The organism is Streptomyces sp. MMCC 100 (genome assembly GCF_041538145.2).
Taxonomy (GTDB): Bacteria; Actinomycetota; Actinomycetes; order Streptomycetales; family Streptomycetaceae; genus Streptomyces.
Genome location: NZ_JBGORK020000001.1, coordinates 1 through 57,106, shown reverse-complemented (window position 1 = coordinate 57,106; position 57,106 = coordinate 1). Strand labels below are relative to the sequence as shown.

Below are 57,106 nucleotides of genomic sequence, written 5' to 3'. Positions count from 1 at the left end.
GCGCCTTGAAGCCGGCGGTGTCCAGCAGGCAGTCGAACGGGGCGGGGATCGGGAGCTTCTCACCGAACGGCCTGGTGACGCGCGACTCGTATCCCTTGGCGGACGGCGTCCACAGAACCGTGGCCTGCTCCTCCTGCATGTCGAGGAGCAGGTAGACGGGGATGCCGGCGCGGCCGTAGACCCCCACCTTCTCGGTCAGGTCGTTGTTCCGGGTGGCGGGAGAAGTCAGCTCGGCGACGAAGGACAGGGCCTCCCCGTCCAGGTGGTGGCTCTCCGTCTCGAAGACTCGCTCGTGCGCCACGTGGATGTCCGGCCCGTAGGCGCACCCGTCTCCCGGGAAGACGTAGAGGAACGGCCCTCGTTCGATCACATGCGATTCGGGTAGATGTGCCTCCAGCTGCGCGCACACCAGGCGCATCACCCGGAGGTAGTAGCCCTTCGACCACGGCGACACGACGATGCTCCCCCTTGTGATCTCGGCCCTGTAGCCGTCGGGTACAACCAGTTCGTCGAGGGCTACCAGCAGTTCCTCGAAGCCCTGGTATTCAGTGCCGCTCATCGTCGGTCGCTCCGCCATGACAGTCATGATGCGCCCTCCCCTTGACGCGGACCAGTGGCACTCGGAGTAGTCGATCGCTTACGCAAACGTGACCCGCTTTTACGATCACCGTCAGCCCCGCCCGAACCGCTCCTCCCGGTGCACGCGCCAGCGCTCCATCATCGCCGCGATCTCCCCGTCGACGAACTCGAAGAAGGCGAGCGTCTCGGCCATGCGCCGGCCCGCCGGGGTGCCGGCGCCCAGGCTGGTGACGCCCTCGCGCAGTGCGCTCTCCCAGCGCTTGAGGACGGCCTCGCGGTTGGTCAGCGCCTCGTACCACTGGTTGCTGTGCACCCGGTAGCGCTCCCGGCGCGAACCGGGTTCGCGCTCGCGGGAGACCATGTGCTGCTGGGAGAGGTAGCGCACGGCCCCGGAGACGGCGGCCGGGCTGACCTGAAGGCTTTCACCGAGTTCCGCGGAGGTCAGTGAACCCGAGTCGGAGGCCAGCAGCGCGGCGAAGACCCGGGCCGGCATGCGCTGCATCCCGGCCTCGACCAGCTGGGCCGCGAAGCCCTCCACGAACTTCGACACCGCCTCGGGGTCGCGCCCCGCCTCCGTCGCCGCCGCCTCGGCCGCTCCCGCCGCTTCCTTCGTCATCCGTCGATCATCTCTCACCCTGCGTCGCTCATCATCCTGACGGTTCCTTAACTTCACAAGTTTCTGAAAGTAGCGTACGTTCCGAAGCATGACGAAGGCAATCAGCGTCTCCGGACTCCACAAGTCGTTCGGACGCACGCACGCTCTGGACGGGCTCGACCTGGAGGTCGAGACCGGTGAGGTCCACGGGTTCCTCGGGCCCAACGGAGCCGGCAAGTCCACCACCATCCGGGTCCTGCTCGGTCTGCTGCGCGCCGACTCGGGCGGCGCGCAGGTGCTCGGACGCGACCCGTGGGCGGACGCGGTGGAGGCACCCCGGCGGATCGCTTACGTCCCCGGTGACGTGACGCTGTGGCGCAACCTCTCCGGCGGCGAGGTCATCGACCTCTACGGCCGGCTGCGCGGCGGACTGGACACCCGGCGGCGCGCGGAGCTGGTCGAGCGCTTCGAACTGGACCCGACCAAGAAGGGCCGCACGTACTCCAAGGGCAACCGGCAGAAGGTGGCCCTGGTGGCCGCCTTCGCCTCGGACGTCGACCTGCTGATCCTCGACGAACCCACCTCCGGCCTCGACCCGCTGATGGAAGAGGTCTTCCAGCGCTGCGTGGAGGAGGAGCGCGAGCGCGGCCGGACGGTGCTGCTCTCCTCCCACATCCTCAGCGAGGTCGAGGAGCTGTGCGACCGGGTCAGCATCATCCGCAAGGGACGGACCGTCGAGAGCGGCTCGCTCGCCGACCTGCGCCACCTGACCCGGACCAGCGTCACCGCCGAACTCGCGGGCACCCCGAACGGCCTCGCCCACCTGCCCGGCGTGCACGACCTCGACGTCCAGGGCCACCGGGTCCGGCTCCAGGTCGACACCGACAAGCTGGACGCCGTACTCAGGTCGCTGAGCGAGACGGGCGTGCGGTCGCTGACGTCGACGCCGCCGACGCTGGAGGAACTGTTCCTGCGGCACTACCAGGCCGAGGAAACGGAAGACGCCGGGGACACCGAGGACTCCGAGGTCGGCGGGGAGGTGACGGCGCGATGACCGCCACCGCAGGCACCACCGCCACGGCCTTCGCGGCCCGGTCCGGGGGCTCGCGCCAACTGGCCGGTACCGGCACACTGCTGCGCTTCGCCCTGCGCCGCGACCGCGTGCTGATCCCCGTCTGGGTCGGGGTGAACGCGCTCATGGTGCTGTCCATGCCGGGCACCATCAAGGGCCTGTACGGCACCGCCGCCGAACGCGCCGACCTGCTGCGGCAGATGGAGACCAACTCCTCGCTGCGCGCCCTGGTCGGCCCCGTCTTCGACGACGGCCTCGGCGCGCTCACCGCCTGGCGCGTCGGCCTGTACGCCGGTGCGCTCGCCGCCGTGATGAGCCTGCTGATCGTCGTACGGCACACCCGGGACGAGGAGGAGAGCGGACGGCAGGAGGTCGTCGCCTCCGGCATGGTCGGCCGCCGGGCCCCGCTGTCGGCGGCGCTGCTCGCGGCGGCGGTCGCCAACGCCGTCCTGGCCCTCCTGGTCGCCGTCGGACTGGCCGGGCAGGGCGCGGCCGGCGCGCTGGCCCTCGGACTCGGGGTCGCGGGCGTCGGGATGCTCTTCGCGACCATGGCGGCGATCGTCGCCCAGCTCACCGAGAGCGCGCGGCTGGCCCGGGGTCTGACGGCGGCGGTGCTGGGCGGGGCCTTCGTGCTGCGGGCCGCGGGCGACTCGGCGACGGACGACGGTTCGTCGGTCCTGACCTGGGTGTCGCCGCTCGGCTGGCTGGAGAACCTGCGGGCCTTCGCCGGTGAACGCTGGTGGGTGCTCCTGCTGATCGCGGCCGCGACGGTGGCGCAGGGGATCGTGGCCTACGGGCTGGCCGGACGCCGGGACCTCGGCATGAGCTTCCTGCCGACCCGGCCGGGACCGGCCGCCGGGCGCCTGCGTACGGCCGGTGCGCTGGCCTGGCGCCTGCAGCGGGGCAGCGTCCTCGGCTGGAGCATCGGCTTCTTCCTCGCCGGGGTCGTCTACGGCGGGATGACGGAGGGTGCGGCCGATCTGGTCGGGGACAACGAGCAGGCCCGCGAGATCATCGAGCGGATGGGCGGGCAGGCCGGGCTCACCGACGCGTTCGTGTCGGCGATGGTCGGCATGCTCGGGCTGATCGCCGCGCTGTACGTCGTGGCGTCGGTGCTGCGGCTCAGCGGCGAGGAGACGTCGGGGCGGGCGGAACCGGTGCTCGCGGGCGCGGTGGGCCGGCTGCGGTGGGCTGCGGGCCACCTGGTGATCGCCTTCGGCGGCGCGGCGCTCATCATGCTGCTCGCCGGGCTCGGCTTCGCGGCCGGGTACGGGCAGGACGCCGGGGCGATCCTGGGCGCGTGCCTGGTGCAGCTGCCGGCGGTGTGGGTGATCGGCGGGGCCGCGGTGCTGCTGCACGGCCTGCTCCCCCGGGCGGCGGTGGCCGCGTGGGCCGTCGCGGGCGCGGTGCTGCTGCTCGGGTGGGTGGGACCGGCGCTGGACGTGCCGCAGACCGTCCTGGACGTGTCCCCGTACGGGCACCTGCCGAAGCTGCCGGGCGGGGAGATGAGCTGGTCGCCGGTGCTGGTGCTGCTCCTCATCGCGGCGGCGCTGGTGGGGGCCGGGCTGGCGGGGCTGCGGCGGCGGGACCTGACGACCTGAGGTGAAACCGAACGTGCGGGCGGGAGCGTCAGGGCAGGTATGAGTCGGGATGCGGTGACGGGCGGTGGCTGTGCGGTCTCGTTTGCCGGGGCCGTGGGTGCGGTGGTCGTGTGGTGGCAGACCGCACGGACCCAGCGGCACCTGGGCAACGAGTTCGAGAACAACGGGCAGGACTTCGGCGCCGTCCTCACCGAGCTGCCGTTCGTCTTCCTCGCCGGGGCCGTCGTGCCCGCCGTGGTCTGGGGGCTCGGGGCATGGCTGCTGGGGCGGCGCCGACGCCCGGCGTCCTCGGAGTCCTCAGAGACTTCAGAGTTCCACGCGTAGCCCCGTCAGACCGCGCATCACGAAATTCGGCCTGCGTTCCGGTTCCGCCGCCAGGCGCAGCGTGGGGGCCCGCTCCAGCAGGGACGTCATGGACGCCGCCAGTTCGATGCGGGCCAGTGGGGCGCCGATGCAGTAGTGGATGCCGGCGCTGAAGGAGATGTGGGGGTTGTCCCGGCGGGTGAGGTCGAGACGTTCCGGGTCGGTGAAGACCGCCGGGTCGTGGTTGGCCGAGCCGAACAGCATCGCCACCTCCGCGCCGCGCGGGAGGGTCGTCCCGTCGATCTCGATCTCGTCCAGGACCCAGCGCTCGAAGAGCTGGAGCGGGGTGTCGTAGCGCATCAGCTCCTCCACGGCGGACGGTACGAGGGAGCGGTCGGCGCGCAGGGCGGCCAGCTGGTCGGGGTGGCGGAAGAGCGCCAGCCAGCCGTTGGTCGTGGCGTTCACCGTGGCCTCGTGACCGGCGTTCAGGAGCAGGACGCAGGTCGAGATCATCTCCTGCTCGGTGAGGCGGTCGTCGTCCTCGTCGTGCGCCGCGATCAGGCCCGAGATCAGGTCGTCGCCGGGCTCCTTGCGACGGGCCGCGATCAGTGAGCGCAGGTAGTCCGAGAAGTCCAGCGACGCCCGGACCGCCTTCGCCGCCGTCTCCTCGGACGGGTTCAGCTCGTACATCCCGCAGATGTCCGCCGACCAGGGGCGCAGCGGGGCGCGGTCGGACTCCGGGATGCCCAGCATCTCGGCGATCACGGCGACCGGCAGCGGCTCGGCCACGTCTGTCAGCAGGTCGCCGCCGCCCGCCGCCACCAGCCGGGACACCAGGTCGTCCGCCAGCTGGTGCACGTACGGCTTCAGCCGCTCCACCGTGCGCGGCGTGAACGCCTTCGACACCAGGCGCCGGATCCGGGTGTGGTCCGGCGGCTCCAGGTCGAGCATGCCGTGGTCGTTGAGCGTGTGGAAGGGTTCCTGCTCCGGCGGGGGCGGGGTGCGGCCGAAGTCCTCGTGCGTGAAACGGTGCTGGTAGGTCCGGCCGAGGCGGCGGTCGCGCAGCAGCGCCGAGACGTCCGCGTGGTGCGGGACCAGCCACTGATCGCTCGGCTCGTAGTAGAGCACGCGCCCCCGGGCCCGCAGCTCGGCGAAGGCGGGATACGGGTCGGCGACGAAGGCGGAGTCCCACGGGTCGAACGCGAGGGCGGGCTCATGGGAATCATCGGATGCAGCCGTCATGGACGGACGATAGGAAACGACGAGCCCTCCGCGAAAGGGGCCGGACCATGCCGGGGCGCGCCATGGCATGCGCTTCGCCCTCGGATCTACCCCGGGGTCACCAGGCGGGCCTCGTAGGCGAAGACCGCTGCCTGGGTGCGGTCGCGCAGGCCCAGCTTCACCAGGATGCGGCTGACATGGGTCTTGATCGTCGACTCGGCGACCACCAGGCGCTCGGCGATCTCCGAGTTGGACAGGCCCTGCGCGATCAGGACCAGGACCTCCGTCTCGCGCTCGGTCAGGTCGCCGTACGCCGCCTGTGCCGAGGGCATCAGGCGCGGGGTGTCGGACAGCTTGGAGAACTCGGTGATCAGGCGCTTGGTGATCGAGGGGGCGAGAAGGGCCTCGCCGGCCGCCACCACCCGCACGCCGTCCGCGAGCTGGCGGGCCGAGGCGTCCTTGAGGAGGAAGCCGGAAGCACCCGCGCGCAGTGCCTGGTACACGTACTCGTCGAGGTCGAAGGTGGTGAGGACCAGCACCTTGGACGTGCTGTCCGCCGCCACGACCTCCCGCGTCGCCTCGATGCCGTTCAGCTCGGGCATGCGGATGTCCATCAGGACGACGTCGGGGGCCAGCTCGCGGACCTTCGCCACCGCCTCCCGGCCGTTGACCGCCTCACCGGCGACCTCGATATCCGGCATCGCGTTCAGCAGGACCGAGAAGCCCTCGCGCACCATCATCTGGTCGTCGGCGATCAGTACGCGGATCGTCATGCGTCACCTTCGGTCTGAGCGGTGACCGGCAGGAACACCGCCACCTCGTACCCTCCGTCGTCCGTCGGGCCTGCCGTCATCTCGCCGTTCAGCATCGACACGCGTTCGCGCATGCCGGTGACGCCGTGCCCCGCGCCGGGCGACGGCTTGACCAGGGTGTTCTGTGGGATGGCGGTGTTGACTATGCGCAGACCCAGGCCGCCCAGGACGTAGGAGACCTCGACGCGGGCCGTCGCGCCGGGCGCGTGGCGCAGGCTGTTGCTCAGCGCCTCCTGCACGATCCGGTACGCCGACAGCTCCACACCGGGCGGCAGCTCGCGCACCGCGCCGGTCACCGCCTTGTCCACGGACAGGCCCGCCTCGCGCACGTTGGCCAGCAGGGCGTCCAGGTCGGCGAGCGTCGGCTGCGGGGCGTCCGGGGCCTCATAGTCCTCGGCGCGGACGACTCCCAGGACGCGGCGCAGCTCGGTGAGGGCCGCCACCGCGTTCTCCCGGATGGTGGCGAAGGCTCGCTCCAGCTCCTCCGGTGGGTTCTCCACCCGGTAGGGCGCGGCCTCCGCCTGGATGGCGACCACCGACATGTGGTGCGCGACGACGTCGTGCAGCTCGCGGGCGATGGTGGTGCGCTCCTCGAGCAGGGTGCGGCGGGAGCGTTCGTGGGCGGTGACCGTCTGCTGGGCGGTCACTTCCTTACGGGCGGTCTGCCGTATGTGCCAGAGACAGACAACGAGCAGGGCGAACGCGGACGTCACCATCATGGGCCCGCTGTTCGTGTAGTAGTACGACCCGCCGAAGAAGGCGTCCGAGAGGAAGGCATACGCGGACGTCAGGACCCACATCCAGACAGCGGTCCGGGGCCGGGTGCGGAGCGCCACGATGACCAGCACCGCGAGGTGGCAGATGAACGCGCCGGGTATCCACGGCCAGTCCCACCCGGACCCGTTGATGAGCGCGACCAGCGGGGTCACGGCGAGGGACAGCCAAAACGCGCCGATCGGCCGCACCAGTGTGGCGAGCACGGGGAGGGCGCACAGGATGCCGGTCAGCACGGCCGGCGCGTCACCGCCGGGCAGGTCGCCCGACACCGCGCCGACGACGAAGGCGATGAACGCGGTCGTCCCCACCACCGCGTGCGGGAGGTACTGCGCGTCCGTCCTCAGCCGGCCGGGCAGCCGGCGGACGAACGGGCCGTCTGTGTGCCGGGGCGGCAGGCGCCGGTAGGCGAAGGGGTCGTGGAACAGGTCCTGGCGCAGTCCCCGCAGGGAGGTCCGGGCCAGCCGGTACTCCTGGCTGCGGATCCCGCCCTCGTGCTGCTGGTGAGTCGTCTCGGTCACGCTCACACGGTAGGCCGACCGGGAGTGGCCGGTCGTCCCCGTCGAGAGGGGTTCTCGGGCATCCGTCTCAAGTACTACGGGGGCCACTGCGCGTCGCTCCTCAGTAGCCCGAGGGGCGCACCAGCCCCGACTCGTACGCGAACACCGCCGCCTGTGTGCGGTCCCTGAGGCCCAGCTTCACCAGGATCCTGCCCACATGGGTCTTCACCGTCTGCTCGGCGACCACCAGACGCTGGGCGATCTCCGCGTTCGACAGGCCCTGCGCGATCAGGGCGAGCACCTCCGTCTCCCGCTCGGTCAGCTCGCCGACGCGGGCCTTCAGCGGGGCGCGCGGGCGGTCGTCCAGCCGGGAGAACTCCGCGATCAGCCTCCGTGTGATCCCCGGCGCGAGCAGGGCGTCACCGGCGGCCACCACGCGCACCGCCTCGGCCAGCTGGTCGGCGGACGCGTCCTTCAGCAGGAACCCGGAGGCCCCGGCCCGCAGCGCCTCGTACACGTACTCGTCGAGGTCGAAGGTGGTCAGCACCAGCACCCTGACCTCCGGGGTGGACCCGGTGATGCGCCGGGTGGCCTCGATACCGCCCAGCTCCGGCATGCGGATGTCCATCAGGACGACCTCCGGGGCCAGCTCGGCGACCTTGGCCACGGCGTCCAGGCCGTCCACCGCCTGCCCGATCACCTCGATGTCGGGCTGGGTGTTGAGCAGCACGGTGAAACCCTGCCGGACCATCTGCTGGTCGTCGGCGATCAGCACGCGGATCACGCGGCCGTTGCTGCTGGTCGTCATGGGGTGTCGTCCTCGGTGGAAGGGTCGGGGAAGGGGCCGATGGAAGGGTCGGGGAAGGGGCCGATGGAAGGGTCGGGGAAGGGGCCGATGGAAGGGTCGGCGGGGAGATCGGTGAAGGAATCGGTGAAGGGGTCGGCGGGCAGGTCGGGGCCGTCGGCGGGCAGGAACGCCGCCACCTGGTAGCCGCCGTCCGGCATCGGGTGGGCCGTCAGCGTGCCGTCGAGCATCGCCACCCGCTCCCGCATGCCGAGCAGCCCGTGCCCGGTCCCCTGCGACGGCGCCGGAGCGCGCTTCGGGCGGGTGTTGGAGACCTCCACGCGCAGCCCGATCGGAAGGTGGGTGAGGTGGACCCGGGCACTCGCGCCCGGCGCGTGCCGCAACACGTTGCTGAGCGCTTCCTGCACGATCCGGTACGCCGACAGCTCCACGCCCGGCGGCAGCGGTCTGCGCGTCCCACTGCTGCCGGTGGTGACGGTCAGCCCGGCGGCCCGGGTGTTCTCCACCAGCGCGTCGAGCCGGTCGAGGGTGGGCTGCGGGGCGTGCGGGGCGGCGTCGCCTCCCTCGGGTGCCTCCAGCGCGTCCGGGTGCTCGGCACGCAGCACGCCCAGCACCCGGCGCAGCTCGGTGAGCGCCTCCAGCGCGTTCTGCCGGATACCGGCGAGGTTCTCCTTCAGCTCGTCCGGCGGGTTCTCGACGAGGAGGGGTGCGACCTGGGCCTGGATGGAGATCACCGACATGTGGTGGGCGACCACGTCGTGCAGCTCGCGCGCGATACGGCCGCGCTCCTCCAGCAGGGTGCGCCGGGCCCGCTCCTCGGCAGTCAGCGTGGTCTGCTGTTCGAGTTCCCTGCGCGCCTCGCGCCGGCCGCGCAGGGCGGTAGCGAGCACCACGACGACCGCGAACAGGATGACGGCGAGCTGACCGGTCGGCTGGTAGTTCAGCGCGCCCACGATGCCCTGCACGACGTACGTGGCCAGTGCGGTCAGGGCCAGCGCCTCCGCGGACACCCGGGTACGCACCCGCAGGGCGAGAAGCAGCATGACGAACAGGTGCCCGATGAGCCCGGCGGCGGTCCAGGGCCAGGTGAACTCGTCACCGCCCGCCACCATCTCGGCCCGCACGGCGAAGGCCCCCACCAGCATGGCCGCCATCGACAGCCACCACGCAGCGACCGGCCGCCACAGCGCGAACACCATCGCGCCGGCCTGGGCGACGCCGATCACGAAGGCGAAGCCGGGATCGAGCCCGCCGTTGTCACCGAGTTGGGCGGCGTCACCGAGCAGCACTCCGAGCGCCGCCAGACACACGACCCCGTGCGGGAACCAGCGCAGCCACACCGAGGGCGGCAGCGGGTCCGCCCGCCAGGTCCACAGGTCGTCGTGGAGCACGCGGAGCACGCGTCCGGCCCGGGCCCGTGACCGGTCCCACTGCCGTTTCCCCCATCGCGTCACAGGATCCACCCTAGACATGACGTGCACCCGCCGCGGTCGCCCGCCGCTGCGGGCGGTGGGCGCGCACGATCCTTGAGCCTCGCCGTCCCCGGCCGCGCTGCTCGCAGGAGCGGAACGTGGCCCAGCAGCCGGCCAGGACCAGCGCGAACACCGGGAGCCAGGCGAGCCGGGCCGCCACCCAGTCCAGACCGTCGGGGAGCGTGTGCAGGCCGGGTAGACGGCCCGCGAGGAGTCCGGTGGCCGTGGTGGCCATCAGCGCCGTCTGGTGCCAGAGGAAGATCGTCATCGCGGAGAGGTTGACCAGCGCGACCGCCGCCCAGGCCACGGGACGCCGCATCGCACGGCGCAGCCGCTCGCGCAGCAGCAGGGCGAGCCCGCACTGGGCCAGGCCGAAGGTGACGGCGGCCAGGGTCGGCGGGTTGAGGTTCGACACCGAGGCGCCGGGGACACCGACCATCGACGCCGGGTAGCCCGCCCAGGCGACGAGCGCCACGGTCGCCGCCGTGCCGCCGGTGAGCAGGATCCAGCCCGATCGGCGGCGGTCCAGTTCACCGCGGGTCCAGGCGGCGCCCAGAGTGTAGGGGACCAGCCAGCCGGCGGCGAGGTTGACCCAGCCGAGCCAGGACGGGGCGCCGAACTCGAAGCGCAGCAGGTCTATGTGGAGGACGACGACCAGCGGCCACAGCGGATGCAGCCGGGTCAGCAACGGCGTCGCCGCCGTCAGCGCGGCGAAGACCAGCAGGAACCACATCGGGGACAGCGCCAGCTTCACCAGCGTGTGGACGGTCAGGAAGTCCGCGCCCGTGAGCAGGAGCAGCGCGGCTGTCACCGTCCACAGGCCGAGGACGGCCGCGACCGGACGGAAGAGCCGGGACAGCCGGGCGCTCAGCCAGCGGCCGTAGGTCTCGCCGCGAGCGCGGGCCGACGCGTACCCACGCGTGGCGACGTGGCCGCCGACCAGGAAGAACACGGCGAGGGTCTGGAAGGCCCAGGAGACCGGGGCCAGCCAGGGCATGTCCTGGAGCGGGCTGGCCGCGTGCAGGCCGGCGCCGTCGGCGACCAGGGCCGTCACCAGCCAGTGCCCGAGGACCACCCCGAGGATGGCGAAGGCACGCAGGGCGTCCACGGCCCGGTCCCGCTCCTCGGGGGTGGCGGCGTCGATGCGGGCGGCGGCATCGCGCAGAGCACCGCGCGGTTGCGCAGGGGTCGGGTCAGCCATGGGTCACCTCCGTGGTCTCGCCCAGGGCGATCCGGGTCAGGTTCGTCAGGGAGAGGGAGCCGGTGTCGAAGTAGTCGCTGTGGCCGCCGTCGCCGGCGTCGAAGACCCGGGCGCCGAAGTCCGGGGAGACCGGGTCGGTGCCGAAGCCGACGGTGGTGCCGAACAGGTCGGCGCTGACGTGCGGAACGTGCTCCACCCAGTCGTCGGCGCCCCGGCCCGCCCAGATCCGGGCGTCGGAGCGCAGGCCGGCGGCGGTGTCCGCTCCGGTGCCGGGGCTGCCGACCAGGGCGATGTCGGCGACGTCCAGGCCGTCGGCGGCGCGCGCGCAGACCACCGAGCCGTAGGAGTGGCAGAGGAGGGCGACGCGGGCGCCGGGACCGGTGATCCGGCGCAGGTCGTCGACCAGGTCGCGCAGCTCGGGGGCGGCCCGGTCGGCGCGGTCGGTCGTGGTGACGGTGGTGCTGACGGTGCCCGGTGTCTCGTAGCCCAGCCAGGCCACGACGGCGGTGCGGGTCCCCGCGGGAGCCTCGGCGACGAGCTGCCGGTGCAGGGCGAGGGCGGCGGCGCGGAACCGGCCGTATGTGTCGAGGCTGGTGTCGGAGCCCGGGACCAGCACGGCGACGCGGTCGGCGTGCGTCAGGTCGCCGAGGACTTCGGTGGCCAGTCCTGCGCCCCGGCCGTCGAAGGCGAGGAGGCGGCGGGACCGGTCGGCCATCGCACGGTCCGCCGCCGCACGGTGACGGTCGCCGTGGCGGGAGGCCATCCGGGACGCCTCCGCCGCGTTGGCCCGGTTGGCGGCGTACGCGTCGTCCAGCGTGGCGGCCGTCGGGGGCGCGAGCGCGGCGGGTGCCGGGGCGGGGATCTCGGGCCGCGCGGCGCCGGAGAGAGGAAGCACCAGGGCACCGGTGATGAGGGCGGCGCAACCGGCGCGGCGCCATCTGCCCACGCGCCGCCGCCAACGTACCGTCGTGCCCCACCCCATGGTCTCTCCCCCTCCGGCTCGCCCGTCCATCGGGCTTGTCTGAAAGGGAAGTTATGGATCGGGCCGGGTAACCCGCGTCCCGCCAGGGAACTCACCTGCGGGGTAGCTCTCAGGTATTACGGGTACGACGACGCCCACCATCCGCTCATTCGAGCGGGTCGAGGACACTGCCGGACGAAGTGTTCGCGCTTTTCGCGACACACCCCCTCCCGGCTCACCAAGCCAGCTGCGCGATCTCCTCCGCCACCACGGCGCACGCGTCCGCCGCCGGGTCGATCAGCGGGTAGTGACCGACGTCCTCCAGCAGCGTCACCCCCACCACCTCCCCGGCCTTCGCCGCCGCGTCCGCGTACGCCTCGGCGACCGCCTGCGGGACGTCCACGTCGGCGCGGCCCTGCACGAGGGTCGTCGCGATTCCGGTGGGCAGCAGCAGAGCGGGGTCGGCATACGGCCGCCGCCCGGCGAACAGCTCGCCACCCCCCAGCAGTTGCCGCGCCGCGCCGCCGCACACGTCGAGTTTGTCGGCGACCTCGAAGTCGGCGATCGGCGCGAGGGCGACCACGCCGCGCAGGGGCGCCGGGCGGTCGGTTCGCCACGGGGCGTCCCCGGGCAGCAGATGCCGGGCGGCCGCCCACAGGGCGAGGTGGCCGCCGGCGGAGTGACCGGTGAGCACCGTACGGCGGGCGTCGGCCCGCGGCAGGTGGTGCCGGACCAGCTCCGGCAGCGCGTCCAGCGCGGCGGCCACGTCGTCGAACGTATCGGGCCAGCGCCCCGCGACGGGCTCCCCGGAACCCTCGGCGCCGGAGCCCTCGGCCCCGCGCCGGTACTCCACACTGGCCACGGCGAAGCCCCGGTGGGCCAGGAAGCCGGCGAACGGGCTGATGTGACGCCGGTCGTAAGGGGCGCGCCACGAGCCTCCGTGCAGGACCACCACCACGGGAGCGGCCTCGACCGGGCCCGCACCGCCGCGCGGCGCGTAGAAGTCGATCACCTGGTCGGGGTGATCGCCGTAACCGGCGGTGCTGTCGGGTTCGACCGCCGGATGGGAGAAGGCCGATTTCTCCTCCGCCGCGTCCCTCGCGGCAGCGGTGCCCGGTTCTGCGGCGGCGTCCGGCATGCTCAACCTCTCAGCGACGAAACGGTGTTGGCGGACCGGGGGAACGAAATCGGCCGTTGGCGGGACGTTATCAGGCCGATGACGTGCGCGGACATGGGGATGTGACGCTGGGTGAGGACCGGGCGATACGTCCCGGCCCCCACCCCACGATCCGTACCGCTCGCGACCGCGCGGCTCAGCCGGCCAGCGTCCGGGCCAGCACCCGTGCCGCCCGCTCCACGTCCGCGAAGCCGACGTACAGCGGGGTGAAGCCGAAGCGCAGCACGTCGGGGGCACGGTAGTCGCCGACCACCCCGCGCTCGATCAGCCGCTTCATCACCTCGCCCGCGTCGTCACAGCGCAGCGCGACCTGGCTGCCCCGTTCGGCGTGCGCCGCCGGGGTCACGGACTCCACGCGGCCGTCCGGGACGTACGCCCCGACGCAGCGCAGGAAGAAGTCCGTCAGCGCCAGCGACTTGGCCCGCACCGCCGCCACCGAGACCCCCTCCTCGTCCCACACGTCCAGCGCCGCCTCAAGGGCGAGCAGGGAGAGGATGTCCGGCGTACCGACCCGCCCGCGCACCGCGCCGGAGGCCGGGGCGTAGGCCGGCCGCATGCCGAACGGCTCGGCGTGCGAGTTCCAGCCCGGCAGCGGGGAGTCGAAACGGGGCTGGAGGTCGCGCCGCACGTACAGGTACGCGGGTGAGCCGGGGCCGCCGTTGAGGTACTTGTAGGTGCAGCCGACCGCCAGGTCGACGCCGTGCTCGTCGAGCCCGACCGGCAGCGCGCCCGCGCTGTGGCACAGGTCCCAGACGACGTACGCCCCCGCCGCGTGCACCGCGGCCGTCAGCGCGGGCAGGTCGTGCAGCCGGCCCGTGCGGTAGTCGACGTGGTTGAGGAGCACGGCGGCGGTACGGTCGCCCAGGGCGCCGGGGACCTCGGCCGGGGTCACGGGCCGCAGGGCGCAGCCCGTCATCCGGGCCGCCGACTCGGCGATGTACCCGTCCGTGGGGAAGGTGGTGGCGTCGACCAGGATCTCGTCCCGGACCGGACCCGCCCCACTGGTGCCACCGGTGCCACCGGTACCACCGTCCTCCTGCGCCATGCGCACCGCGGCGACGAGCGCCTTGAAGACGTTGACGCTGGTCGAGTCGCCGACCACGACCTGCCCGGCGGCCGCACCGACCAGCGGGGCGATCCGATCACCGATCCGCTCCGGCGCGGTCCACCAGCCGCTCTCCTCCCAGGACCGGATGCGCAGCTCGCCCCACTGGCGCCGGACGACGTCCTCCACGCGCGCGGGGACGTGCGCGGGGAGGGCGCCCAGTGAGTTGCCGTCGAGGTAGGTGACGTCGTCGAGGACGAACCGCTCGCGCACCGCGGCCAGTCGGTCGGCGGCGTCCAGCTTCTCCGCCTCGCCCAGGAGGCTCATCGGCTCAGACATAGGACCGCGCCGTCCACAGCTCGGGGAACACGTTGCCCCGGGCCCGCTTCTCCAGCCAGGCCACCCCGGCGGAGCCGCCCGTGCCGGTCTTGGAGCCCATCGCGCGGCGGGTGGCGACCAGGTGGTCGTTGCGCCAGCGCCACACCAGTTCGGCGACGTCGGTGAGGGCCTCGCCGAGGCGGGCCAGCTCGCCGTTCTGGTCGCCGGAGTAGACGGCCGTCCAGGCGGCCTCCACCTCGGGAGCGGCCTCGTACTTGCGGGTGACGTCGCGCTGGAGCACGGTGTCCGGGATGCCGTACCCGCGCCGGGCGAGCAGCCGGACCACCTCGTCGTACAGGCTCGGCTCGTGCAGCGCCTTCTCCAGTTCGGCGTGGACGCGCGGAGCGCCGCGGTGCGGGACCAGCATGGACGCGGACTTGTCGCCGAGCAGGAACTCCAGGCGGCGGTACATCGCCGACTGGAAGCCGGAACCCTCGCCGAGGGCGGACCGGTAGGAGTTGAACTGGGCCGGGGTGAGCTGCCCCAGGGGTGTCCAGGAGGCGTTGAGCGCCTCCAGCTCCCGCACCGAGCGCTTGAGCGCGTCGGTCGCCACCGGGATCCGGTCCTCGCGCAGGGCGCGGGCGGCGGTCTCCCATTCGTGGACGATGACGGTGAACCACAGCTCCATGACCTGGGTCGTGACCAGGAAGACCATCTCTCCGGGATCGTCGGAGAGGGTGTGCTGGAGGTGGGTGAGCACGTCCGCCTTGACGTAGTCCTCGTACGGCGTGCTGCCCTCGAAGTCGAGATTCGGGGCTTCGTGGGACATCGCTGTCTCCTGATGTGCACGGGTAGCGGTCCGCCCTGCCGTTACCGGCACGGGGCCCCGGTCCCCAACGGCATCCTCCGCAATCGTCGCAGGAAACCGCAAGGCCCGCCCGCGCACGGCGGACGGGCCCCGAGGTGCCGAACGGTGTCGAAGGCCGGTCAGCCCAGCACCTCGGCCGCGCTCGGCGAGGAGTCCTTCAGGAACTGGCTGCAGCGCTCGTACTCCTCCTTCTCGCCGATCGCCTGGGCGGCGCGGGCGAGGGCGTGCAGGGCGCGCAGGAAGCCGCGGTTCGGCTCGTGCTCCCAGGGCACCGGGCCGTGCCCCTTCCAGCCGCTGCGGCGCAGGGCGTCGAGGCCGCGGTGGTAGCCCGTACGGGCGTACGCGTACGACTCCACGACGCTGCCCCGCTCGAACGCCTCGTCGGCCAGCCGGGCCCAGGCGAGCGAGGACGTCGGGTACTTCGCGGCGACGTCGGCGGGGGAGGTGCCGCCCGCCAGCAGCTCGCGCGGCCCGGGGTCGTCGGGGAGGTGGGTCGGGGGCGGTCCCCCGAGGAGGTTCTCGTGAATGGCCATGGGACAAGTCTGCGGCATGCGCCCCACCGCGCCGGACGGGTCACACCGCCTTGTCGCGTCCCCGCTCCCCTTCCAGCGGGGGCGCCGTCACCGAAGCGTGGGTGCGGCACTCGGGCCGGCGGCAGTCCGGGGCCGGGCGGCGCACCGTCGCGAAGGCGATCACGGAGCCCGCGACCAGGACGCCCGCGCAGATCAGCATCGCCGGTCCGAACGCGTCGTCGAACGCCCCGGGCGACCGGTATGCCTCCTCGCCCATGCCGGTGAGCAGCGGCAGCGCGGCGACCGCGACGAGCCCCGCCGCACGGGCCGCCGCGTTGTTGATGCCGCTGGCCAGACCGGCGCGCGCGGTGTCCACGGCGGCCAGCACGCTCGCCGTCAGCGGCGCGACCAGCGTGACCATGCCGAGGCCGAGCACCACCAAGGCGGGCAGCACGTCGGCGAGGTACGAGGCGCCCGGACCGACCCGCAGCATCAGCACCATCCCGGCGGCACACAGCAGCGGGCCCACGGTGAGCTGGAGGCGCGGGCCGAGGTGCTCGGCGAGCTCGCCGGAGCGGGCGGAGAGCAGCAGCATCAGGACGGTGGTCGGCAGCAGGGCCGTACCGGCGGCCAGCGCGGACCAGCCGACGACGACCTGGAGCTGGAGCGCGGCGAGGAAGAAGAAGCCACCGAAGGCCGCGTACACGCACAGCGTGACGACGTTGACCGCCGTGAACTGGCGGGAGGAGAAGACGTCCGGCGGCATCATCGGGTCCTTGCCGCGCCGCTCGACGAGGACGAAGGCCACGGCGGCCACCGCACCGGCCACCGCGCTGAGCGCCACCGCCCAGGACGCCGTACGGGCCTCGATCAGCGCGTAGGTGAGCAGCGCCAGGGCCGCCGCGCACAGCGCCGCGCCGAGCACGTCGAAACGGGTGTGGGCGCGCTCGTCCGAGGACTCCGGTACGTGCCGCAGCGCGATCGGCGCGCACAGCAGCGCCAGCGGGACGTTGAGCAGGAACACCCAGCGCCAGCCCGCGCCGTCCACCAGCCAGCCCCCGAGGAACGGCCCCACCGCCGCGCCGACGCCACCGAAGCCCGACCACAGGCCCACCGCCCGGCCCCGGTCGTCGGCGTGGAAGGAGGCCTGGATGAGGGCGAGGGAGCCGGGCGTGAGCAGCGCCCCGCCGACGCCCTGGAGGGCGCGGGCGGCGATCAGCACACCGGCGTTCGGGGCGAGGCCGCACAGCAGGGACGCGGCGGCGAACCACAGCACGCCGAGGACGAAGATCCGGCGGCGGCCGAACCGGTCGCCGAGGGCACCACCGAGCAGGATCAGACCGGCCAGGGTGACCATGTAGGCGTTGACCGTCCACTGGAGGGCGGCGAGGCCCGCGCCGAGGTCGCGGCCGATGTGGGGCAGTGCGACGTTGACGACGGTCGAGTCCAGCAGCGCCATGCTGGAGCCGAGGACGGTGGTCAGCAGGATCCACTTGCCCTGTGACGAGGCCAGCCGGACATCGGGCATGCCCCAGGTATACAGCGAGCCCGGCGCGCGGGGGCGCCGGGCTCGTGCGTACGGTCGTGTCGACCGGGAGTTACTTGATCTTCTGGCCCGCCGAACGCAGGTGGCCGCAGGCCTCGACGACGCGCGCGGCCATGCCGGCCTCGGCCAGCTTGCCCCAGGTGCGCGGGTCGTAGGTCTTCTTGTTGCCGACCTCGCCGTCGACCTTGAGGACGCCGTCGTAGTTGCGGAACATGTGGTCGACGACCGGACGCGTGAAGGCGTACTGGGTGTCCGTGTCGATGTTCATCTTGACCACGCCGTTCTCCAGCGCGGTCGCGATCTCCTCGGCGGTGGAACCGGAGCCGCCGTGGAAGACGAAGTTGAACGGCTTGCTGCCGGCCGGCTGACCGTACTTCGCCGCGATGCCCTCGTTCAGCTCCTTGAGCAGCTCGGGGCGGAGCACGACGTTGCCCGGCTTGTAGACGCCGTGCACGTTGCCGAAGGACGCGGCGAGCAGGTAGCGGCCCTTCTCGCCCAGGCCCAGGGCCTCGACGGTGCGGACCGCGTCGTCGACCGTGGTGTAGAGGGAGTCGTTGATCTCGTGCGAGACGCCGTCCTCCTCACCACCGGTCGGGGTGATCTCGACCTCGAGGATGATCTTGGCGGCGCGGGCGCGCTCCAGCAGCTCCTGGGCGATGGAGAGGTTGTCGGCAAGGGTCTCGGCCGAACCGTCCCACATGTGCGACTGGAAGAGCGGGTTGCGGCCGGCCTTCACGCGCTCCTCGGAGACCGCCAGCAGCGGGCGGACGTACCCGTCGAGCTTGTCCTTGGGGCAGTGGTCCGTGTGCAGGGCGACGGTGACGTCGTACTTCTCGGCGACGATGTGCGCGAACTCGGCGAGGGCGACGGCGCCGGTCACCATGTCCTTGTTGTGCTGACCGCCCAGGAACTCGGCGCCGCCGGTGGAGATCTGGACGATGCCGTCGCTCTCCGCCTCCGCGAAACCGCGCAGGGCCGCGTGCAGCGTCTGGGAAGAGGTCACGTTGATGGCCGGGTAGGCGAACTTTCCTGCCTTCGCCCGGTCCAGCATCTCGTTGTAGACCTCGGGAGTTGCGATGGGCATCTGTCCGCTCCTTGTATGTGCGGGTGGGCGTGTTGTTGCTTATGGCCCTGACCTAGGACTGGGGGGCGACGTCATCGTCGGCCCCATCCTTCCAGACGAAACGGGAATACCCGAGTGGCCCCCGGTCCCGTCTCGGCCCCTGGTCTCAGTCCAGGCCCAGTTCGTCCTTGTCGTACGCGTACAGGTACGGCACCCCCGCGCCGTCCTGGATCTTCTCGGCGGCGCCGGTCGCCCGGTCCACGATCGTCGCGACGGCGACCACCTCGGCACCGGCCTCGCGCACGGCCTCGACGGCGGTGAGCGGGGAACCGCCGGTGGTGGAGGTGTCCTCGACGACCAGGACACGGCGGCCCTTGATCTCCGGGCCCTCGACGCGGCGCTGCAGCCCGTGCGCCTTGGCGGCCTTGCGGACGACGAACGCGTCCAGCTTGCGGCCGCGTGCGGCGGCGGCGTGCAGCATGCTCGCGGCGACCGGGTCGGCGCCCATGGTCAGCCCGCCCACCGCGTCGAACTCCAGGTCGGCGGTCAGGTCGAGCAGCACCTGTCCGACCAACGGCGCGGCCTCGCCGTCCAGGGTGATGCGGCGCAGGTCGACGTAGTAGTCGGCCTCCAGGCCCGAGGAGAGGGTCACCTTGCCGTGCACCACGGCCTTGTCCTTGATCTGCTGCAGCAGCTCGCCGCGTACGTCCGTCATGTACGCCAGCTTAAAGGCGGCGCCAGGCCCAGGTGGTCGTGGCCTCCAGCGGCTCCAGGGGCGTGACCAGGCGAGGAAGGGTGTTCAGGCCGTTGGGCGGCCCGGTCTGCGGCTCCACGCAGACCGCGGCCTCCTGCTCGTCGTACACCACGACCCACTGCTCCGGGCTGGTCACCTTCAGCTCCAGCCGCCCCGGCCAGGTCAGCGTGACGTCGACACCGTCGGGCATGCCGAAGCAGTCGTCCCAGGGACCGGGCTTCGCCTCGACGCGGTTGCCGGTGGGAAGGTGGTCGTCGCCGCGCTCCTCCTGCCAGGCGGGGTCGAAGGCGATCTCCGCACCGGTGCCGTCGAGGGTCCGGTTGAACCAGGGGTGCCAGCCGATCTGCGCCGGGAAGGACGACTCGTACGTCTCCACGGACATCGACAGCGTCAGCCCGTCCTCGGCGAGGGCGATCACCTGGGTGACGCGGCCGGTGTAGGGCCAGGGGTCGACGAGGTCGTACGTGATGACGGCCTCGTTCCCGCTGACGCGGGCGGTGCGCCAGGCGGCGTCGCGGGCGGTGCCGTGGATGGCGTGCGGCGGGGAGTTCAGGGGCATCTGGTGGACCACGGCGCCGTCGCTGAAGCGGCCGTCGCGGATACGTCCGCACCAGGGGACCATCGGGAAACAGCCGTAGCGCACGCCCTGGCGGAGCAGCTCCGTGCCGCCGACACGGAGCCCGCCGATCCGGCCGCCGTTGCCCGGCAGCACGGTCGCCTCCGCGTCACCCGCGGTCAGCGTGATGGGTTCGTTGCTCACGCCACGACCCTACTGGGGCGATCAAGGGCTCCCCACTCGGTCGGCGGCCCCATGACGGGCCCCGGGGGCAGGTCCGGCGGCGGGTCGCCCGCTGTGGTTCAGCGGCGTCTGCGCAGCAGCGGGTCCTGCAGCAGGTCGCGGGGGCGGGTCCCACAGCAGGTCGCCGGGGCAGGTCCCGCAGCAGGTCGCCCGCTGTGGTTCAGCGGCGTCCGCGCAGCAGCGGGTCCTGCAGCAGGTCGCGGGGGCCGGGTCCCGCACCAGGTCGCCGGGGGCAGGTCCCGCAGCAGGTCGCCGGGGGCCAGGCCCCACAACAGGTCGCCGGGGCCAGGCCCCACAGCAGGTCGCCCGCTGTGGTTCAGCGGCGTCTGCGCAGGGCGCGGCCCACCACGATCGCCGACGCCACGACCAGCGCGGCCGCGGGGGCGGCCCAACGCAGGGGGGCGCCGACCGCGTTCGCCTGGGGCGCGGGTACGGGGGCGTACCGGCCGCGCGGTGGGGCGTGGTCCACCTCCTCGGCGCTGCGGCCGATCATCGTGCGGCGCGCGTGCGCGGCCTCGGCGGGGGGCTGGACGGCCGGCTCGTCGCCGGCGTGCGTCGCCTCGGCTGCCTCCGCCTTGTCCCCGGCCGTGTCCCCGCCTGCGTCCTCGTCCGTGTCCTCGTCGTCCTCGTCCGTGTCCATGAGGGAGGGCGGGGGGACCTCGGTGTCGAAGACGGAGGTGTGTCGCGGCTCGGATCGCGGCTCCGGCTCCGCTTCCGGCTTCGGCTTCGGTTCCGCTTCCGGGGATGCCTGCGCCGCCGTGCCCAGGTTCTCCGCGAACCGGGTCAGCAGCCGGGCCGTGGCCGACGTGACCGACTCCCCCGGCAGCTCGGTGACGCGGCCGTCCGCGGTGGCCGTCCCGGTGAAGGTGAGGGTGGCGCCGCCGTCGGCGTCGTCCGCACGGAGGGTCAGCGCGAGCGTGACCGTGCCGGTGCCGCGCGACTCGGTGGCGTCGCCCTCGACGACGTACGTGCCGTCCTCGCGCGCGGACAGGCGCAGCGAGCCGCGGTAGGTGATGGAGTGGCTGCCGATGCGCACCTTCAGCCGGCCCGCGACGGGCTCGGCACCGGCGTCCTGCTGGAGCCCCGGAACCGCCCGGGCGACCCGGACGGGGTCGGCCAGCACGTCCCTGAGCCGCTCGGCCGGAACCGGAACGAACACCTCATGCTCCATGTCACGGCACCCTACCCAGCGGGCGCCCGGTACACCCCCCGTCGGCGCAAAGTCACCCGCCGCCCGCGCCCCCCGGCGTCACCAGTCCCGTCTCGTACGCCACGACCACCGCCTGGGCCCTGCTGGTCAGGCCGAGCTTGGCCATCGTGCGGTTCAGGTGGGTCTTCACGGTGGCCTCGCTGATGAACAGGCGGTCGGCGGCCTCGGCGTTGCTCAGACCGCGGGCCACCAGCTTCAGGACCTCGGCCTCGCGGCCGGTCAGCGCCGTCAGCGCGGGCGGCGCGGGCGGCGCGGGCGGCGGACCGGCCGCCGGGGATTCGGTGCGTCCCGTGTCCGTCATCCGCGTGAACGCCTCCACCAGACGCCGGGTGACCGCGGGGGCGAAGAGCGCGTCGCCGCCGTGCACCGCGGCGATGGCGGCCAGCAGCCGTTCGGGCCCCGCGTCCTTGAGCAGGAAGCCGGAGGCGCCGGTGCGCACCCGGGTGACCATCTCGTCGAGCTGGTCGAGGCCGGGGGCGGGCGCGCCGTCCGCGCCCTGCACGCCGTCGGCGCGCAACAGGCCGAGCATGCGGCGCAGTTCGGCCAGGGCCTCGCCGCCGGCGCCCTCGATGGTGTCCAGGGCGCCGCGCGCGGTGCGGGCGTCGGACCGGAAGACGAAGCGGGCCAGGCCGGCCTGGACGTTGATGACGGCGAGGTGGTGGGCGACCACGTCGTGCAGTTCGCGGGCGATCCGCACGCGTTCCTCGGCGACCTCGCGCCGGGCCCGGTCGGCCTGTTCGGCCCGCAGCCGCAGCGTCAGCTCGCCGGTCCGGCGGGCCACGTACCCGAACCGCCACAGCACCAGCGGGAAGCCCACGGCCTGCCCCACCACCGAGGCCATCGCCCCGGCGTCGCTGCGCAGCCCGGCGTAGACCCAGACGCCGGCGAGCAGGACGGCGCAGGCGGCGGTGGTGCGGGTGGGGCGCAGGGAGGCGACGGTGTAGACGGCGAGCATGGGGCCGAAGGAGCCGACGACGGGCCAGTAGTCGAGGGTGACGTAGACCGCCCAGCAGGCGTGGACGGCGAGGCAGACCGTGACGGGGGCGCGGGTGCGCAGGACGAGGGGGAGCGTCAGCAGGGCGACGAGCGTCCAGGCGCGGGGATCGAGCGCCGGCCACCCCTGGGCGACGGCCTCGGTGCCGAGCAGGACGGCCACGGTCGTCAGCGCCGCGGCGATCAGGCCGTCGGCCGCCAGGGGGTGCAGGCGCATTCCCGCAGCGTAGGTCCGCCCGACCGGCGTCGGCGTCCTCCTTCCGCCGTACCGCGGAAGTTGCAGGAACCGGCCGGCTACCGCGCCGGGTTGGGTCCGGTCTCCACCCACCGCCGGATTCCGTACCGTGCGGGGCGGCCGTAGGTTCTCGGTGCGAGCGATCCACAGGGGGGTGTGGCGGTCCGTCCCGTACCCGGGGGAGGGTCGGGCCGCCGCACGGGGACGTGGAGGATCGTGGTCGCGGCACCCGCGCGCCGGGCTCAGTACCGCGGGTGCACCAGCGTGGAAGGCGGCAGTCCCGGGATCCGGGTGCGGGCCGCGTCGCGGGCGTCCCGGGCCAGGGACCCCGGGGTGAGGGTGCGCGGTCGGGGGGCCACCGGGTCGAGGCGCAGGACGGGGAGTGTCCGGCCGGCCAGGAGGAAGCCCCAGCCGCGGGGGGCGCTCCGGGTCCCGGTCGTGCGGTCGGGGCCGGGCGCCAAGCCGCCGGGGTCGCGGGCGCCGACGCGGTAGGCGGCGGCCGGCAGGCCGGCCGCGCGGAGGGTGGCGTCCACCGTCCAGAAGGCCCGGGGGTGCGCGGAGACCGGGCCCGCGTGGACCACCAGCCGCCCGTCGGGCGCGAGCACCCGACGCAGCAGGCCGTAGAACTCCTGCGAGTACAGCTTCGTACTGGCCGTGACGGACGGGTCGGGCAGGTCCGAGATCACCACGTCGTACGTCGCGGAGGGTGCCGAGCGCAGCCGGTGGAAGGCGTCGCCCGTGGTGACGTGGACGCGCGCGTCGCCGTAGGCGTGCTCGTTGAGGGCGGACAGGCCGGGGTCGTACCGGGCCAGCCGGGCGAGCTGGGGGTCGAGGTCGACGACGTCGACGCGGCGTACGCCGGGGTGGCGCAGGACCTCCCGGGCGGCGAGGCCGTCGCCGCCGCCGAGGACGAGCACGCGCGCGTGGGGGCCGTTCATGGCGGGGTGCACCAACGCCTCGTGGTAGCGCCGCTCGTCGCTGCCGCGCACCCGCAGCCGGCCGTCCAGGAACAGGTCGAGGGGCCGGCCGTCGGTGTCGCCGGTGAGGACGACCTCCTGTACGTCGGTCCGCACGGCCACGCGGACGTCCTGGCCGTACACGGCCTGCCGGGCGGCGCGTTCGAAGTCGTCGGCGAGGACGGTCGCCGTGGCGAGGAGCGCGAGGACGACCGCGTTGGCGGTCAGCAGCAGCCAGCGCGCCCGGCGGGTCAGGTCCCGCCGGAACAGACCGAGGACCAGGGCGGCGCCGACGGCCGCGTTGACGGTGCCGGTCAGCAGCGCGCCGGTGAGCTGGCCGAGGAAGGGCAGCAGCACGAACGGGAAGGCGAGGCCGCCGACGAGCGCGCCGACGTAGTCCGCGGCGAACAGGTCGGCGACGGCACCGCCCGGATCCTGCCTGCGGACGCGTTGGATCAGCTCCATCAGCAGCGGCACCTCGGCGCCGATCAGCACGCCGATGGCCAGGGAGAAGGCGACCAGCAGGACGCGCGGGCCGTCGGCCCACAGGCCGCCCCAGCCGCCGGTCCAGGCGAAGACGGCGTACAGCACCATCGCGCTGGAGCCGCCGACGAGGGCGAGGGTGGCCTCGAGCGCGCCGAAGCCGGCTGCCGCGAGGCCGCGCAGGCGTTTGGCGGCGAGCGAGCCGAGGCCCATGGCGAAGACCATGACGGACAGGACGACGGACGCCTGGGTGACCGAGTCGCCGATCAGGTACGAGGCGAGCGCGACGAGTTCGAGTTCGTACACGAGCCCGCAGGCCGCGCACACGAACACGCCCGCCAGTACCAGGAACCGCCCGACGGCCGGACGGACGGGCAATCGCGCGGGTGCTTCGGGACCGCAGGGGCCGCCCCAGGACGGCGGAGAGCCGGGCGGGGCGGGCGCGTGCGGTTCGATCACGGAGTGACGTTACGTCACGTCCGCACTGCGCTTCGTCACCCACACGTGTGAAACTCGAGTCCCGTCGGGCACCACAGGTTTATCCGGACCTCACACGCTCACACGCCCGGGCCCTCACCCGCTCACCCAGTCGGCACCCGCCCGCTCACACCGCGGACGGGCTGAGCTGCGATGTCGGCACCCGCACGCCCACCCGCGTCCGGGTCGCCACCAACTGGCCGTCCTGCGGATAGGCGTGCCAGGTCCGCCAGTGCACCTGCCCCTCGCGCCGCTGGGCCAGCAGCGCGGTGAAGGCGTGCGGGCTGCCGGGGAAGACCCCGGCCAGGCCGTGCGGGTGGTCGGAGACCAGGGCGAGCAGTTCCTGGGCGCGGCCGGCGAAGGAGCCCGGCGACAGCACCTCCACGCGGGCGGCGAACTCGTACTCCCAGTCGCCCACCCGCTTGGCGACGCCGAGCGGGAGAGGGGTGCTGCTGCCCGGAATGCACGCCACCGTCTCCGAACAACTGCCCCTCTCCTCCTCGAGCAGGACTTGGTGGGAGGCGCCCAGAAGTCTCAACTGCAGTTTCGCGTCCGTCAGTTCGACGTCCAGGCAGGCGAGCGCGGGCAGCGGCTCGCGCCCCAGGGCCCAGGCCAGGTCGGCGGCGCGGGTGTCGGTGTAGGCGGTTGTCAGGGTCGTGAGCATGGATCGGCTCCGCAAGCACACAAGGAGAGGAAGGTGTGGGGCCTGCGCATCCGGGGCACTGCCGGGGATGCGGCCCGCTCAGCCCAGTCGGCCGGTCAGGAGGGGGGTCAACAGGTCGTCCGAGGAGCTGCGTTGATGAGTGAGAGCGAATCACGAACGGTGGCGCCGCCACAGCGTTTTTACCCAACTTCGTGACGTTTCCATCCCTCAGGGGGCTCCACAGCTCAACTGTTCAACCAGGGCGCACACCCCGCCCGTACGGAGTGCGCCGGGGCGTGGGAGCGCCCACCGGGAGTGCGTCCCGGCGGGCGCTCTGGGTGCGGACGCGGGGCCCGGTCCCAGGAGTGGGCCCCGCGAAGGGGATGCGGTTCCCCCTGCCGGAGCTCAGCTGCCCCGTGTCAGCTGCCTCCACCGCATCCGCCGCCCCCTCCCCCGCAGGACGACCCGCCTCCGCAGGACGAGCCGCCACCGCAGGAGTGGCCCGAATGGTGTCCGCCCGAGTGGTGTCCGCCCGAGGACGAGCCGTCCCCGCCGCCGACCCACCAGCTGTCGTCGCCGCCTCCGCCGCTGTCGCCGCCCCCGCCGGCGCCGGTGCCGGACCAGCGCGTGGCCGCCCGCCCGCCCCTGCTCCGCACGGTGCGGGGAGCGCGCCGGCGCACCACGAGTCCCCTGATCACCAGGGCTGCGACCACGAACAGGATGATGCCTGTGACCACGACTCCGCCCTCCTTCCCTTCCGGGCACGCCCGGAAGTCCCCCGAAGCAATCCCCCGTCGGACGCCTCGCTGCGTATCGGTTGCCTGTGGATCCCGCCGTGGAGCTCACCGGCGTGAACGGGAGATGCCCCTCGCCGCCACGCCCCAAAGCAGAGTTGAGGAAGTCCAGAGCTTCGGCGCAGGATGACCGCCATGACCTCGATGAGCTCCAGCGCCCGCCCCCTCCTGAACCGCCGGCTCGCGGAGTTCGGGACGACGATCTTCGCCGAGATGTCCGCCCTGGCGGTGCGGACCGGAGCGATCAACCTCGGTCAGGGCTTCCCCGACACCGACGGCCCCGAAGAGGTCCGCGAGGCCGCCGTGCGGGCACTGCGCGACGGGCGCGGCAACCAGTACCCGCCGGGCCCCGGCGTCCCCGAGCTGCGCGCCGCCGTCGCCGGCCACCAGCACCGCCGCTACGGCCTGTCCTACGACCCCGACACCGAGGTCCTGGTCACCGCCGGCGCCACGGAGGCCATCGCCGCCGCCCTGCTGGCCCTGGTCGAGCCCGGCGACGAGGTCGTGGCACTGGAGCCGTACTACGACTCGTACGCGGCCTGCATCGCGATGGCGGGCGGCACGCGCGTGCCCGTGACGCTGCGCCCGCACACGGGGGACGCGCCGGGCGCGGAGGGCTGCTTCCGCCTGGACCTGGACGAGCTGCGCGACGCGGTCACCGACCGCACCCGCCTCCTGCTGCTGAACACCCCGCACAACCCGACGGGCACGGTCCTGACCCGCGCGGAACTGACCGCGATCGCCGAGCTGGCCGTGGAGCGGGACCTGCTGGTGGTGACCGACGAGGTCTACGAGCACCTGGTCTTCGGCACGGCCGAGCACATCCCCCTGGCGTCCTTCCCGGGGATGCGGGAGCGCACGGTGACCATCGGGTCGGCCGGCAAGACCTTCTCGTTCACCGGCTGGAAGGTCGGCTGGGTCACCGCCGCGCCCGCCCTGCTCACGGCGGTCCGCTCGGCCAAGCAGTACTTGACGTACGTGGCCTCGGGGCCCTTCCAGTACGCGGTCGCCGAGGCGCTCGCGCTGCCGGAGTCGTACTTCGCCGCCTACCGGGAGGACATGGAAGGCAAGCGGGACCTGCTGGCGACGGGGCTGGCCGAGGCGGGCTTCGGCGTGTACCGGCCCGCCGGGACGTACTTCGTCACCACCGACATCCGCCCGCTGGGCGAGCGCGACGGCTTCGCCTTCTGCCGCTCCCTGCCCGAGCGCGCGGGCGTCGTCGCCGTCCCCAACGCGGTCTTCTACGACCACCGGGAGGAGGGCGCGCCCTTCGTGCGGTTCGCGTTCTGCAAGCGGACCCCGGTGCTGGAGGAGGCCGTGCGGCGGCTGAAGACGCCGGCCGGGTGAGCCGCGCGGGAAGGAGAGAGCCCGGCCCCCGCTGCCGCGGGCGCCGGGCTCTCCTGATGCGTGCCGCGGGGACGGACTACTCGCCGTCCTCGTCGGTCGGCTTGTCCGCCTCGTTGACGTCCTGCTCCAGACCGAGCTGCTCCACGAGCCACCGGTCGAACTCGATGGCGGCCCGCACCCAGCTGACCGTCGAGGAGACGAAGTGCTCCAGGCTGACGCCCATGCCGATCAGCATCTGCGCCTCGCCGATCAGGCGGACCGTGCCGTCGTCGTGGGTGTGGGAGTACACCTTGGGCCACAGCGTGCGCCGGTTCCAGTCGTCGACCGACTCGAGCAGCTGCGGCTTCTCGTCGATCTGGTGGGGCCGGTCGTAGAACGTCCGCACCGAGAAGACCTGCTGGTCACCCTCGCCGCGGAACATGAAGTACGTGCGGAACTGCTCCCACGGCGCCGCGAGGTCGCCCTCGTCGTCGACGACGTACTTCAGCTCCATCTGTTCGAGGAGCTGCTTCACAAGATCCTGATCCGGGACGACGGGGCCCGCCGGTCCTTGGGGCTGCGGCTCGGGCTGCTTGCCCCCGAAGTTCGGAATCGAGGACGGGTCGATGCTCACCGTGAATTTCCCTTCGTACGGATCTGGCCATCCTCCCCCATGCGGGGAGGGGCGTGGCAAGCCCGCCGTGGGCCTGTCAGCCCTGGGCTGACTTGATCCGGCCGGTCGGGTACCCCCTCGGGGCCCCGGCAACCCGATGAGACAGGTCGCCGGGGCGGGCGCGGCGGCCGGCTACAGCGTCTTGCCGCTCGCCGGACCCACGATCAGGTCCTCGCCGAAGCGGTCCACGCGGACCGTGTCGCCGTCCTTGATCTCGCCGGAGAGGATCTCCCGGGCGAGCCGGTCGCCGATCGCGGTCTGGACGAGGCGGCGCAGCGGGCGGGCGCCGTAGGCCGGGTCGTTGCCCTCCTCCGCCAGCCAGGCGAGGGCCTCTTCGGTGACCTCCAGGGTGAGGCGGCGTTCGGCGAGCCGCCGGGCCAGGCCGTTGATCTGCAGCCGCGCGATCCGGCTCAGCTCGTCCTTGCTCAGCGCCGAGAAGACCACCAGGTCGTCGAGCCGGTTGAGGAACTCCGGCTTGAAGGAGGACCGCACCACCTCCAGGACCTGCTGCTTCTTCTCCGCCTCGCCGGTCGTCGGGTCGACCAGGTACTGGCTGCCCAGGTTGGAGGTGAGCACCAGGATGGTGTTGCGGAAGTCGACGGTGCGGCCCTGCCCGTCGGTGAGGCGCCCGTCGTCCAGCACCTGGAGCAGGATGTCGAAGACCTCGGGGTGCGCCTTCTCCACCTCGTCGAGCAGCACGACGGTGTACGGCCGCCGCCGCACGGCCTCGGTGAGCTGGCCGCCCTCCTCGTACCCCACGTATCCGGGCGGGGCGCCCACGAGCCTGGCGACGCTGTGCTTCTCGCTGTACTCGCTCATGTCGATACGGACCATGGCCCGCTCGTCGTCAAAGAGGAAGTCGGCGAGCGCCTTGGCCAGCTCGGTCTTGCCGACACCGGTCGGGCCGAGGAAGAGGAACGACCCGGTCGGCCGGTCGGGGTCGGCGATCCCGGCGCGGGAGCGGCGTACGGCGTCGGAGACGGCCCGTACGGCTTCGGTCTGCCCGATGAGCCGCTTGCCGAGCTCGTCCTCCATGCGCAGCAGCTTCTGCGTCTCCCCCTCCATCAGCCGCCCGGCGGGGATGCCGGTCCAGGAGGCGACGACGTCCGCGATGTCGTCGGCGCCGACCTCCTCCTTGACCATGGTGTCCCTGGCGACCTCCTCCTCGGCCTCGGAGGCGGCCTCCAGGTCCCGCTCCAGGGTGGGGATCTCGCCGTAGAGCAGCTTGCTGGCGGTGTCGAAGTCGCCGTCGCGCTGGGCGCGTTCGGCCTGCCCGCGCAGTTCGTCGAGCTTCTCCTTCAGCTCGCCGACCCGGTTGAGGGACTGCTTCTCCTTCTCCCAGCGGGCGTTGAGGCCCCGCAGCTCCTCCTCCTTGTCGGCGAGGTCGCGCCGCAGCCGCTCCAGGCGTTCGAGGGAGGCGGCGTCGGTCTCCTTGCCGATCGCCAGCTCCTCCATCTTCAGCCGGTCGACGGCGCGCTGGAGTTCGTCGATCTCGACGGGCGAGGAGTCGATCTCCATGCGCAGCCGGGAGGCGGCCTCGTCGACGAGGTCGATGGCCTTGTCGGGCAGGAAGCGGGAGGTGATGTACCGGTCGGAGAGACTGGCCGCGGCCACCAGCGCGCTGTCCGCGATCTGCACCTTGTGGTGGGCCTCGTAGCGGCCCTTGAGCCCGCGCAGGATGGCGATCGAGTCCTCGACGGTGGGCTCGGCGACCAGCACCTGCTGGAAGCGCCGCTCCAGGGCGGGGTCCTTCTCGATCCGCTCCCGGTACTCGTCGAGGGTGGTGGCGCCGACCATGCGCAGCTCACCGCGCGCGAGCATCGGCTTGAGCATGTTCCCGGCGTCCATGGCGGAGTCCCCGCCGGCCCCGGCACCGACGACGGTGTGCAGCTCGTCGATGAAGGTGACGATCTGCCCGTCGGAGTCCTTGATCTCGGCGAGCACGGTCTTCAGCCGCTCCTCGAACTCACCGCGGTACTTGGCGCCGGCGACCATGGCCCCGAGGTCCAGCGCCACCAGCCGCTTGTCCTTCAGCGACTCGGGCACGTCCCCCTTGATGATCCGCTGGGCGAGCCCTTCGACGACGGCGGTCTTGCCGACGCCGGGCTCGCCGATGAGAACGGGGTTGTTCTTGGTCCGCCGGCTGAGCACCTGGACCACCCGCCGGATCTCCTGGTCACGCCCGATGACGGGGTCGAGCTTCCCGTCCCGTGCGGCGGCGGTGAGGTCGGTGCCGAACTTCTCCAGGGCCTTGTACTGGCCCTCGGGGTCGGCGGTGGTCACGCGTCGCCCTCCCCTCGCCTTGCGGAAGGCCTCCTGCAGCTTCTTCGCACTGGCTCCCTGCCCCTCCAGTACCTCACCGGCCGCGCCGCCCTTCGCGGCGATGCCGAGGAGCAGGTGCTCGGTGGAGAGGTACTCGTCCCCGAGTTCCTTGGCGCGGGCCTGGGCGTCGGCGACCACGGCGAGCATCTCACGGCTGGGCTGCGGGGGCGCGACGGTGGACCCGGTCACGCTGGGCAGCCCGCCGACGATGCGCTCGGCGCCGGAGCGTACGACGGCGAGGTCGGCCTCGACGGCGGCGAGCAGGTCGGTGATGTTCTCGTTGTCCTGCCCCTGGAGCAGCGCAAGGAGCAGGTGGGCGGGGGTGAGGTCGGCGTTTCCCTCGGTCACGGCCCGGTTGCTGGCCGCGTTGATCGCGTCCCGGCTCCGGTTGGTCAGCTCGGCGTCCACGTTCTGGCTCTCCTCCTCGCGTCGGCCGTCGGCGGTCCGGCCTTGTCTCCCAGTGCTGACTCATCCAACGTACACAAAGTTGAGTCTATTCCACTCAAGGGACGGGGGACACGTGTTCCCGCCGGGGGGCACCAGGGTGGTGGCACGGGGGTGCTCACGGGGACCGAACCGCGCCGCACGAGAGCTTTTTCGGCCAGCCGCAGAACCGGCGGGTTTCGCGAGATGTCCGCACATGCGACAGCGGCGTCACCGTGTTCAGGTCACGGTGACGCCGCTGCCGGGGGGAAGCACCTGAGCGATCTGTTGCGACGGGGGAATCGCGTCAGGCACTGCGGGGGGTGGCCGAGATGGTCCTCACTTCGGGGACGTCCGGCTGCTCGAGCCGGTGGTCCCGCTGATCCAGGTTCACAAAAATCATTCCGTACCGGATGGCACACCGCACAGGCTGCGGCGCCCCCCGAGGCCGCCGCAGACACCGGTACGCCCGCACGTCGCCGTCCTCGTCCAGCGTGACGACGACCGGCTCGCCGAAGACGGTCACCATCAGGGAGTCACCGGCGTGCGGGATCGCGGTGACCAGGTCGATGAAGTGCCAGCCGGAGCGGTAGGCGGTGGCCATTTCTCGCCGGAAGGAGCGGTCGTCAGGTGGCGTCGTCATGTCGATCAGTCCCACACGGTGTCGGCCGGAAGGGACTCGGGCTTCTCGCCCGCGACCCCAACCGCCGCCGAGTGAGTGCCACCCGCCTCGTGCTCGCTGCTTGTCCCACCTGAGAGGCCGGCCAGCGCGCCGAAGGCCACAACGGTGGAGAAGGCAGCAACAAGCACCGAGCGAAGCATTCTCATACGCATAGTCGGCTTCGTCCTCACTTGATGGTCCCTCGTTCCCCCGTCCGATAAGACGATGGCTCATTCAGGCACGTCATGGCCACACAATCGGTGCATCATGTTCCTGCATGTTCAGGACCCTGGGGGGTGGATATTCAGTGATAAATGGGACCAATCCGGAGCATCCCCATTCGACGTATGAGCTGTGCTCCGAGGGGCGCCGCCTCTACGCCGATGCTCTCCGGGCCGGTCGCGTACTCAGGGCCGATGCCGAATCCGCTCCGTGCCTGGTGGACTTGGCGCTGCTCCACCTCGACCCCGACGACGGCGACTGGATGCGCCCGGTTCCGCCGTCGGTAGCACTGGCCCAACGGCTCAATCCGATCGAACGCGAGATCACTGAGCACCGACGGCAGTCCATAGCCCTGGCCGACCTCTTCGAGCCGTTCATGGACATCAGTGCCCAGGAGACGAGCCCAGGTCACTCCATCACGGTCCTGGAAGGTCTCGACCGCATCAACGCGGCACTGGACCTGGCGACGGCCCAGTGCCACACCGAGGTACTCACGATCCAGCCGAGCAGCCACCGCCGCCCGGAGAAGCGTCTGATGGAGGGCCTGGAGCGAGACAAACCCCTGATCGATCGAGGCGTCCGCATCCGTACCCTCTACCAGCACACCGCCCGATACAGTCCGGACAGGATCGCCTATGCGGATCAGTTCGCGGACGGCAAGGTGGAGTACCGAACCATCGACGAACTCGTGGAGCGGCTCATCATCTGCGACGGGACGGTCGCATTCCTTCCCGTCCGTGAAGACCGGCAGGTCGCGCTGGAGCTCCGCCATCCCGGCCTGGTCCAGTACCTGGTACGGGTCTTCGAGTTCATCTGGAGCCGCGCGGTACCGCTGAGTGCCGGCGCCCCCTACGAACCCGCCTCGGACGGCATAACCGAGATCCAGCACTCGATCGCGAAGCTACTGGTCGAAGGCCACGTCGACGAGGCCATCGCCCGCCGCCTGGGGATGAACGTGCGCACCTGCCGCGCGCACATCGCCAAGCTCGCCCAGGTTCTGGGCAGTGGCAGTCGCGCCCAACTCGGTTTCCTCATAGCTCAGTCCGGGATCCTGGAGAAGGATCACTGATCCCAACCGACGAAGAGAGCCACACGTGACCCCAGAGGTGCATCACCACGAAACGGAGGAGCTGTGTGATGCGGGCCTGGAAATCTACGCCCGCGCCCTGCGGGAAGGACACCTTCCCAGCGTCGAGGCGGCAACGGCACCCTGCCTGATCGACAACGGGATGCTCCACCCCGCAATCGACGACCTGGACCGGCTCGAGCCCGTCCCGCCGGCCGTCGCCCTGCAGCGCCTGCTGCGCTCCTCGGAGGACCGCATCGCCGACGAGCGGCGTCGCGGGCAACGCATGGCCGACATCTTCGAGCCCCTCATGCGCCTGGGCGCACGCAACGCCGCCGACGAGGACACCCCGGCGCTCAGAATCCTCAGCAGCAAGAGACGGACGAGCCAGGCCATCGAAGAAGCCATGGCCGAAGGCAGAAGAGAACTCCTCGCGATCCAGCCGCACGACTCACACGTCACCAAGCGCCCCGACATACTCGAAGGGGCCATGAAGCGGGACCAGGCCTTCCTCGATCGCGGCGCCCGCGTCCGGGCGTTGTACCAGCACACCATCCGCCACGCCCCCTACACACGCGCCCGCTACGAGCAACTGACCGGCGACGTGGAGGCCCGCACGCTCGACGAGGTGACCGAACGCCTCATCGTCGTCGACCGCACCGTCGCCTTCATCCCCGCCAGCGCCGACCGCTCACTCGCCCTCGAAGTCCGCCACCCCGCCCTCATCGCCTACTTCGTCAACACCTTCGACCGCCTCTGGCACCTCGCCACCCCCATGCACCCCCAAGCGGTCCACCCGCCCACCCTCAACGGCATCACCCCCCGCCAACGCGCCATAGCCGCCCTCCTCGTCGAGGGACACACCGACTCCGACGTCGCCGAGCGCCTCGGCATGAACGTCCGTACCGCGCGGGTCCACATCGCCAAACTCGCCGCCATCCTCGGCAGCGAGAGCCGGGCTCAGCTCGGGTATCTCATCGGGCAGTCGGGGATTCTCGACCGGGAAGGATGACGGGCGCGGGGACGGTCCGCGGGGAGCCGTCCAGTCCGGCCTGGGCTATGCGCACGCCCAACTGCGTGCGGCTGGCGGCGCCCAGGGTCTCCGACAGGCGGGCGATGTGGGCGCGGGCCGTGCGGACGCTGATGCCGAGACGTTCCGCGATCACCGCGTCCTGGTGGCCCTCCGCGAGGAGCGCCGCGATGGACTGCTCGCGGTGGGAGATGCCCTCGATGCCGGTGTCGGGGAGCGGGGCCGTCAACGGGATCGCCAGGCGCCACAGGCGTTCGAAGACCGTGACCAGGTAGGAGATCAGGGCGGGGTGGCGCAGTTCCAGGGCCATCGTGCGATCGGTGTTGGCGGGGATGAAGGCCACCGTGCGGTCGAAGAGGATGAGGCGGTCGATGACCTCGTCCAGGGTGCGGGCCTCCACCGCCTCGCCCATCAGCTCCAGGTAGTTGAGCAGGCCCTGCCCGTGCCGGGCCACGTGCGTGTACAGGTCCCGCATCCGCACCCCGCGCCCGCGCAGCGCCAGCGCCCGGTGCAGCCCCTCCGACAGCTCGTGCTCGCGCCGGATGCCGCCGGGCTGGACGGTGAGCACCTCCGTCGTACAGGCCTGCGTCGCCTCGTCCATCGCGGCCTGGATGCGGGACAGTCCGTCGAGGACCCGGATCGCCGTGCTCTCCGTGCCGGCCGGGTCCTGGAGCAGCCGGCCGAGGCCCGCGTACCACTCGAAGGCCTCCACCGCCGAACCCACCCGCCGCTGACTGGCGCTGACCTCCTCGTGGACCCCGCGCAGCAGCCGCGTCATGACCTCCTGCGGGGAGGTCGGCACCAGCCAGTCCATGTCGTCGGGGTCGGGGTGCAGCAGGGCCAGTTCGAGGAGGCAGGGGACCGGCTCGGCGTCACGGCGCGGCACTCGGCCGCGTCTGACGGCCCGGGAGTACAAGCGGTCCCCGGCCGCGCACAGCCGGTCGGCCCCGTGCGGGTGCTCCTGAGCCCCGTGCCCGGCCATCGCCCATCCCACCCCCGGTTCCGGCTCTTCCGCAGCGCAACTATGCGCGGCCGGGACCGGCTCCGCAACAAGGCTCCGCACGGAGCGGGGGACGAAATGGGCCGGTTGCCACCGAAATACCCGAGCCGTGGGAACGGGACGGGACGCGGGCTACTTCAGCCCGACCTCCGCGCACGCGTCGGCGTACTTGGCGGTGCAGATGTCGGTGACCTTGTAGAACCCCTCCGCGACGACCGTGTCCTCGATGTTGTCCTTGGTGAGGGCGACGACGGGGACGAGCTGGGCGGGGATGCCCTTGTGGGTGGGGCTGTCGACCTTGTCGCGGGCGAGCGCTTCGAACTGGATGTCACGGCCCTGGACCCGCGCCACGGCCATCTCCGCGGCGTTCTCGGCCTCCTGCGGATAGGACTTGTACACGCTCATGTACTGCTCGTCGGCGACGATCCGCTGCACCGCCGAGAGTTCCGCGTCCTGGCCGGTGATCGGGGGCAGGTCCGTGACGCCCGCGTCCTCGAGGGCCTTGATGATGCCGCCGGCCATGCCGTCGTTGGCGGAGTAGACGCCCGCGATGTTCTTCTTGCCGATCTTCTCGATCGCCTCGGTCATGTTCGCCTCGGCGTTCTCCGGCTTCCAGTCCTTGGTGTCGAAGGACTGGGCGATCGTCAGCTTGCCGTTCAGCTCGGACAGCGCGCCCGCCTTGAACTGCTTGGCGTTGGGGTCGGTCGACGAGCCGTTCATCATGACGATCTTGTCGGAGCTGTTCGGGTCGCCGCCGAGCGCCTCGATCAGCGAGCGGCCCTGGACCTCACCGACCAGCTCGTTGTCGAAGGAGATGTAGGCGTCGATCGGGCCCTCGGCGAGCCGGTCGTAGGCGATCACGGGGATGCCCGCGTCCTTGGCCTTCTGCACGCCGTCCGCGATGGCGTGCGCGTCGACCGCGTCCAGCACGATCACGTCGACCTTGTCGTCGACCATCTGCTGCATCTGCTGGGCCTGCTTGGCCGCGCTGGCCTCGGCGTTGGCGTACTTGACGTTGCCCTCGTCGCGGGTGAGGTCACCGACCTTCGCCTTGAAGAAGGGGTAGTCGAACTGCTCGTAGCGCGTGTTCTCCTTCTCCGGCAGCAGCAACCCGACGGTGAGGTCGTTGCCCTTGGTCGGGCTCGCGTCGTCGCTGCTCTCCGACGCGCCCAGCACACCGCAGGAGGCCAGCGAGAAGGTCATCAGGGACGCGGCCACGGATATGGCGATACGACGGGCACGGCTACTCACTGCGCTTTGCCTTCCGACACACGGGTGTGGTTGGTGAACCGGGGACCCCGGGCAACTCGGGTGACCCTGGCGCCCCTGGTGAAGGAAGCCAACGCTGTCTTCACCAAATCGTCAAGAAGTACTAGACCAATGAGACAGCACCGTTGTGAACAAGCCCCGGAGGACGGGTCTGTCCTCCGGGGCCTGCGATGCCGTTTCCCTTGTGCCGCCTGTCAGTCCGATGACTGGCCGTGGCGCTTGGGCCGCCAGACCACCAGGGCGCTGGTCTGCTGTACCTCTTGGTAAGGGACCAGGTCACGGCGGTAGGACGCGTGTACCGCGGCCTCGCGCTGACGCATCGCCGTGGCCGCGCCGTCGAGCGCGGCGGCCAGCTCCGCCGCCCGGGCCTGGAGCGCGGCGACCTGGTTCTCCAGCTCGATGATGCGCTTGATTCCGGCCAGGTTGATGCCCTCGTCCTGCGACAACTGCTGAACCTGCCGGAGCAGTTCGATGTCACGCGCCGAGTAGCGCCGGCCGCGGCCGGCCGTGCGGTCGGGGGAGACCAGGCCGAGACGGTCGTACTGCCGCAGGGTCTGCGGGTGCAGTCCGGAGAGCTGGGCCGCCACCGAGATGACGTAGACCGGGGTGTCCTCGGTCAGTTCGTACGGGTTGCGTCGACGACCGTCCATTCCCGTCAAGCTCCCTTCGCGGCCTGGAACAACTCCGCCCGCGGATCCTCGTCCGCGGTCGCCTCGCGATACGCCTCGAGCGCGTCACGAGCCTTCCCCGTCAGATCCTTCGGAACACTCACCTCCACGGTGACCAGGAGGTCGCCGCGGGTGCCGTCCTTGCGGACCGCGCCCTTGCCCCGGGCCCGCATGGTACGGCCGCCCGGCGTGCCCGCCGGCAGCTTCAGCGTGACGGGCGGACCGCCCAGGGTCGGGACCCTGACCTCGCCGCCGAGGGCCGCCTCGGCGTAGGTGACCGGGACGGTGACGGTGAGGTTGTCGCCCCTGCGGCCGAAGACGGGGTGTTCCTTGACGTGCACGACCACGTACAGGTCGCCCGCGGGGCCGCCCCGCTCGCCCGGCGTGCCCTTGCCGCGCAGCCGGATGCGCTGCCCGTCCGACACCCCGGCGGGGATACGGACCTGCATCGTCCGCGAGGACTTGGCGCGTCCGGAGCCCTTGCAGACGTCACAGGGGTCCTCGGCGATCAGCCCGCGGCCCTTGCAGTCCGGGCACGGGTCGGTGAGCGAGAAGCCGCCGCCCGAACCCCGGGCGACCTGCCCGGTGCCGACACAGGTCGGGCACACGCGCGGTGTGCCGTTCTTGTCGCCGGTGCCCGAACAGGCCTTGCAGGGCGCCTGCGAGGACATCCGCAGCGGCACGGTCGCGCCCTCGATGGCCTCGATGAAGCTCAGGGTGACCTCGGACTCGATGTCCTGCCCGCGCCGCGGCTGCGTGCGCGTGCCGCCACCCGGCGAACCGCCGGTGCGGTTGAACAGGCCGCCGAAGACGTCCCCGAGGCCGCCGCCGAAGCCGCCGGCGCCACCCTGGCCCCCGCCCTGGGCGCCGCCTCCGAAGAGGTCGCCCAGGTCGAAGTTGAAGGTGCCGCCGCCCGCGCCCGGCCCCGGCCGGAAACCGCCGTTGCCGAAGAGGCTGCGGGCCTCGTCGTACTCCTTGCGCTTCTTGGGGTCACCGAGGATGTCGTTGGCCTCGGAGATCTCCTTGAAGCGCTCCTCCGCCTTGACGTTTCCCTTGTTGGCGTCCGGGTGGTTCTCGCGGGCGAGCTTCCGGTACGCCTTCTTGATCTCGGCCTCGGTGGCGTCCTTGGGGACGCCGAGAACCTTGTAGTAGTCCTTCTCGATGAAGTCCTTCGTACTCATCCCCGACGTCCCTCCTCTCGTGCCCTGCTCGTCACTTCGAGCTCAGCCCTCGTCCGGGCCACCGCTCTCCTTGGTCCCGGCGTTGTCCTCCGCGTCGGAGCCGTCCTGCGCCTCGGAGCCGGCCTCGGCCGGTTTGACCGTCTGGGCGCCCGGCTGCGGCTCGGCGACCGCCACCCGCGCGGGGCGGATGGTGCGTTCGCCGATCCGGTACCCGGGCTGCAGGATCGCCACGCACGTCGTCTCGGTGACGTCCGGTGCGTAGGAGTGCATCAGGGCCTCGTGGATCGTCGGGTCGAAGGGCTCGCCCTCCTTGCCGAACTGCTGGAGGCCCAGCTTGGCGACCGTGGTCTCCAGCGACTCCGCGACGGACTTGAAGCCGCCGACCAGTTCGCCGTGCTCCCGGGCGCGCCCGACGTCGTCGAGCACGGGAAGCAGCTCGGACAGGAGGTTCGCGACGGCGATCTCCTTGACCGCGACGCGGTCCCGTTCGACCCGGCGACGGTAGTTCTGGTACTCGGCCTGGAGCCGCTGGAGGTCCGCGGTGCGCTCGTTCAGCGCGGTGCGCACCTGGTCCAGCTGGGCCACCAGGCCCGCGTTCTCACTCGCGTCCCCGGCCGGGGCCGCCCCCTCTTCGGAGGCGGCCTGCGGCTCGGCGTCGTCAGGGGTGGCGCCGGAGGGGACGTCGGGCTTCTCGTCGAAACCCGGGGTCTCCTCCGTCACGCGGCACCGTCCTTGCGCTCGTCGTCCACGATCTCGGCGTCGACGACGTCGTCGTCGGCACCCTTGCCGTCGGCACCGGCACCGGCACCGGCACCCGGGGCCTCGCCGCCGGCGGCCTGCGCGGCCTGGGCGTCGGCGTACATGGCCTGGCCCAGCTTCTGCGAGACGGCGGCGACCTTCTCCGTGGCGGTGCGGATCTCGGCGGTGTCCTCGCCCTTGAGCTTCTCCTTCAGCTCGGCGACGGCACCCTCGACCTCGGTCTTCACCTCGCCGGGGACCTTGTCCTCGTTGTCCTTGAGGAACTTCTCCGTCTGGTAGACGAGCTGCTCGCCCTGGTTGCGGGACTCGGCGGCCTCGCGGCGGGCGTGGTCCTCCTCCGCGTACTTCTCGGCCTCCTGGCGCATCCGGTCGACCTCGTCCTTCGGCAGCGAGGAGCCGCCGGTGACGGTCATCTTCTGCTCCTTGCCCGTGCCCAGGTCCTTCGCGGTCACGTGCATGATGCCGTTGGCGTCGATGTCGAAGGCGACCTCGATCTGCGGGACGCCGCGGGGCGCCGGCGGCAGACCGGTCAGCTCGAACATCCCGAGCTTCTTGTTGTACGCCGCGATCTCGCGCTCGCCCTGGTAGACCTGGATCTGCACGGAGGGCTGGTTGTCCTCGGCGGTGGTGAAGATCTCCGAACGCTTGGTCGGGATCGTCGTGTTCCGCTCGATCAGCTTGGTCATGATGCCGCCCTTGGTCTCGATGCCGAGGGACAGCGGGGTGACGTCGAGCAGCAGGACGTCCTTGACCTCACCCTTGAGGACACCGGCCTGCAGGGCGGCGCCGATGGCGACGACCTCGTCCGGGTTGACACCCTTGTTGGCGTCCTTGCCGCCGGTCAGCTCCTTGACGAGCTCGGCGACGGCGGGCATACGGGTGGAGCCGCCGACGAGAACGACGTGGTCGATCTCGGACAGCTGGATGCCGGCGTCCTTGATGACGTTGTGGAACGGCGTCTTGCAGCGCTCCAGCAGGTCGGAGGTCAGCTGCTGGAACTGGGCGCGGGTGAGCTTCTCGTCCAGGTGCAGCGGGCCCTCGGCGGACGCCGTGATGTAGGGGAGGTTGATCGTGGTCTCGGTGGACGAGGACAGCTCGATCTTGGCCTTCTCGGCGGCCTCGCGCAGGCGCTGGAGGGCCATCTTGTCCTTGCCGAGGTCCACGCCGTGGCCGGACTGGAACTGCTTGACCAGGTAGTCGACGACGCGCTGGTCCCAGTCGTCACCACCGAGGTTGTTGTCACCGTTGGTGGCCTTCACCTCGACGACACCGTCGCCGATCTCCAGCAGCGAGACGTCGAACGTACCGCCACCGAGGTCGAAGACCAGGATGACCTGCTCGTCCTTGTCCAGGCCGTACGCCAGCGCGGCGGCGGTCGGCTCGTTGACGATGCGCAGGACGTTGAGGCCCGCGATCTCACCGGCCTCCTTCGTGGCCTGGCGCTCGGCGTCGTTGAAGTACGCCGGGACGGTGATGACCGCGTCGGTCACCTTCTCGCCCAGGTAGGACTCGGCGTCCCGCTTCAGCTTCTGCAGCACGAAGGCGCTGATCTGCTGAGGGTTGAAGTCCTTGCCGTCCAGGTTGACCTTCCAGTCGGTGCCCATGTGGCGCTTGACCGAGCGGATGGTCCTGTCGACGTTGGTGACCGCCTGGCGCTTGGCGACCTCGCCGACGAGCACCTCACCGTTCTTGGCGAAGGCGACGACGGACGGCGTGGTCCTGGCGCCCTCGGCGTTGGTGATGACGGTGGGCTCGCCGCCCTCCAGAACGCTGACGACGGAGTTAGTCGTGCCCAGGTCGATGCCGACCGCACGTGCCATGGTGAATAACCTCCAGCTGACTTGAGTGGAACAGGCTCAAGTGTGCATGACGCCCGGCGACCGGTCAACAGAGGTGAGCCGGGCCGACTCAACTCTTATCCGTTCCTTACACGCAACGGCGCGCTGACCTGCACATTCTCGGCGCCACCGGCCCGACGAACCGGAAAAATCACCCACCGGAAGGACGCGCCACCCGGGACTCCGGTTGCCCCGAGAGGCACCGGTGACTCCTCGCGCGAGCGGCGGACGGCGGCCCGGCGGCACTCCGATCCCGCCGCAGGGGCCACGGCGGGGTCAGGGTCGCCTCAGCGACGCAGATCACCGCACGTCCGACTACAGTGCGGCGGAGGATGGGGGTAGTCTCAAACGGACTGAATAAGTTACCGCTTAGTAATACCGCCCCCTCGTAACCTCGCAGGCCCGAGGAGCCCCCAAATGCAACTCGCCGCGATCATCGTGTCGCTGGTCCTGATCGTGGTCGGCGTCGCACTGTTCGGCCGCGCCGTCCTGCAGATCTTCAACTACATGCGGCTGGGCCAGCCGGTGCCGGCCGGAACGCGGACCAACGACCCCGTGGACCGCACCGTCACCGTGGTGAGGGAGTTCCTCGGCCACACCCGGATGAACCGCTGGGGCATCGTCGGTGTGGCGCACTGGTTCGTCGCGGTGGGCTTCTTCTCCCTGCTGCTGACGATCGTCAACGCCGTCGGTCAGCTCTTCCAGGCCGACTGGATCCTGCCGGTCATCGGCGACTGGGCGCCGTACAACGTCTTCGTCGAGTTCATCGGCACCATGACGGTCATCGGCATCCTGGCACTGATCGGCATCCGGCAGCTGTCCCACCCGCGCAAGCCGGGCCGCAAGTCCCGCTTCGCCGGTTCCAACTTCGGCCAGGCGTACTTCGTCGAGGCCGTCATCCTGATCGTCGGCGTCTGCATCTTCATGCTGCACGCGCTGGAGGGCGCCCTCCACCACGTGGACGGCTACGAGGCGTCGTTCTTCATCTCGTACCCGGTCGTCTCCGCGTTCCAGGACGTGGACCTCGGGACGCTCCAGAACCTCGTCTACTTCTTCGCCGGCCTGAAGATCGCGACCTCGTTCATCTGGATGATCACGGTCGCCCTGAAGACCGACATGGGCGTGGCCTGGCACCGCTTCCTGGCCTTCCCGAACATCTGGTTCAAGCGCGACGCGAAGGGCGGCACCGCGCTGGGCGCGCTGCTCCCGATGACCTCGGGCGGCGAGCCGATCGACTTCACCGACCCCGNCCACCTGCACCGAGTGCGGCCGCTGCCAGTCGCAGTGCCCCGCCTGGAACACCGGCAAGCCGCTCTCCCCCAAGCTCCTGATCATGTCCCTGCGCGACCACGCGCACGCCAAGGCCCCCTACCTGCTCGCGGGGGAGAAGGGCCCGGAGACGGAGCGCCCGCTGGTCGGCACGCTGGAGGAGAACGGCGTCATCGACCCGGACGTCCTGTGGTCCTGCACCACCTGCGGCGCCTGCGTCGAGCAGTGCCCGGTCGACATCGAGCACGTCGACCACATCGTCGACATGCGCCGCTACCAGGTCATGATCGAGTCGGCGTTCCCGTCCGAGGCGGGCACGATGCTCAAGAACCTGGNGTGGCCTGGCACCGCTTCCTGGCCTTCCCGAACATCTGGTTCAAGCGCGACGCGAAGGGCGGCACCGCGCTGGGCGCGCTGCTCCCGATGACCTCGGGCGGCGAGCCGATCGACTTCACCGACCCCGGCGAGGACGACGTCTTCGGCGTCTCCCAGGTCGAGCAGTTCTCCTGGAAGGGCCTGCTGGACTTCTCCACCTGCACCGAGTGCGGCCGCTGCCAGTCGCAGTGCCCCGCCTGGAACACCGGCAAGCCGCTCTCCCCCAAGCTCCTGATCATGTCCCTGCGCGACCACGCGCACGCCAAGGCCCCCTACCTGCTAAGAAGATCGTCGCCACCTGCCCGCACTGCCTCAACACCCTCGGCAACGAGTACCCGCAGCTCGGCGGCGACTACGAGGTCGTCCACCACACCCAGCTGCTCCAGCACCTCGTCGACGAGGGCAAGCTCCTCCCGGTCACCCCGGTCGAGGGCATCATCACCTACCACGACCCCTGCTACCTGGGCCGCCACAACAAGATCTACACCCCGCCGCGCGAGATCATCGCCGCCGTCCCGGGCGTCCGCAACGAGGAGATGCACCGCCACAAGGAACGCGGCTTCTGCTGCGGCGCCGGCGGCGCGCGGATGTGGATGGAGGAGCGGATCGGCAAGCGCATCAACAACGAGCGCGTCGACGAGGCCCTGTCCGTCAACCCGGACATCGTCTCCACGGCCTGCCCGTTCTGCCTGGTGATGCTCACCGACTCCGTCAACGGCAAGAAGCCACCTGCACCGAGTGCGGCCGCTGCCAGTCGCAGTGCCCCGCCTGGAACACCGGCAAGCCGCTCTCCCCCAAGCTCCTGATCATGTCCCTGCGCGACCACGCGCACGCCAAGGCCCCCTACCTGCTGGCCGGCGGCGGCAAGACGATGGAGGGCGAGGAGAAGGCGAGCGAGGAGCAGCTCAAGGACGTGCCCGCCGCGGCCCTCGCCGAGGCCGAGCGCCCGCTGGTCGGCACCCTCGAGGAGAACGGCGTCATCGACCCGGACGTCCTGTGGTCCTGCACCACCTGTGGCGCCTGCGTCGAGCAGTGCCCGGTCGACATCGAGCACGTCGACCACATCGTCGACATGCGCCGCTACCAGGTCATGATCGAGTCGGCGTTCCCGTCCGAGGCGGGCACGATGCTCAAGAACCTGGAGAAGAAGGGCAACCCCTGGGGCCTGGCGAAGAAGCAGCGCCTGGAGTGGCTCAAGGAGCTGGACTTCGAGGTCCCGGTCGTCGGCAAGGACATCGAGGACCTCACCGAGGTCGAGTACCTGTACTGGGTCGGCTGCGCCGGTGCCCTGGAGGACCGCGCCAAGAAGACCACCAAGGCCTTCGCCGAGCTCCTCCACATCGCGGGCGTCAAGTTCGCGATCATGGGCGGCGACGAGAAGTGCACCGGCGACTCCGCCCGCCGCCTCGGCAACGAGCCCCTCTTCCAGGAACTCGGCATGGAGAACGTCATGTCCCTCAACGCCGCCTTCGGCGAGGAGATGGACGACGACGGCAAGGTCACCGACGAGTCCCGCAAGCCCAGGTCGGCGAAGAAGATCGTCGCCACCTGCCCGCACTGCCTCAACACCCTCGGCAACGAGTACCCGCAGCTCGGCGGCGACTACGAGGTCGTCCACCACACCCAGCTGCTCCAGCACCTCGTCGACGAGGGCAAGCACATCGAGCACGTCGACCACATCGTCGACATGCGCCGCTACCAGGTCATGATCGAGTCGGCGTTCCCGTCCGAGGCGGGCACGATGCTCAAGAACCTGGAGAAGAAGGGCAACCCCTGGGGCCTGGCCAAGAAGCAGCGCCTGGAGTGGCTCAAGGAGCTGGACTTCGAGGTCCCGGTCGTCGGCAAGGACATCGAGGACCTCACCGAGGTCGAGTACCTGTACTGGGTCGGCTGCGCCGGCGCCCTGGAGGACCGCGCCAAGAAGACCACCAAGGCCTTCGCCGAGCTGCTCCACATCGCGGGCGTCAAGTTCGCGATCATGGGCGGCGACGAGAAGTGCACCGGTGACTCCGCCCGCCGCCTCGGCAACGAGCCCCTGTTCCAGGAACTCGGCATGGAGAACGTCATGTCCCTCAACGCCGCCTTCGGCGAGGAGATGGACGACGACGGCAAGGTCACCGACGAGTCCCGCAAGCCCAGGTCGGCCAAGAAGATCGTCGCCACCTGCCCGCACTGCCTCAACACCCTCGGCAACGAGTACCCGCAGCTCGGCGGCGACTACGAGGTCGTCCACCACACCCAGCTGCTCCAGCACCTCGTCGACGAGGGCAAGCGGAGCGGATCGGCAAGCGCATCAACAACGAGCGCGTCGACGAGGCCCTGTCCGTCAACCCGGACATCGTCTCCACGGCCTGCCCGTTCTGCCTGGTGATGCTCACCGACTCCGTCAACGGCAAGAAGGCCGAATCCGACAGCGGCTCCGCCGCGGGCGTCAAGCCCAAGGAGTCCGTCCAGGTCGTCGACGTCGCCCAGCTCCTGCTCGACTCCGTCAAGACACCCGAGAGGCTTCCGTAGCCGACCTCAGAGCCGCGGGGGCCGAGAGGTCGCCTCCGCGGCCAGCTCGGCCAGGAGACCCAGTCGGTCGTGGGTCGGCGTGCCGGGTTCGGCGGTCCAGACGACGAGCCGCTGGGTGGGGTCGTGGGCGCAGGTGAGGGCGTCCCAGTCGAGGGTGAGGTCCCCGACCACGGGGTGGCGCAGTACCTTGGTGCCGTTGGCGCCGACGGCGACGTGATGTTCGCTCCACCAGCGGCGGAAAGTTTCGTCCGTCCGGCACAGTTCGCCGACCAGACGCTGCATGCGCAGGTCCTCAGGACGACGGCCGGCCTCCATGCGGAGCATCGCCACACAGACGGGGCCCACACGCTCGAAGTCCGGGTGGAGTGCCCGGAGCACCGGATCACGGAACAGCAGCCAGGCGTAGTTTCGCCGCTCGTCCGGAAGCCGGGAGAAATCGGTGAGCAGCACGGTGGCCAGTGGATTCCAGGCGAGAACGTCCATGTACCGGCCCAGTACCAGGGCCGGCACGGTGGTGAGGCCGTCCAGCACTCGCCGCAGCTGGGGCTGCACGACCTGCGCTGCGCGGTCCGGGCCGGCGTCGGTGCCCCGTCGGCAAGCTCGTGCAGATAGGCGCGTTCGTCGTCGTTGAGCCGCAGCACTTCTGCCAGAACGTTCAAGAGTGCCGCCGGCGCCTGACGGCGTCCCTGCTCCAGACGCGTGTAGTAGTCGGTGCTGATCGAGGCGAGGTGGGCGACCTCCTCCCGGCGGAGCCCTTCGACCCGTCTGTTACCGCCGGTCTCCGGCAGCCCGACGGCCCGGGGACTGAGTGCTGCCCGGCGAGCCCTCAGGAAGTCGCCGATTTCGGTGGAGGGCCGGCTGGTGGTGCTCATGGAACAGTCTCGCAGGATGGTGGGTCGCGGTGTCTCCGAGAGCCCCGAGAGGTTTTGGGGTCGATCGGGGATCCGATCGCACAGAGTGCTCACAGCATAACTCCGCCCTCCGGCGTACGCCGGAGGGCGGCACCGGGCCGGTGCTCCTCAGGAGTGGGAATCGGCGAAGAGAATCCCCTCGGCGAGCAGCTCCTCCACGTGCGCGTCGTCGTACACCTCACCGGCCACCTCGCGGGTGTGCTGGCCGACGCGAGGTGCGACGCCGCCGCGGTCGGGTCGGGTTCCCTCGAACCGCCAGGGCGGACGCAGCAGCGACACGCCGTTGTCCTCCGCTTCCACGAGCTCGAGCCACTCGGTCTGGGGGTGCTGGATGAACCCCGACATGGTGAGCACCGGCGCGAAGGGGACGTCGGCGTCGGTGAGCCGCTTCTCCCATTCGTCGGCCGGCCTGGTGAGGAACTCCGCCTTCACGATCTCGACGAGCTCGAAGTAGTTGCGCTCGCGTTCCGGGTAGGCGGCGAACCGCGGGTCCTCGGCCAGGTCGGGTCGGTTCAGCGCGTCGAGCAGGCAGTGCCAGAACTTCTGGGAGGAGGACAGGTGTATGGCTATGTCCTCGCCGGAGGCGGTCTTCAGACAGAAGTTCTGTGCCTGCGGGTGGCGGCTCTGCCGGCTGGGGTCCTGCGCGCCGTCTTCGAAGTACTGGCTGATGGCGTCGGCGATGAGTGTGCTGGCCGCCTCCATGACCGAGGTCTCCATGTGCTGGCCGGCGCCGGTGGCGTTGCGGCCGACCAGGGCCGCGAGCACACCGGTGGCGGTGGACAGGCCGGTGATCAGGTCCGCCAGGATGGTGCCGGACAGCTGTGCGGACCCGGCATCGCTCAGCAGGGAGTACAGGCCGCCGAACGCCTGCCCCATGGTGTCGTAGGCCGGCCGTCGTGCCAGCGGGCCGCCGTTGCCGAAACCGGTGACGGAGGCGTACACGAGATCGGGGCGAAGCTCGGCGCACTCCTCCCGGCTCAGCCCGAGGGCGGCGAGCTTCCCGGCGCGCATGTTCTCGAGCACCACGTCGAAGCGGGGGACGAGCGTCTTGACGAGCTCGACGCCCCTCGGATCCTTGAGGTCAACCGCGAGACTGCGCTTGCCGGCGTTGTACTGGATGAAGTACGGGCTGCGGTCGTTCTTGTGGCGCCGGAAGTCCTCGCCGGTGCCTGGCCTCTCGACCTTCACCACCTCCGCGCCCAGCGCGCACATGAGTGAGCTGGCGTAGGGTGCCGAGATGTATCCCCCGAACTCCAGGATCCGGATGCCGTTGAGCGGCTTGTGCTGCATTGGTGACCTCGCTCCGTTGTGACGGTCGCCAGCTGGTGGGATTATGTAAAATATATTTCGCGCAGATGTCAAGGGTTGACCCCCGCGGCTTCGCGTGGTGGGCCGTGCTGCGTGCAGGGTGGGATGTGGCCTGGGTCCCCTTGCCTATGGCCTGTGATAAATATATTTTATTTGAAAGTCAGGCTGAGACAAGAGGGAGTCCGTCCATGGCGACCGCTGCCACACCCGAGGAGCCGGAGCCCTCCGGGGCCGTCGATCTCTGTCGGCTCGACGAGGCGATCTCCCGCTACGTACACCCGGGTGACGCCGTACACGTCATGATGGGACACAGCCGCTGGAGCGCCCTGGTGCGGGAACTCGCCCGTCAGCACTGGGAGAAGCCCTCCGGATTCACGTTGATCATGGCGAGCCTGTCCTCGCTCGGGGCCGTGCTCTTCCGTGCCGGATGCCTGAAGAAGGTCGTCACCGTCTACTCCGGTGACTCCTTTCCGGTCTTCACCCCCAACCCGGTGTTCCAGGAGGCCTACGCCTCGGGAGCCGTGGAGGTCGAGAACTGGTCCTTCCTCACCTACATCCAGCGGCTTCGGGCGGCGGCCACGGGCGTTCCCGCGGTCGTGACGGGCTCCGTGCGCGATTCGTCGATGACGGAGAACGACACGTACCAGGAGGTGGACACCGCCTTCGGCCGGGTCGGCCTGGTGGCGCCGCTCGTGCCGGACGTGACCCTGCTGCACGCAGCCGTGGCGGACCGGCAGGGGAACCTCGCCATCGCCCCACCCATGTTCGAAGGTGTGGTGGGAGCGCTCGCCTCACGCCGGGGCGTGATCGCGACGGTCGAGAAGGTCGTGGACGACCTGCGACCCTGGTCGTCCCTGGTCCGCATCCCGGCCCACCGGGTGCTGGCCGTGGTCGAGGCGCCCTTCGGCGCGCACCCGGGCGGTGTCTTCCCCGGCACCCCCGGGACCAGGCTGCCCGTACAGGGGTATCTGGAGGACATCCCCTTCTGGGTCGCCGCCCGCGAGGCGAGCAGGGGAGAGGACTTCGACGACTGGCTGCGGGAGTGGATCCTGGAGCCGGCCGACCACGAGGCGTACCTGGCGAAGCTCGGCACCGAGCGGCTGCAGGGGCTGGTACGGGCCGCCGAGGGGCCTCCGCCGCCCGTGGCCGCCGGGGCCAAGCACTCGGGGCCGCCCACCGCGGCCGAACGGGCGGCGGTGTGGCTGGCCGACCTCGTGAACCGGCGGATCGCCGAGACCTCGGCGGACACCGTGCTGGCCGGGGCGGGGCTGGCGAACCTGGCGGCCTGGGTCGGGGTCGAGCAGGCGAAGAAGGACGGCCACCGCGTCGCCCTCGCGGCCGAACTGGGACTGTGGGACTACAGTCCCACGCCCGGCGACCCCTTCATCTTCAGCTTCCACAACTTCCCGTCGTCGTCCATGCTCCTCGACACGGAGCAGGTGCTCGGGAACCTGGTCAACGGTTCGTTCTTCCACTCGATCGCCTGCGTCGGCTCGGCCCAGATCGACCGCCGGGGCAACATCAACACGACCAAGATCGACGGCGGGCCCTACCTGGTCGGATCGGGCGGCGGGAACGACGTCATCACCAATGCCAACGAGGTGCTGGTGGTGGGGACGATGAGCCGGCGGCGTTTCGTCGAGAAGTGCGGATACGTGACCAGTCCCGGTGGCCGCGTTCGCGCCGTCGTGACGGATCTCGGGACGCTGACGATGCAGGACGGGGACCTGGTCCTCACCCACGTGGCCCCGGGGCCGGAGCCGTTGGCGGAGCGGGTCGCCCGCGTCCGCGAGCAGTGCGGATGGGACCTGGTCGTCAGCCCGGACCTCGAAGAACTCCGTCCGGTCACCGCGGCCGACGTCGAGGAGCTGCGCTCCTACGACCCCGAGGGATTGTTCCTGGGCCGTTCCCGCGCGCACACCACCCCGGCACAGCTGCACTCGGAGAAGGAAAGGAAGGCCGATGTCCACACCCGTTGAAGAGAGCGTGAGCGCGGAAGACTTCGCGGAGATCCGCGCCCAGGTGAGGGAGTTCGTGCGGGAGGAGGTGGTCCCCCGGGAGCGCGAGATCGCCGACGCCGACGCCATCCCGGACGATCTGCGGCAGAAGGCCGCCGCGATGGGCCTGTTCGGGTACGCGCTGCCGCAGGAGTTCGGCGGTCTCGGACTGGTCATCACCCAGGACGTCGAGCTGGCCTTCGAGTTCGGCTACACGGCGCTGGCCTTCCGCTCGCTGTTCGGCACCAACAACGGCATCGCCGGACAGGTGATCGCCGGATTCGGTACCGACGCGCAGAAGAAGCGGTGGCTGGAGCCGATGGCGCAGGGCGCGTGCCTGGCGTCGTTCGCGCTGACCGAGCCGGAGGCGGGATCCGACCCGTCCGGGATGCGGACCACCGCGACCTGGACGGGCGAGGGCTGGTCGATCAGTGGCGGGAAGCGGTTCATCACCAACGCGCCGCTGGCGGACCTCTTCGTGACCTTCGCCCGCGTCAAGGGCACCGAGGCCGAGGGCAGGATAGCGGTCTTCCTGGTACCGGCCGGCACCAAGGGCCTGACCGTGGGGCCGAAGGACCGCAAGATGGGCCAGGAGGGCGCCACCACCGCGGACGTCTACTTCGACGACGTACGGGTCGGTTCCGACGCGCTGATCAGCGGCGAGGTGGAGACAGGGTTCCGGGCCGCCATGACCGTCCTGGCCCGCGGCCGGGTGCACATCTCGGCCCTGGCGGCGGGCCTGGCGGAGCGAGCGCTGGACGAGTCGGTCCGGTACTCGGCGCAGAACCTGCAGGGCGGCGTGCCGACCGGTGACCGACAGCTCGTCCAGGCCATGCTCGCCGAACAGCAGTCGCTCGTGATGGCGAGCAAGGCGCTGGCCCGGGACGCGGCGCGCCACTACCTCGACGGTTCCGACCGCCGTATCGCACCGTCGGCCGCGAAGCTGTTCTGCACCGAGTCGGCCGGACGCGCCGCCGACCTCGCCGTCCAGGTGCACGGCGGCAGCGGTTACATGAGGGAGGTCGCGGTGGAGCGGATCTACCGGGACGCGCGGCTCCTGCGGCTGTACGAGGGCACCAGCGAGATCCAGAAGCTGATCATCGGACGCGAACTCATGCGTCGAGAGCGCGCCTCCGGCGCCTGATCCCCGGGACCCCGGGCGCCCGCACACAGAAGAACGTGAACGGAAAGGACAGCGATGAGCCGCTACGCACGCTTCCCCCACCTGCGTGTGGACGGGCCGGACGAGGCCGGGGTGATCGAGCTGGTGCTCGACGCCCCCAAACTGAACGCGGTGAGCGAGGAGGCCCACGCGGACCTCGCCGAGATCTGGCGGGAGTTCGACAAGGACCCCGCGGTGAAGGCCGTGCTCCTGCGAGGCGAGGGCAAAGGCTTCTCCGCCGGCGGGTCCTTCGATCTGGTGGAGAAGCTGACCAACGACTTCGAGACCCGTACCCGCACCATGCGTGAGGCGCGCGACCTGGTCTACAACGTCATCGACTGCTCGAAGCCGATCGTCTCGGCGATGCACGGCCCCGCCGTCGGCGCCGGCCTCGTGGCCGGCGTACTGGCCGACGTGTCGGTGGTGAGCCGTACGGCGAAGATCATCGACGGGCACACGAGGCTCGGCGTCGCCGCGGGGGACCACGCGGCCGTGTGCTGGCCGCTGCTGTGCGGCATGGCGAAGGCCAAGTACTACCTGATGACGTGCCGCCCGCTGACCGGTGAGGAGGCGGAGCGGATCGGGCTGGTGTCGCTGTGCACGGAGGAGGAGGACCTCCTGCCCACCGCGCGCGAGGTCGCCCACGAGCTCGCGTTGGGCGCACCGTCGGCGATCCGCTGGACCAAGCAGTCGCTGAACAACTGGTACCGGCAGGTCGCCGGGGCCATCTTCGATTCCTCGCTCGCCCTGGAGTTCTACGGCTTCGGCGGCCCCGAGGTGCGTGAGGGGCTCGCGTCGCACCGGGAGCGCCGCAGGCCGAACTTCTGATCAGGCTCCTGTTCACCCCTACCAAGGAGGTTTTCCGATGAAGCCCTACCGGTCCATGCTGTTCGTGCCGGGTCACAAGCCCAGTTGGGCCGCCAAGGCCGTCGCCTCGGGCACCGACGCGATCATTCTCGACCTGGAGGACTCGGTTCCGGCCGCGGACAAGGCCGATGCCAGGAAGACGGTCCGCGAGACCGTCGACCGGCTTCGGACCGAGGGCGTCCGAGCCGATGTCTGGGTGCGGCCCAACAGCGTCGACAGCGGCCTGTTCGGCGCCGATGTGGAGCAGGTCGTGACGGCCGGCCTGAGTGGTCTGTTCCTGCCCAAGGTGTTCACCGCCGAGGAGATCGTCCGCATCGACGCCATCGTCTCGCACATCGAGGAGCGAGAAGGGCTCGAGGCGGGTTCGATCGGCCTGATCGTCAGCTTCGAGACCGCGGTGTCGATGGCGCACTGCGAGGAGATCGCGGCGGCCAGTCCCCGGATCTCCAGCCTGCTCGGGGCGACCGGTCCCAATGCCGACGTCGGCCGGGAACTCGGTTTCGAGTTCACCCCCGAGGGCCTGGAGACCCTGTATCTGCGCAGCAGGATCGTCCTGGCCGCCCGCGCGGCCGGTCTGCACCACCCGGTGAGCGGGGTGTGGCAGGACATGGCCGACCTCGACGGGTGCCGGCGCTTCGCGGAGGACAACCGTCGTCTCGGTTACCGGGGTCTGGTGGTCATCCATCCGTCGCACGTGGCCGTGGCCAACGAGGTGTTCACGCCTTCCGCCGAGAAGGTGGACCACTACCGGCGGATGATCGCCGCGTTCCGTGAGGCCGAGGCGCGGGGGAGTGCCGCGGTCGACTTCGAGGGGCAGCACATCGACCTGGCGCACGCGAAGACGGCGCAGGGCGTGATCGACCTTGCCGACGCCCTCGCCGGGAACTGACGGACGACGGCCGTTTGCCCAACCGTCGTGAGACTGCCCGTGGCGACCAGGTCGCCACGGGCAGTCTCACGACGTACGGCAACGAACGCGTCGCCGGGGCTTCGTCGCTAGTCCCGGTCTCGGCTCGGCTCCTCACCGGACGCGCTCGTCGGCACCTTCAGCATGGCCACGGCGCACAGACTGATGACACAGGACGCCGCCATGTAGACCGACACCGACACCGTCGTGTCCGTCGCCGCCAGCAGCGCGACCATGATGAACGGAGCCAGGCCGGCCCCGAGGATGTTGGCGAGCTGGTTGCCGAGGGAGGAGCCGGAGTAGCGCATGCCGGCCGGGAACGCCTCGGCCAGCAGCGCGGTACCGGGCCCGAACATGCCTCCGCAGGCGAACAGTCCGACGGACGCGCCGACGAGCATCAGAGGGAAGCTGCGGGTCTCCATCAGCGGGAACATGGCGAAGGCCCACACACCGAAGAAGAGGGCACTGCCCGCGTAGACCTTACGGCGGTCCACCAGGTCGGACAGCCACGCGAACCCGATCGTGCCTGCCGTGAACGCCAGCATCGAGAGCATCTCCACCGTCAGCATCGTGTCCTTGGAGACGTCCAGCTCCTCGGTCGCGTAGTGGAGCAGGCCCGTGATGATGCCGTAGAAGGAGATCGTGGCCGGCAGGAAGGTGAAGGCGACCAGCAGGAGCTGCTTGGGTCGGCGCAGCACCTCCAGCACGGACGACCGGGGCGCGGAGTCCTTGCGCGTCGACGCCTTGGCCTCGGCCTGGTGGAACTCCGGTGTGTCCTCGACGTAGCGGTGCACGAAGTAGGCGACCGGGAACATCACGACGCTGAGCAGGAACGGCAGCCGCCATCCCCAGGACGAGAACTGATCGTCCGTGGTGAGGCCGCTGACGAGCAGGAAGACGAGGGTGCCGGTGATCATGCCGATGGCCACTCCGATCTGGGGCAGCGCGCCGAAGAGGCCGCGCCGGTTCGACGGAGCGCTCTCCAGTGCCAGCAGGGTGGCACCGCCGAAGTGCCCGCCCACCGAGATCCCCTGGGCGATGCGGAGCAGGACCAGCAGGACCGGGGCCCCTGCGCCGATGGCCCCGTAGGTCGGCAGCAGGCCGATGAGCGTCGAGGACACGGCCATCATCAGCATGGCTGTCAGCAGGGCGGGCTTGCGACCGAACTTGTCACCGAAGTGACCGAAGAGCGCGGCGCCGATCGGCCGGCCGGCGAACCCGACCGCGAACGTGGCGAACGTGGCGAGAGTGCTGGCCAGACTGTTTCCGGACGGAAAGAAGAGATTGTTGAGGACCAGCGAAGCAGCCGTGCCGTAGATCAGGAAGTCGTAGTACTCGATGGACTGAGCGGCGACGGAGGCGAAGAGGACGCGGCCTTGACGCGTGGTGGCCACCGGCGCGGTGGCCACCGGAGTGCTTGCTTTCGTGCTCATGTGTTCCTCGTTCTGCATCAGCGTGGGCAGGTGTGTGTTGTCCGGCGGATATCGCCATGCGGAGTCGTGCCGTCACCTGCCGCGACGGACAGGGGCAACCGAGCGCAGGATTGTATATAAAATTTAATGTGTCTAGAGTGTTGGCACGTTCGATTTCACCGTCGTAGTCGCGGAGGACATCCTGTGAGCACGTCAGAAGCCGTCCAGGGAGAGTTCCCCAACGTGGGCCATCGCGCGGGTCGGCCGCCCGAAGCCGCGGTGCCGGGCGGCTTCGGGCGGCTCCTCGGCGAACGGTGGAGCTGCCGCGCCTACCTCCCGGACCAGGTCCCCGAAGACGTCATGGCGGAGATGTTCGCGATCGCCCAACGGACGGCTTCCTGGTGCAACACCCAGCCGTGGCGGGTCTGGCTGACGAAGGGGGAGGCGACTCGGCGGTTCGCCGCCGGCCTGAGCGCGCATGCGCGCACCCACGACCAGGTGTCCGACTTCGAGATGCCCGCGGAGTACCACGGTGTCTACAAGGAACGCCGGCGCGGGGCGGGGTACGCGCTCTACGCCAGTCTGGGGATCGCGCGAGAGGACTGGGAGGCTCGTGAGGAGCAGCGCCTGAAGAACTTCGACTTCTTCGGCGCTCCGCATGTCGCGGTCGTCACCACCGACCGCGACCAGGGTGTGTACGGTGCGGTGGACTGCGGCGGCTACGTCGCGAACCTCATCAACGCCGCGTCGTCGCTGGGCGTCGCGACCATCCCGCAGGCGGCGATCGCCATGCACTCGGACCATGTCCGCGAGTACCTCCGCATCCCGTCGGACCGGCTGGTCGTGTGCGCCGTCTCCTTCGGTTACGCCGACACCTCGCACCCGGTCAACCGGTTCCGCACCACACGCGCGGACGTGAGTGACACGGTGGTCGTGTGCGGCTCGTGAACACGGATCGGCGACGGCACGCCTCAGCCCGCACCCGTCATGGGGCTTGCCCCGACGGTTGACTCCGCCCTGCCCTCGCAGAGCGGGCGGGACCGGGCGTCGACGCGGCGCCGCTGATCGAAGGACGCACCGAGGACGACGAGGAGCGCGGCGGCCACGATCAGCAGGGAGACCCCCCAGGTCGCGTGGCTGGGAGACACGGTCACCATGGCCAGAGCCGCGATCGGAGCGAATCCGCCGGCCATGGCACCGCTGATCTCACGCCCGGTGCCGAGCCCCGACGCACGGACCGCGGTGGGGAACTGACGCGCCATGAAGGGGCTCGCCGCGACGATGAGGACGGGTGCGAGGACTCCCGTCGTCAGCATCAGCAGGGCCCAGATGTAGGCGGGCCGCCCGGTGTCGAGGACCCAGAACATGGGGCACGCGAGCAGGATGACGCCGCCCGCCCCGCCCATGATCGCGAATCGTACGTCGATCCGGTCGCAGAGCCGGCCGATGACCGGCACCGTGATGATCGCGAGGGCGCTGGCGAGGGTGATCCCGAAGGACCCCACGTTGGCGGCCACGCCCTGGAATTCGGTGAGGTAGGACAGCGAGAACGTCTTGAAGGTGTAGGAGATCGCCGCGTACCCGCCGTAGACGGCCGCGACGACCGCCAGTCCGCGCCAGTCGGACTTCATGAGGTCGCGCAGCAGTTGGAGCGTCCTGCGTTCCCGCGCGTCCTTCGTCACGCGCTCGAACTCGGGGGTCTCCGGCATGGCTCGGCGGATCCAGAGGCCCACACCGACGATGGCGAAAGACGCGACGAACGGGATGCGCCACCCCCAGGTGTAGAGGAAGTCGTCACCGAAGCTCGTGACGGCGGTGACCGCCAACGAGGCCGCGAGCAGACCTATCTGAGCGCCCAGCGCGGGCAACGCCGCATAACGCCCCCTGGTCCTGTCGTCGGCGTGCTCGTAGGCGACCGTGATGGCGCTGCCCAGTTCGGCGCTGGCCCCGAAGCCCTGCAGGACGCGCAGGATCACGAGGAGCACGGGAGCGGCGATGCCGATCGCGTCGTAGGAGGGCAGCAGTCCGATGAGGCCAGAGGCGAGGCCCATGATCAGCAGGCTCAGGGACAGCACCGCCTTGCGGCCGATCCGGTCGCCGAGAACACCGAAGAGGACTCCGCCGAGAGGGCGGGCGAGGAACCCGACCGCGAAGGTGGCGAAGGCGGCCAGGGTGCTCAGGGAGGAGTCCCCCGAAGGAAAGAAGACCCGCCCGAACACCAGCGCCGCCATGGAGGCGTAGAGGTAGAAGTCGAACCATTCGAGCGTGGTGCCGATGACTACTGCCGGGCCGATCCTCTTGGGGGCCGGGGGTGGCGGGGAGGCGGATCCGGGCGCACTGAGCGGGTGTGACACGGGAAGGTCCTTCCGTACGGCCGAGCGGCGGCTTCCCGTGAGAAGTATCATATAAAAAATATCTAGTCGAGATGTCCGTTCGCGAGACCACGTGCTGCGCGCCGAGACCGCCTGGTGACCGGTTGCGCGGCCGGGGCGGCCACGCCGACGTGAGTGGCGTGACCGCCCCGGGAGCGGCGGGCGTACGTCAGAGGATGGCGTCGCAGGTCAGCCGCAGGTCAGAGGTTGTCCTTGAAGAAGGGTGTGATCTTCTCGAATGCCTCGTTGACGGCGTCGGGCTGGTCGTACAGGTCGTAGTGGCTGGCGCCCTTGACGACATGGATGTCCTTCTTCGCGGACCGGGCCCGGTCGAAGAGTTCGAAACCGTCCCGGTACGAGCCGAAGCTGCCCGGCACGTCGCCGACGATGACCTGGAGCGGCTGCGTCAGCAGTACCTCCGCCAGGTGGAACGCGTCCCAGCCCACCGCGGCGGCGAGACCGGAGAAGCGCAGTTTGTTCGGGGAGTTGGGGTTCGCTCCGCGAGGGGTCTTGTAGTAGTCGACGGCCTGCACGATATCGATGTCGCTGACACCCGCCTGCTCCCGTTCTTCCTGGGAGTTGGGGATGTAGGTCGTGATCGCCGGGTCGGCACCGCGGGCTTCGGCCGTCCGCTGCTTCCCGATCGCCTCGAGTGTCTCGACGGCGGCGTTGGCGGTCAGGTTGCCCTCGCGCATGAGCCGGCCGTAGTTCGCGCCGACGACGGTGACCAGCGCCTTGATCCGGTGCTCCGTCATCGTGGCGGCGGCGGCGTAGCCCCCGCCGCCGCAGACGCCGAGGCAGCCGACGCGGTCCTCGTCGACGTAGTCGAGGGTCATCAGGTAGTCCACGGCGCAGCGGAAGTCCTCCACTCGCGTCGGCGGGTCCTCGAGGTGCTTCGGTTCACCGCCACTCTCACCCTGGTGGGAGGCGTCGAACGCGAGGGTGACATATCCCTGCTCGGTGAGCCGTTCGGCATAGATGCTGCCGGCGGTCTGCTCCTTGCAGCTGCTGATCGGGTGGGCGCAGATGATCGCGGGATACTTCTTCGTCGCGTCGAAGTCCTTGGGGAGCCGCAGATCTGCCGCGACGTCCCAGGTGCGGTTCTTGAACCGGACGGATTCCATGGCTGCTCCTTGCCGTATGCGTCGCCGTGGGGCGACGGTCCTGTGCGGCCGGGGCGGGTCGTGACCCGGTGGCGCGTGCCGGACCTGCGCACGCACATCCACATACTGGACAATTCCACCGATCGAGCCGGCTAACCAGGGCCAGATCGGGCCCCCCATGAGGAGTGACATCAGCCCCTCGGGCTTCGCGACAGGACCTCGCCCAGCGCCACGAGTCGATCAGCCACTCGACCATGGGGCGGCCGGTCGGTACGCGGCACGGGCGAAACGGCCCTCCCGTTCCCGTACGAGCCGCACCCCCGGGGCACGGGCGCCCGTGGGAAGCGGTCCTCGGACGGGCCGCCACGTGGACGGGCCGGGTGGCGGCGGGGGAGCGTCAGAGCCTCAGCGTTCCTCTTAGGGGTCCGACGGCTCGGCGATCGCCCGGACCGTCGTGGCGTCCCGCATCGGGGGCCAAGGCCCCCAGCGGAGCTCAGCTCGCCCTGGGGGTGCCAAGTGCCGTGACCGTCGCCCACGTGTCGGCCTCCGGCGCCCCTGCGTGCGTCTGATGCCGCCCCCCCGTTATGTTCTTCGCGGTCCTGCAAGAGGGCCGCTGGCCTCCGGGCCCGGCATGGCTGGTCCCCCCTGTCGGACCGATGACCTGGGGGGTGGTGCCACCGGGCCCGAGAGGCGCCGTTGGAG

Annotated in this window: 47 protein-coding genes and 6 pseudogenes (1 of these 53 cut by a window edge); 16 read left to right on the top strand and 37 right to left on the bottom strand. The window is 70.9% G+C overall.

The window, feature by feature from the left end:
• Both ABS735_RS00265 and ABS735_RS00260 read right to left on the bottom strand, forming a co-directional pair.
• A protein-coding gene (locus ABS735_RS00265; protein WP_373904901.1) for a Uma2 family endonuclease crosses the window boundary here: on the bottom strand, window positions 1-559 show its 5' portion. It extends 5 nt beyond the left edge of the window; only the first 559 of its 564 coding nucleotides appear in the window; it begins with the start codon at window positions 557-559; its stop codon lies off the left edge, out of view.
• A gap of 111 nt (window positions 560-670) precedes the next feature.
• Entirely contained in the window at window positions 671-1,195 is a 525-nt protein-coding gene (locus ABS735_RS00260; protein WP_373904900.1) for a GbsR/MarR family transcriptional regulator, read from the bottom strand.
• 88 nt (window positions 1,196-1,283) lie between these two features.
• Here ABS735_RS00260 and ABS735_RS00255 point away from each other — a divergent pair, with 88 nt between their 5' ends.
• From ABS735_RS00255 to ABS735_RS00245, 3 genes are all read left to right on the top strand, one after another.
• Window positions 1,284-2,228, top strand: coding sequence for an ABC transporter ATP-binding protein (locus ABS735_RS00255; protein ID WP_373904899.1), 945 nt, complete (start codon window positions 1,284-1,286; stop codon window positions 2,226-2,228).
• The gene (locus tag ABS735_RS00250; protein WP_373904898.1) at window positions 2,225-3,847 is read left to right on the top strand and encodes an ABC transporter permease; all 1,623 of its coding nucleotides are present in this window, start codon (window positions 2,225-2,227) and stop codon (window positions 3,845-3,847) included. Before ABS735_RS00255 ends, ABS735_RS00250 begins: the two co-directional genes overlap by 4 nt.
• Window positions 3,848-3,940: 93 nt before the next feature.
• On the top strand, window positions 3,941-4,171 hold the full coding sequence (locus tag ABS735_RS00245) for a hypothetical protein (RefSeq protein ID WP_373904897.1): 231 nt from the start codon (window positions 3,941-3,943) through the stop codon (window positions 4,169-4,171).
• Here ABS735_RS00245 and ABS735_RS00240 read toward each other — a convergent pair.
• The 21 genes and pseudogenes from ABS735_RS00240 to ABS735_RS00140 all read right to left on the bottom strand — a co-directional run bounded on the left by ABS735_RS00240 (window position 4,154) and on the right by ABS735_RS00140 (window position 25,712).
• Window positions 4,154-5,392 (bottom strand): cytochrome P450, encoded by a 1,239-nt coding sequence (locus ABS735_RS00240; RefSeq protein ID WP_373904896.1) that lies wholly within the window; start codon window positions 5,390-5,392, stop codon window positions 4,154-4,156. The genes ABS735_RS00245 and ABS735_RS00240 overlap by 18 nt on opposite strands.
• Window positions 5,393-5,478: 86 nt before the next feature.
• Window positions 5,479-6,144, bottom strand: coding sequence for a response regulator (locus tag ABS735_RS00235; RefSeq protein WP_373904895.1), 666 nt, complete (start codon window positions 6,142-6,144; stop codon window positions 5,479-5,481).
• Window positions 6,141-7,565 carry a sensor histidine kinase gene (locus ABS735_RS00230; protein ID WP_373904894.1) on the bottom strand — a complete coding sequence of 475 codons (1,425 nt, stop codon included), beginning with the start codon at window positions 7,563-7,565 and terminating at the stop codon, window positions 6,141-6,143. Before ABS735_RS00230 ends, ABS735_RS00235 begins: the two co-directional genes overlap by 4 nt.
• A 13-nt stretch (window positions 7,566-7,578) precedes the next feature.
• Window positions 7,579-8,265, bottom strand: coding sequence for a response regulator (locus ABS735_RS00225; protein ID WP_373904893.1), 687 nt, complete (start codon window positions 8,263-8,265; stop codon window positions 7,579-7,581).
• Complete coding sequence (locus tag ABS735_RS00220) at window positions 8,262-9,734, bottom strand: sensor histidine kinase (protein WP_373904892.1); 1,473 nt, start codon at window positions 9,732-9,734, stop codon at window positions 8,262-8,264. Before ABS735_RS00220 ends, ABS735_RS00225 begins: the two co-directional genes overlap by 4 nt.
• Window positions 9,727-10,935, bottom strand: coding sequence for an acyltransferase family protein (locus tag ABS735_RS00215; RefSeq protein WP_373904891.1), 1,209 nt, complete (start codon window positions 10,933-10,935; stop codon window positions 9,727-9,729). The genes ABS735_RS00220 and ABS735_RS00215 overlap by 8 nt, the downstream gene beginning before the upstream one ends.
• Window positions 10,928-11,917, bottom strand: a complete 990-nt coding sequence (locus ABS735_RS00210; protein WP_373904890.1) for an alpha/beta hydrolase — start codon at window positions 11,915-11,917, stop codon at window positions 10,928-10,930. Before ABS735_RS00210 ends, ABS735_RS00215 begins: the two co-directional genes overlap by 8 nt.
• A gap of 214 nt (window positions 11,918-12,131) precedes the next feature.
• Entirely contained in the window at window positions 12,132-13,034 is a 903-nt protein-coding gene (locus ABS735_RS00205; RefSeq protein ID WP_373904889.1) for an alpha/beta hydrolase, read from the bottom strand.
• Window positions 13,035-13,209: 175 nt separating this feature from the next.
• Window positions 13,210-14,457 carry a kynureninase gene (kynU, locus tag ABS735_RS00200; RefSeq protein ID WP_373904888.1) on the bottom strand — a complete coding sequence of 416 codons (1,248 nt, stop codon included), beginning with the start codon at window positions 14,455-14,457 and terminating at the stop codon, window positions 13,210-13,212.
• On the bottom strand, window positions 14,450-15,265 hold the full coding sequence (locus tag ABS735_RS00195; protein ID WP_373904887.1) for a tryptophan 2,3-dioxygenase family protein: 816 nt from the start codon (window positions 15,263-15,265) through the stop codon (window positions 14,450-14,452). Before ABS735_RS00195 ends, kynU begins: the two co-directional genes overlap by 8 nt.
• A gap of 158 nt (window positions 15,266-15,423) precedes the next feature.
• Window positions 15,424-15,837, bottom strand: a complete 414-nt coding sequence (locus ABS735_RS00190) for a DUF3151 domain-containing protein (protein WP_030183762.1) — start codon at window positions 15,835-15,837, stop codon at window positions 15,424-15,426.
• A gap of 40 nt (window positions 15,838-15,877) precedes the next feature.
• Window positions 15,878-17,344, bottom strand: coding sequence for an MFS transporter (locus tag ABS735_RS00185; RefSeq protein ID WP_373904886.1), 1,467 nt, complete (start codon window positions 17,342-17,344; stop codon window positions 15,878-15,880).
• A 70-nt stretch (window positions 17,345-17,414) separates the two neighbouring features.
• A complete protein-coding gene (gene fbaA / locus ABS735_RS00180; RefSeq protein ID WP_373904885.1) occupies window positions 17,415-18,446 on the bottom strand; it encodes a class II fructose-bisphosphate aldolase in 1,032 nt (343 codons plus the stop codon).
• A gap of 145 nt (window positions 18,447-18,591) precedes the next feature.
• A complete protein-coding gene (gene pyrE, locus ABS735_RS00175; protein WP_373904884.1) occupies window positions 18,592-19,140 on the bottom strand; it encodes an orotate phosphoribosyltransferase in 549 nt (182 codons plus the stop codon).
• Window positions 19,141-19,150: 10 nt separating this feature from the next.
• Window positions 19,151-19,939, bottom strand: coding sequence for an aldose epimerase family protein (locus ABS735_RS00170; RefSeq protein ID WP_373904883.1), 789 nt, complete (start codon window positions 19,937-19,939; stop codon window positions 19,151-19,153).
• Window positions 19,940-20,294: 355 nt separating this feature from the next.
• Entirely contained in the window at window positions 20,295-21,149 is an 855-nt protein-coding gene (locus tag ABS735_RS00165) for an SRPBCC domain-containing protein (protein WP_373904882.1), read from the bottom strand.
• 52 nt (window positions 21,150-21,201) lie between these two features.
• The gene (locus ABS735_RS00160; RefSeq protein ID WP_373905153.1) at window positions 21,202-22,029 is read right to left on the bottom strand and encodes a histidine kinase; all 828 of its coding nucleotides are present in this window, start codon (window positions 22,027-22,029) and stop codon (window positions 21,202-21,204) included.
• Window positions 22,021-22,398 (bottom strand): annotated as a pseudogene (locus tag ABS735_RS00155) (DUF7134 domain-containing protein); the annotation flags it as partial. The pseudogene ABS735_RS00155 and the gene ABS735_RS00160, both read right to left, overlap by 9 nt.
• Before the next feature lie 260 nt (window positions 22,399-22,658).
• A complete protein-coding gene (locus ABS735_RS00150) occupies window positions 22,659-24,314 on the bottom strand; it encodes a polyamine aminopropyltransferase (protein ID WP_373904881.1) in 1,656 nt (551 codons plus the stop codon).
• 145 nt (window positions 24,315-24,459) lie between these two features.
• A complete protein-coding gene (locus ABS735_RS00145; protein WP_373904880.1) occupies window positions 24,460-24,996 on the bottom strand; it encodes a DUF2617 family protein in 537 nt (178 codons plus the stop codon).
• 398 nt (window positions 24,997-25,394) lie between these two features.
• Window positions 25,395-25,712, bottom strand: coding sequence for a hypothetical protein (locus ABS735_RS00140; RefSeq protein ID WP_373904879.1), 318 nt, complete (start codon window positions 25,710-25,712; stop codon window positions 25,395-25,397).
• A 192-nt stretch (window positions 25,713-25,904) separates the two neighbouring features.
• Here ABS735_RS00140 and ABS735_RS00135 point away from each other — a divergent pair, with 192 nt between their 5' ends.
• The gene (locus tag ABS735_RS00135) at window positions 25,905-27,116 is read left to right on the top strand and encodes a pyridoxal phosphate-dependent aminotransferase (RefSeq protein ID WP_373904878.1); all 1,212 of its coding nucleotides are present in this window, start codon (window positions 25,905-25,907) and stop codon (window positions 27,114-27,116) included.
• Between the two features lie 76 nt (window positions 27,117-27,192).
• Here the strand turns inward: ABS735_RS00135 and ABS735_RS00130 are convergent, their stop codons facing one another.
• The 3 genes from ABS735_RS00130 to ABS735_RS00120 all read right to left on the bottom strand — a co-directional run bounded on the left by ABS735_RS00130 (window position 27,193) and on the right by ABS735_RS00120 (window position 31,156).
• A complete protein-coding gene (locus ABS735_RS00130) occupies window positions 27,193-27,729 on the bottom strand; it encodes a YbjN domain-containing protein (RefSeq protein WP_373904877.1) in 537 nt (178 codons plus the stop codon).
• 171 nt (window positions 27,730-27,900) lie between these two features.
• Window positions 27,901-30,498, bottom strand: coding sequence for an ATP-dependent chaperone ClpB (clpB, locus tag ABS735_RS00125; RefSeq protein ID WP_373904876.1), 2,598 nt, complete (start codon window positions 30,496-30,498; stop codon window positions 27,901-27,903).
• A gap of 322 nt (window positions 30,499-30,820) precedes the next feature.
• Window positions 30,821-31,156 carry a Rieske (2Fe-2S) protein gene (locus ABS735_RS00120; protein WP_007451819.1) on the bottom strand — a complete coding sequence of 112 codons (336 nt, stop codon included), beginning with the start codon at window positions 31,154-31,156 and terminating at the stop codon, window positions 30,821-30,823.
• 295 nt (window positions 31,157-31,451) lie between these two features.
• Between ABS735_RS00120 and ABS735_RS00115 the strand changes: the two genes are divergently transcribed.
• Window positions 31,452-32,465, top strand: a complete 1,014-nt coding sequence (locus tag ABS735_RS00115; protein ID WP_373904875.1) for a helix-turn-helix transcriptional regulator — start codon at window positions 31,452-31,454, stop codon at window positions 32,463-32,465.
• A gap of 25 nt (window positions 32,466-32,490) precedes the next feature.
• Window positions 32,491-33,474 (top strand): helix-turn-helix transcriptional regulator, encoded by a 984-nt coding sequence (locus ABS735_RS00110; RefSeq protein WP_373904874.1) that lies wholly within the window; start codon window positions 32,491-32,493, stop codon window positions 33,472-33,474.
• On the opposite strand, the gene ABS735_RS00105 is transcribed toward ABS735_RS00110, so the two are convergent.
• The 6 genes from ABS735_RS00105 to dnaK form a co-directional block, all read right to left on the bottom strand.
• Window positions 33,437-34,474 carry a helix-turn-helix transcriptional regulator gene (locus ABS735_RS00105; protein WP_373904873.1) on the bottom strand — a complete coding sequence of 346 codons (1,038 nt, stop codon included), beginning with the start codon at window positions 34,472-34,474 and terminating at the stop codon, window positions 33,437-33,439. The two genes, ABS735_RS00110 and ABS735_RS00105, sit on opposite strands and share 38 nt — an antisense overlap.
• A gap of 150 nt (window positions 34,475-34,624) precedes the next feature.
• A complete protein-coding gene (locus ABS735_RS00100) occupies window positions 34,625-35,743 on the bottom strand; it encodes a sugar ABC transporter substrate-binding protein (protein ID WP_373904872.1) in 1,119 nt (372 codons plus the stop codon).
• 212 nt (window positions 35,744-35,955) lie between these two features.
• Window positions 35,956-36,411: a heat shock protein transcriptional repressor HspR gene (locus ABS735_RS00095; protein ID WP_061443442.1), complete on the bottom strand. Its 456-nt coding sequence runs from the start codon at window positions 36,409-36,411 to the stop codon at window positions 35,956-35,958.
• A 5-nt stretch (window positions 36,412-36,416) separates the two neighbouring features.
• The gene (gene dnaJ / locus ABS735_RS00090) at window positions 36,417-37,610 is read right to left on the bottom strand and encodes a molecular chaperone DnaJ (protein ID WP_373904871.1); all 1,194 of its coding nucleotides are present in this window, start codon (window positions 37,608-37,610) and stop codon (window positions 36,417-36,419) included.
• Window positions 37,611-37,652: 42 nt separating this feature from the next.
• Window positions 37,653-38,330: a nucleotide exchange factor GrpE gene (grpE, locus tag ABS735_RS00085; RefSeq protein WP_373904870.1), complete on the bottom strand. Its 678-nt coding sequence runs from the start codon at window positions 38,328-38,330 to the stop codon at window positions 37,653-37,655.
• A complete protein-coding gene (gene dnaK / locus ABS735_RS00080; protein WP_373904869.1) occupies window positions 38,327-40,189 on the bottom strand; it encodes a molecular chaperone DnaK in 1,863 nt (620 codons plus the stop codon). The genes grpE and dnaK overlap by 4 nt, the downstream gene beginning before the upstream one ends.
• Before the next feature lie 435 nt (window positions 40,190-40,624).
• On the opposite strand from dnaK, the pseudogene ABS735_RS00075 reads away from it, so the two are divergent.
• From ABS735_RS00075 to ABS735_RS00055, 5 genes and pseudogenes are all read left to right on the top strand, one after another.
• Window positions 40,625-41,817: pseudogene (locus tag ABS735_RS00075) on the top strand (4Fe-4S dicluster domain-containing protein); the annotation flags it as partial.
• A 303-nt stretch (window positions 41,818-42,120) separates the two neighbouring features.
• A pseudogene (locus ABS735_RS00070) lies at window positions 42,121-42,576 on the top strand ((Fe-S)-binding protein); the annotation flags it as partial.
• Window positions 42,576-43,979, top strand: a pseudogene (locus ABS735_RS00065) ((Fe-S)-binding protein); the annotation flags it as partial. The pseudogenes ABS735_RS00070 and ABS735_RS00065, both read left to right, overlap by 1 nt.
• 35 nt (window positions 43,980-44,014) lie before the next feature.
• Window positions 44,015-44,173, top strand: a pseudogene (locus ABS735_RS00060) (hypothetical protein); the annotation flags it as partial.
• Window positions 44,174-44,221: 48 nt separating this feature from the next.
• Window positions 44,222-44,365, top strand: coding sequence for a hypothetical protein (locus tag ABS735_RS00055; protein ID WP_476755820.1), 144 nt, complete (start codon window positions 44,222-44,224; stop codon window positions 44,363-44,365).
• Window positions 44,366-44,371: 6 nt separating this feature from the next.
• On the opposite strand, the pseudogene ABS735_RS00050 reads toward ABS735_RS00055, so the two are convergent.
• Together ABS735_RS00050 and ABS735_RS00045 are read right to left on the bottom strand one after the other, a co-directional pair.
• Window positions 44,372-45,237 (bottom strand): annotated as a pseudogene (locus tag ABS735_RS00050) (helix-turn-helix domain-containing protein).
• Window positions 45,238-45,384: 147 nt separating this feature from the next.
• Window positions 45,385-46,566 (bottom strand): CaiB/BaiF CoA transferase family protein, encoded by a 1,182-nt coding sequence (locus tag ABS735_RS00045; RefSeq protein WP_373906614.1) that lies wholly within the window; start codon window positions 46,564-46,566, stop codon window positions 45,385-45,387.
• A 206-nt stretch (window positions 46,567-46,772) separates the two neighbouring features.
• On the opposite strand from ABS735_RS00045, the gene ABS735_RS00040 reads away from it, so the two are divergent.
• From ABS735_RS00040 to ABS735_RS00025, 4 genes are read left to right on the top strand one after another with little or no spacing between them, the layout of a single operon-like run.
• Entirely contained in the window at window positions 46,773-48,563 is a 1,791-nt protein-coding gene (locus ABS735_RS00040) for a CoA-transferase (RefSeq protein ID WP_373906615.1), read from the top strand.
• Window positions 48,547-49,725, top strand: coding sequence for an acyl-CoA dehydrogenase family protein (locus tag ABS735_RS00035; protein ID WP_373906616.1), 1,179 nt, complete (start codon window positions 48,547-48,549; stop codon window positions 49,723-49,725). The genes ABS735_RS00040 and ABS735_RS00035 overlap by 17 nt, the downstream gene beginning before the upstream one ends.
• Before the next feature lie 54 nt (window positions 49,726-49,779).
• Complete coding sequence (locus ABS735_RS00030) at window positions 49,780-50,571, top strand: enoyl-CoA hydratase/isomerase family protein (RefSeq protein ID WP_373906617.1); 792 nt, start codon at window positions 49,780-49,782, stop codon at window positions 50,569-50,571.
• A gap of 37 nt (window positions 50,572-50,608) precedes the next feature.
• Window positions 50,609-51,499 (top strand): HpcH/HpaI aldolase/citrate lyase family protein, encoded by an 891-nt coding sequence (locus ABS735_RS00025; RefSeq protein WP_373906618.1) that lies wholly within the window; start codon window positions 50,609-50,611, stop codon window positions 51,497-51,499.
• Window positions 51,500-51,606: 107 nt separating this feature from the next.
• On the opposite strand, the gene ABS735_RS00020 is transcribed toward ABS735_RS00025, so the two are convergent.
• The gene (locus tag ABS735_RS00020; RefSeq protein ID WP_373906619.1) at window positions 51,607-52,950 is read right to left on the bottom strand and encodes an MFS transporter; all 1,344 of its coding nucleotides are present in this window, start codon (window positions 52,948-52,950) and stop codon (window positions 51,607-51,609) included.
• A 183-nt stretch (window positions 52,951-53,133) separates the two neighbouring features.
• On the opposite strand from ABS735_RS00020, the gene ABS735_RS00015 reads away from it, so the two are divergent.
• Window positions 53,134-53,877 carry a nitroreductase gene (locus ABS735_RS00015; RefSeq protein ID WP_373906620.1) on the top strand — a complete coding sequence of 248 codons (744 nt, stop codon included), beginning with the start codon at window positions 53,134-53,136 and terminating at the stop codon, window positions 53,875-53,877.
• A 23-nt stretch (window positions 53,878-53,900) separates the two neighbouring features.
• On the opposite strand, the gene ABS735_RS00010 is transcribed toward ABS735_RS00015, so the two are convergent.
• The gene (locus tag ABS735_RS00010; RefSeq protein ID WP_373906621.1) at window positions 53,901-55,283 is read right to left on the bottom strand and encodes an MFS transporter; all 1,383 of its coding nucleotides are present in this window, start codon (window positions 55,281-55,283) and stop codon (window positions 53,901-53,903) included.
• 218 nt (window positions 55,284-55,501) lie between these two features.
• Window positions 55,502-56,425: an alpha/beta hydrolase gene (locus ABS735_RS00005; protein ID WP_373906622.1), complete on the bottom strand. Its 924-nt coding sequence runs from the start codon at window positions 56,423-56,425 to the stop codon at window positions 55,502-55,504.
• Window positions 56,426-57,106: the final 681 nt, after the last annotated feature.

Bases quoted from the DNA above. Each gene is read 5' to 3' on its own strand.
- ABS735_RS00095 (WP_061443442.1), bottom strand. From the start codon at position 36,411: ATGGACGGTCGTCGACGCAACCCGTACGAACTGACCGAGGACACCCCG.
- ABS735_RS00260 (WP_373904900.1), bottom strand. From the start codon at position 1,195: ATGACGAAGGAAGCGGCGGGAGCGGCCGAGGCGGCGGCGACGGAGGCG.
- dnaK (WP_373904869.1), bottom strand. From the start codon at position 40,189: ATGGCACGTGCGGTCGGCATCGACCTGGGCACGACTAACTCCGTCGTC.
- ABS735_RS00105 (WP_373904873.1), bottom strand. From the start codon at position 34,474: ATGGCCGGGCACGGGGCTCAGGAGCACCCGCACGGGGCCGACCGGCTG.
- pyrE (WP_373904884.1), bottom strand. From the start codon at position 19,140: ATGACGGACGTACGCGGCGAGCTGCTGCAGCAGATCAAGGACAAGGCC.
- ABS735_RS00160 (WP_373905153.1), bottom strand. From the start codon at position 22,029: ATGGCCTCGGTGGTGGGGCAGGCCGTGGGCTTCCCGCTGGTGCTGTGG.
- ABS735_RS00210 (WP_373904890.1), bottom strand. From the start codon at position 11,917: ATGGGGTGGGGCACGACGGTACGTTGGCGGCGGCGCGTGGGCAGATGG.
- ABS735_RS00235 (WP_373904895.1), bottom strand. From the start codon at position 6,144: ATGACGATCCGCGTACTGATCGCCGACGACCAGATGATGGTGCGCGAG.
- ABS735_RS00005 (WP_373906622.1), bottom strand. From the start codon at position 56,425: ATGGAATCCGTCCGGTTCAAGAACCGCACCTGGGACGTCGCGGCAGAT.
- ABS735_RS00190 (WP_030183762.1), bottom strand. From the start codon at position 15,837: ATGGCCATTCACGAGAACCTCCTCGGGGGACCGCCCCCGACCCACCTC.
- ABS735_RS00215 (WP_373904891.1), bottom strand. From the start codon at position 10,935: ATGGCTGACCCGACCCCTGCGCAACCGCGCGGTGCTCTGCGCGATGCC.
- ABS735_RS00240 (WP_373904896.1), bottom strand. From the start codon at position 5,392: ATGACGGCTGCATCCGATGATTCCCATGAGCCCGCCCTCGCGTTCGAC.
- ABS735_RS00120 (WP_007451819.1), bottom strand. From the start codon at position 31,156: ATGACGACGCCACCTGACGACCGCTCCTTCCGGCGAGAAATGGCCACC.
- ABS735_RS00025 (WP_373906618.1), top strand. From the start codon at position 50,609: ATGAAGCCCTACCGGTCCATGCTGTTCGTGCCGGGTCACAAGCCCAGT.
- kynU (WP_373904888.1), bottom strand. From the start codon at position 14,457: ATGTCTGAGCCGATGAGCCTCCTGGGCGAGGCGGAGAAGCTGGACGCC.
- ABS735_RS00035 (WP_373906616.1), top strand. From the start codon at position 48,547: ATGTCCACACCCGTTGAAGAGAGCGTGAGCGCGGAAGACTTCGCGGAG.
- ABS735_RS00165 (WP_373904882.1), bottom strand. From the start codon at position 21,149: ATGGAGCATGAGGTGTTCGTTCCGGTTCCGGCCGAGCGGCTCAGGGAC.
- ABS735_RS00255 (WP_373904899.1), top strand. From the start codon at position 1,284: ATGACGAAGGCAATCAGCGTCTCCGGACTCCACAAGTCGTTCGGACGC.
- ABS735_RS00145 (WP_373904880.1), bottom strand. From the start codon at position 24,996: ATGCTCACGACCCTGACAACCGCCTACACCGACACCCGCGCCGCCGAC.
- fbaA (WP_373904885.1), bottom strand. From the start codon at position 18,446: ATGCCCATCGCAACTCCCGAGGTCTACAACGAGATGCTGGACCGGGCG.
- ABS735_RS00135 (WP_373904878.1), top strand. From the start codon at position 25,905: ATGACCTCGATGAGCTCCAGCGCCCGCCCCCTCCTGAACCGCCGGCTC.
- ABS735_RS00205 (WP_373904889.1), bottom strand. From the start codon at position 13,034: ATGCCGGACGCCGCCGCAGAACCGGGCACCGCTGCCGCGAGGGACGCG.
- ABS735_RS00185 (WP_373904886.1), bottom strand. From the start codon at position 17,344: ATGCCCGATGTCCGGCTGGCCTCGTCACAGGGCAAGTGGATCCTGCTG.
- ABS735_RS00195 (WP_373904887.1), bottom strand. From the start codon at position 15,265: ATGTCCCACGAAGCCCCGAATCTCGACTTCGAGGGCAGCACGCCGTAC.
- ABS735_RS00115 (WP_373904875.1), top strand. From the start codon at position 31,452: ATGTTCAGGACCCTGGGGGGTGGATATTCAGTGATAAATGGGACCAAT.
- ABS735_RS00045 (WP_373906614.1), bottom strand. From the start codon at position 46,566: ATGCAGCACAAGCCGCTCAACGGCATCCGGATCCTGGAGTTCGGGGGA.
- ABS735_RS00020 (WP_373906619.1), bottom strand. From the start codon at position 52,950: ATGAGCACGAAAGCAAGCACTCCGGTGGCCACCGCGCCGGTGGCCACC.
- ABS735_RS00030 (WP_373906617.1), top strand. From the start codon at position 49,780: ATGAGCCGCTACGCACGCTTCCCCCACCTGCGTGTGGACGGGCCGGAC.
- ABS735_RS00225 (WP_373904893.1), bottom strand. From the start codon at position 8,265: ATGACGACCAGCAGCAACGGCCGCGTGATCCGCGTGCTGATCGCCGAC.
- ABS735_RS00055 (WP_476755820.1), top strand. From the start codon at position 44,222: ATGCTCACCGACTCCGTCAACGGCAAGAAGGCCGAATCCGACAGCGGC.
- ABS735_RS00220 (WP_373904892.1), bottom strand. From the start codon at position 9,734: ATGTCTAGGGTGGATCCTGTGACGCGATGGGGGAAACGGCAGTGGGAC.
- ABS735_RS00040 (WP_373906615.1), top strand. From the start codon at position 46,773: ATGGCGACCGCTGCCACACCCGAGGAGCCGGAGCCCTCCGGGGCCGTC.
- ABS735_RS00250 (WP_373904898.1), top strand. From the start codon at position 2,225: ATGACCGCCACCGCAGGCACCACCGCCACGGCCTTCGCGGCCCGGTCC.
- dnaJ (WP_373904871.1), bottom strand. From the start codon at position 37,610: ATGAGTACGAAGGACTTCATCGAGAAGGACTACTACAAGGTTCTCGGC.